At 57.7% G+C, this 50,263-nt stretch carries 46 protein-coding genes and 1 tRNA gene; 26 read left to right on the forward strand and 21 right to left on the reverse strand.

Annotation, left to right across the window (positions count from 1 at the left end; all coding sequences use genetic code 11):
- Positions 1–75 precede the first annotated feature (75 nt).
- The 5 genes from cobA to KOM00_RS12100 all read right to left on the reverse strand — a co-directional run bounded on the left by cobA (position 76) and on the right by KOM00_RS12100 (position 5,702).
- Entirely contained in the window at positions 76–1,626 is a 1,551-nt protein-coding gene (gene cobA, locus KOM00_RS12080; RefSeq protein ID WP_216499174.1) for a uroporphyrinogen-III C-methyltransferase, read from the reverse strand.
- 186 nt (positions 1,627–1,812) lie between these two features.
- Positions 1,813–2,769, reverse strand: a complete 957-nt coding sequence (hemC, locus tag KOM00_RS12085) for a hydroxymethylbilane synthase (protein WP_216499175.1) — start codon at positions 2,767–2,769, stop codon at positions 1,813–1,815.
- Positions 2,770–2,881: 112 nt separating this feature from the next.
- Entirely contained in the window at positions 2,882–4,183 is a 1,302-nt protein-coding gene (hemA, locus tag KOM00_RS12090) for a glutamyl-tRNA reductase (RefSeq protein WP_216499176.1), read from the reverse strand.
- A gap of 32 nt (positions 4,184–4,215) precedes the next feature.
- Entirely contained in the window at positions 4,216–5,031 is an 816-nt protein-coding gene (gene ccsB, locus KOM00_RS12095; RefSeq protein ID WP_216499177.1) for a c-type cytochrome biogenesis protein CcsB, read from the reverse strand.
- Positions 5,028–5,702, reverse strand: coding sequence for a precorrin-2 dehydrogenase/sirohydrochlorin ferrochelatase family protein (locus KOM00_RS12100; RefSeq protein WP_216499178.1), 675 nt, complete (start codon positions 5,700–5,702; stop codon positions 5,028–5,030). The genes ccsB and KOM00_RS12100 overlap by 4 nt, the downstream gene beginning before the upstream one ends.
- A gap of 227 nt (positions 5,703–5,929) precedes the next feature.
- On the opposite strand from KOM00_RS12100, the gene trxA reads away from it, so the two are divergent.
- From trxA to KOM00_RS12115, 3 genes are all read left to right on the forward strand, one after another.
- Positions 5,930–6,259, forward strand: a complete 330-nt coding sequence (gene trxA / locus KOM00_RS12105) for a thioredoxin (protein ID WP_199396653.1) — start codon at positions 5,930–5,932, stop codon at positions 6,257–6,259.
- Between the two features lie 13 nt (positions 6,260–6,272).
- Entirely contained in the window at positions 6,273–6,785 is a 513-nt protein-coding gene (locus tag KOM00_RS12110) for a TlpA family protein disulfide reductase (RefSeq protein WP_216499179.1), read from the forward strand.
- Positions 6,786–7,004: 219 nt separating this feature from the next.
- Positions 7,005–7,244: a hypothetical protein gene (locus tag KOM00_RS12115; RefSeq protein WP_216499180.1), complete on the forward strand. Its 240-nt coding sequence runs from the start codon at positions 7,005–7,007 to the stop codon at positions 7,242–7,244.
- Positions 7,245–7,259: 15 nt separating this feature from the next.
- On the opposite strand, the gene KOM00_RS12120 is transcribed toward KOM00_RS12115, so the two are convergent.
- Positions 7,260–7,610: a hypothetical protein gene (locus KOM00_RS12120; RefSeq protein WP_216499181.1), complete on the reverse strand. Its 351-nt coding sequence runs from the start codon at positions 7,608–7,610 to the stop codon at positions 7,260–7,262.
- A gap of 48 nt (positions 7,611–7,658) precedes the next feature.
- Positions 7,659–8,573, reverse strand: coding sequence for an AraC family transcriptional regulator (locus KOM00_RS12125; protein WP_216499182.1), 915 nt, complete (start codon positions 8,571–8,573; stop codon positions 7,659–7,661).
- A gap of 310 nt (positions 8,574–8,883) precedes the next feature.
- Here KOM00_RS12125 and KOM00_RS12130 point away from each other — a divergent pair, with 310 nt between their 5' ends.
- The 7 genes from KOM00_RS12130 to KOM00_RS12160 all read left to right on the forward strand — a co-directional run bounded on the left by KOM00_RS12130 (position 8,884) and on the right by KOM00_RS12160 (position 15,774).
- A complete protein-coding gene (locus KOM00_RS12130) occupies positions 8,884–9,894 on the forward strand; it encodes an aldo/keto reductase (protein WP_216499183.1) in 1,011 nt (336 codons plus the stop codon).
- Between the two features lie 23 nt (positions 9,895–9,917).
- Positions 9,918–10,976 carry an NAD(P)-dependent alcohol dehydrogenase gene (locus KOM00_RS12135; RefSeq protein ID WP_216499184.1) on the forward strand — a complete coding sequence of 353 codons (1,059 nt, stop codon included), beginning with the start codon at positions 9,918–9,920 and terminating at the stop codon, positions 10,974–10,976.
- Positions 10,977–11,250: 274 nt separating this feature from the next.
- On the forward strand, positions 11,251–12,276 hold the full coding sequence (locus tag KOM00_RS12140; RefSeq protein ID WP_236026916.1) for an MBL fold metallo-hydrolase: 1,026 nt from the start codon (positions 11,251–11,253) through the stop codon (positions 12,274–12,276).
- 94 nt (positions 12,277–12,370) lie between these two features.
- Positions 12,371–13,072 (forward strand): 4Fe-4S dicluster domain-containing protein, encoded by a 702-nt coding sequence (locus KOM00_RS12145; protein ID WP_216499186.1) that lies wholly within the window; start codon positions 12,371–12,373, stop codon positions 13,070–13,072.
- Entirely contained in the window at positions 13,069–14,871 is a 1,803-nt protein-coding gene (locus KOM00_RS12150; protein WP_216499187.1) for an aldehyde ferredoxin oxidoreductase family protein, read from the forward strand. Before KOM00_RS12145 ends, KOM00_RS12150 begins: the two co-directional genes overlap by 4 nt.
- A 31-nt stretch (positions 14,872–14,902) precedes the next feature.
- Complete coding sequence (locus tag KOM00_RS12155; protein ID WP_216499188.1) at positions 14,903–15,448, forward strand: flavodoxin; 546 nt, start codon at positions 14,903–14,905, stop codon at positions 15,446–15,448.
- Positions 15,445–15,774 (forward strand): carboxymuconolactone decarboxylase family protein, encoded by a 330-nt coding sequence (locus tag KOM00_RS12160; protein WP_216499189.1) that lies wholly within the window; start codon positions 15,445–15,447, stop codon positions 15,772–15,774. Before KOM00_RS12155 ends, KOM00_RS12160 begins: the two co-directional genes overlap by 4 nt.
- A 113-nt stretch (positions 15,775–15,887) precedes the next feature.
- On the opposite strand, the gene lipA is transcribed toward KOM00_RS12160, so the two are convergent.
- From lipA to gcvT, 6 genes are all read right to left on the reverse strand, one after another.
- Positions 15,888–16,739 (reverse strand): lipoyl synthase, encoded by an 852-nt coding sequence (gene lipA, locus KOM00_RS12165; RefSeq protein WP_216499190.1) that lies wholly within the window; start codon positions 16,737–16,739, stop codon positions 15,888–15,890.
- A gap of 168 nt (positions 16,740–16,907) precedes the next feature.
- Positions 16,908–17,708: a lipoate--protein ligase family protein gene (locus tag KOM00_RS12170; RefSeq protein WP_216499191.1), complete on the reverse strand. Its 801-nt coding sequence runs from the start codon at positions 17,706–17,708 to the stop codon at positions 16,908–16,910.
- A 37-nt stretch (positions 17,709–17,745) separates the two neighbouring features.
- Positions 17,746–19,185, reverse strand: coding sequence for an aminomethyl-transferring glycine dehydrogenase subunit GcvPB (gene gcvPB, locus KOM00_RS12175; RefSeq protein WP_216499192.1), 1,440 nt, complete (start codon positions 19,183–19,185; stop codon positions 17,746–17,748).
- On the reverse strand, positions 19,176–20,513 hold the full coding sequence (gene gcvPA, locus KOM00_RS12180) for an aminomethyl-transferring glycine dehydrogenase subunit GcvPA (RefSeq protein WP_216499193.1): 1,338 nt from the start codon (positions 20,511–20,513) through the stop codon (positions 19,176–19,178). The genes gcvPB and gcvPA overlap by 10 nt, the downstream gene beginning before the upstream one ends.
- A gap of 1 nt (position 20,514) precedes the next feature.
- Positions 20,515–20,886, reverse strand: a complete 372-nt coding sequence (gcvH, locus tag KOM00_RS12185; protein ID WP_216499194.1) for a glycine cleavage system protein GcvH — start codon at positions 20,884–20,886, stop codon at positions 20,515–20,517.
- A 117-nt stretch (positions 20,887–21,003) separates the two neighbouring features.
- On the reverse strand, positions 21,004–22,095 hold the full coding sequence (gene gcvT / locus KOM00_RS12190) for a glycine cleavage system aminomethyltransferase GcvT (protein ID WP_216499195.1): 1,092 nt from the start codon (positions 22,093–22,095) through the stop codon (positions 21,004–21,006).
- Positions 22,096–22,243: 148 nt separating this feature from the next.
- Here gcvT and KOM00_RS12195 point away from each other — a divergent pair, with 148 nt between their 5' ends.
- From KOM00_RS12195 to KOM00_RS12220, 6 genes are all read left to right on the forward strand, one after another.
- Positions 22,244–22,582, forward strand: coding sequence for a hypothetical protein (locus tag KOM00_RS12195; protein ID WP_216499196.1), 339 nt, complete (start codon positions 22,244–22,246; stop codon positions 22,580–22,582).
- 5 nt (positions 22,583–22,587) lie between these two features.
- Positions 22,588–23,571, forward strand: a complete 984-nt coding sequence (locus KOM00_RS12200) for a 2-hydroxyacyl-CoA dehydratase family protein (RefSeq protein WP_216499197.1) — start codon at positions 22,588–22,590, stop codon at positions 23,569–23,571.
- 139 nt (positions 23,572–23,710) lie between these two features.
- Positions 23,711–24,487 (forward strand): acyl-CoA dehydratase activase, encoded by a 777-nt coding sequence (locus tag KOM00_RS12205; RefSeq protein WP_216499198.1) that lies wholly within the window; start codon positions 23,711–23,713, stop codon positions 24,485–24,487.
- A 138-nt stretch (positions 24,488–24,625) separates the two neighbouring features.
- Positions 24,626–24,922: a cytochrome C gene (locus tag KOM00_RS12210; protein WP_216499199.1), complete on the forward strand. Its 297-nt coding sequence runs from the start codon at positions 24,626–24,628 to the stop codon at positions 24,920–24,922.
- The gene (locus KOM00_RS12215; protein ID WP_216499200.1) at positions 24,922–25,503 is read left to right on the forward strand and encodes a putative metallopeptidase; all 582 of its coding nucleotides are present in this window, start codon (positions 24,922–24,924) and stop codon (positions 25,501–25,503) included. Before KOM00_RS12210 ends, KOM00_RS12215 begins: the two co-directional genes overlap by 1 nt.
- An 87-nt stretch (positions 25,504–25,590) precedes the next feature.
- Complete coding sequence (locus KOM00_RS12220; protein WP_216499201.1) at positions 25,591–26,244, forward strand: hypothetical protein; 654 nt, start codon at positions 25,591–25,593, stop codon at positions 26,242–26,244.
- Between the two features lie 163 nt (positions 26,245–26,407).
- Here the strand turns inward: KOM00_RS12220 and KOM00_RS12225 are convergent, their stop codons facing one another.
- From KOM00_RS12225 to KOM00_RS12235, 3 genes are all read right to left on the reverse strand, one after another.
- Positions 26,408–27,799 (reverse strand): OmpA family protein, encoded by a 1,392-nt coding sequence (locus KOM00_RS12225; protein WP_216499202.1) that lies wholly within the window; start codon positions 27,797–27,799, stop codon positions 26,408–26,410.
- Positions 27,800–27,877: 78 nt separating this feature from the next.
- On the reverse strand, positions 27,878–28,303 hold the full coding sequence (gene mscL, locus KOM00_RS12230) for a large conductance mechanosensitive channel protein MscL (RefSeq protein WP_216499203.1): 426 nt from the start codon (positions 28,301–28,303) through the stop codon (positions 27,878–27,880).
- 181 nt (positions 28,304–28,484) lie between these two features.
- Positions 28,485–29,114, reverse strand: a complete 630-nt coding sequence (locus KOM00_RS12235; protein WP_216499204.1) for a cation transporter — start codon at positions 29,112–29,114, stop codon at positions 28,485–28,487.
- 450 nt (positions 29,115–29,564) lie between these two features.
- On the opposite strand from KOM00_RS12235, the gene KOM00_RS12240 reads away from it, so the two are divergent.
- Both KOM00_RS12240 and KOM00_RS21035 read left to right on the forward strand, forming a co-directional pair.
- Positions 29,565–29,640: transfer RNA gene (locus KOM00_RS12240), tRNA-Asn, on the forward strand.
- A gap of 244 nt (positions 29,641–29,884) precedes the next feature.
- The gene (locus KOM00_RS21035; RefSeq protein ID WP_407931687.1) at positions 29,885–30,262 is read left to right on the forward strand and encodes a recombinase family protein; all 378 of its coding nucleotides are present in this window, start codon (positions 29,885–29,887) and stop codon (positions 30,260–30,262) included.
- Here KOM00_RS21035 and KOM00_RS12250 read toward each other — a convergent pair.
- Positions 30,160–30,393: a recombinase family protein gene (locus KOM00_RS12250; protein WP_328758434.1), complete on the reverse strand. Its 234-nt coding sequence runs from the start codon at positions 30,391–30,393 to the stop codon at positions 30,160–30,162. The two genes, KOM00_RS21035 and KOM00_RS12250, sit on opposite strands and share 103 nt — an antisense overlap.
- A 146-nt stretch (positions 30,394–30,539) precedes the next feature.
- Between KOM00_RS12250 and KOM00_RS12255 the strand changes: the two genes are divergently transcribed.
- The 8 genes from KOM00_RS12255 to KOM00_RS12290 all read left to right on the forward strand — a co-directional run bounded on the left by KOM00_RS12255 (position 30,540) and on the right by KOM00_RS12290 (position 45,219).
- A complete protein-coding gene (locus KOM00_RS12255; RefSeq protein WP_216499205.1) occupies positions 30,540–32,063 on the forward strand; it encodes a sigma-54 interaction domain-containing protein in 1,524 nt (507 codons plus the stop codon).
- An 81-nt stretch (positions 32,064–32,144) separates the two neighbouring features.
- Complete coding sequence (locus KOM00_RS12260) at positions 32,145–34,436, forward strand: type I restriction endonuclease subunit R (protein ID WP_216499206.1); 2,292 nt, start codon at positions 32,145–32,147, stop codon at positions 34,434–34,436.
- A 32-nt stretch (positions 34,437–34,468) separates the two neighbouring features.
- Positions 34,469–35,941, forward strand: coding sequence for a type I restriction-modification system subunit M (locus tag KOM00_RS12265; protein ID WP_216499207.1), 1,473 nt, complete (start codon positions 34,469–34,471; stop codon positions 35,939–35,941).
- A gap of 3 nt (positions 35,942–35,944) precedes the next feature.
- Complete coding sequence (locus KOM00_RS12270; protein ID WP_216499208.1) at positions 35,945–37,150, forward strand: restriction endonuclease subunit S; 1,206 nt, start codon at positions 35,945–35,947, stop codon at positions 37,148–37,150.
- A complete protein-coding gene (locus KOM00_RS12275) occupies positions 37,147–41,103 on the forward strand; it encodes an N-6 DNA methylase (RefSeq protein ID WP_216499209.1) in 3,957 nt (1,318 codons plus the stop codon). The genes KOM00_RS12270 and KOM00_RS12275 overlap by 4 nt, the downstream gene beginning before the upstream one ends.
- Entirely contained in the window at positions 41,096–42,712 is a 1,617-nt protein-coding gene (locus KOM00_RS12280; protein WP_216499210.1) for an ATP-binding protein, read from the forward strand. Before KOM00_RS12275 ends, KOM00_RS12280 begins: the two co-directional genes overlap by 8 nt.
- Positions 42,713–42,726: 14 nt before the next feature.
- Complete coding sequence (locus tag KOM00_RS12285; RefSeq protein WP_216499211.1) at positions 42,727–44,487, forward strand: ATP-dependent nuclease; 1,761 nt, start codon at positions 42,727–42,729, stop codon at positions 44,485–44,487.
- A gap of 63 nt (positions 44,488–44,550) precedes the next feature.
- Positions 44,551–45,219, forward strand: coding sequence for a DUF1643 domain-containing protein (locus KOM00_RS12290; RefSeq protein ID WP_216499212.1), 669 nt, complete (start codon positions 44,551–44,553; stop codon positions 45,217–45,219).
- Positions 45,220–45,975: 756 nt separating this feature from the next.
- On the opposite strand, the gene gmtX is transcribed toward KOM00_RS12290, so the two are convergent.
- Genes gmtX through KOM00_RS12310 form a run of 4 tightly spaced genes read right to left on the reverse strand, consistent with a single transcriptional unit; the run spans position 45,976 to position 50,104 of the window.
- On the reverse strand, positions 45,976–46,737 hold the full coding sequence (gene gmtX / locus KOM00_RS12295; protein ID WP_216499213.1) for a gamma-mobile-trio protein GmtX: 762 nt from the start codon (positions 46,735–46,737) through the stop codon (positions 45,976–45,978).
- A gap of 11 nt (positions 46,738–46,748) precedes the next feature.
- Positions 46,749–48,941: an AAA family ATPase gene (locus KOM00_RS12300; protein WP_216499214.1), complete on the reverse strand. Its 2,193-nt coding sequence runs from the start codon at positions 48,939–48,941 to the stop codon at positions 46,749–46,751.
- A gap of 1 nt (position 48,942) precedes the next feature.
- A complete protein-coding gene (locus KOM00_RS12305) occupies positions 48,943–49,404 on the reverse strand; it encodes a hypothetical protein (RefSeq protein ID WP_216499215.1) in 462 nt (153 codons plus the stop codon).
- Positions 49,397–50,104, reverse strand: coding sequence for a hypothetical protein (locus KOM00_RS12310; RefSeq protein WP_216499216.1), 708 nt, complete (start codon positions 50,102–50,104; stop codon positions 49,397–49,399). The genes KOM00_RS12305 and KOM00_RS12310 overlap by 8 nt, the downstream gene beginning before the upstream one ends.
- Positions 50,105–50,263: the final 159 nt, after the last annotated feature.

Here is a 50,263-nt window from a genome sequence, read left to right on the forward strand (position 1 = left end):
GGATAAGCTCTAAATCTTCCCCCTCCCTCGCCTTCCCCCTCCGGGGGAGGGGATGCAGGACGAGAGCGGGCGGGGTTAACTGCGAGAAGACGCGCTCCCGAAAAAGCGAATCATCTCCCGCGACAGGGCCTCAAGGGTGAACTCGGCGGGCTCCATGTGCACCTCCAGCCCGAGATCCCGACAGGTCTTGGAGGTGATCGGACCTATCGAGGCCACCTTCACCCCTTCCATGAGATGCAGGAACCTGTTTTCCCCGAGGATGCGGGCGAGGTTGTGGACCGTGGACGAGGAGGTGAAGGTGGCGCAGTCGACGCGCTTCTCCTCCAGGGCCTGCAACGCCTCTTCCGGGATGCTCGTAGGGGTGTGGTTGGCGTAGGTCACCGGGGCGATCACCTGTGCCCCCAGGTGTCCCAGTTCCTCCGGAATCACTTCGCGGGCGCGGTCCCCTTTCGGGAAGAGCACCCACTTGCCGTTCATGTCCAGCTCGGAGAAAGCGGCCACCACCCCCTCGGCCTTGTAGTCGGCGGGGATGAGGTCGGGCCGGATCCCGTAGGGAGCAAGCGCCGCGGCGGTCTTCGGGCCGACGGCGCAGACGCGGCAGCGGCCCAGGGCCCGACTGTCGAGGCCGTGCTTGGCGAGCCTGGCGAAGAAGTATTTGACCGCGTTGTAAGAGGTGAAGACGACCCAGTGGAAGCTGTCCAGTGCGTCGATGGCCTCGTCGAGAGCGGCGTAGCTCTCCGGCGGCGCGATCTCGATGGTCGGGCAGCAGTAGGCGCGGGCTCCCAACTGCTCCAGCATCGAGGTGAATTCTCCGGCCTGGTCGGCGCCGCGGGTGACCAGGACCGAGTTCCCGAAGAGCGGGCGGTTGTCGAACCAGCGCAGCGTTTCACGGAGGTTCACCACTTCGCCGACCACGGTGATGGCGGGAGCCTTGAAGCCCGCGGTCCGCGCCTTTTCCGCGATGTCGGCCAACGTACCGACCAGCACCTCCTGCTCCGGGCGCGTCCCCCAGCGGATCAGCGCCACCGGCGTTTCCGGCGCCCGTCCATGATCCATGAGGCTCCGCGCGATGTGCGGCAGGTTGGTGACGCCCATGTAGAAGACCACGGTGCCGCTCCCCAGCGAGAGTCCTTCCCAGTCGATCTCCGAGGAGGCCTTCCCTTTCTTCTCATGCCCGGTTACGAAGGCGACCGAGGTGGTCACGCCGCGGTGGGTAAGCGGGATCCCCGCGTAGCTGGTGGCGCCGACCGCCGCGGTGATGCCCGGCACGATCTCGAAGGGGATCCCCTGCGCGACCAGCGCCTCGCACTCCTCGCCGCCGCGGCCGAAGATGAAGGAGTCTCCCCCCTTGAGCCGCGCCACCACCTTGCCGGAGAGGGCCTTTTGCACCAGCAGGTCGTTGATCTGGCTCTGCTCGCGGTTGTGTTCGCCGCCTACCTTGCCGGCGTAGATCAGCTCCGCCCCCTTGGGAGCGAGCCGCAGCAGCTCGTCGTTGGCCAGATAGTCGTACATCACCACCTGCGCCTTGGCCAGGCAGTCCCGTCCCTTCACCGTGATCAGCCCGGGATCACCGGGACCCGCGCCGATCAGGTAGACGTAGCCTTTCTTTGTCGTTTCAGCGGTCATCTCGCACCAGGAAAAGAGAGTGTCGTGCGCAAAAGGCAAAAGGCTAAGGTAGAACCGTTAGCCTTTAAAGCAAACCCACCTTCGCCAAGGCTACGGTGGGTAGGCTGATAATCTTCGCGCTAAGAGCTTCGGCCGACAGGGATCACTGCGACGGGACCTGTCCACCGAAGCCTTGGCGAAGGTGGATTATACCGGGATTTCCTTCTCCCGGGAGACTTCACGCTGGTACACCTCGGCGAGGATGGCGTGGCCACCTTCGGAGAGGAGCTGCTCGGCAAGCTTCACGCCCAGCTTCTCGCAGTCGTCGGCGGGGCCGCTAACCACACCCTTCACGGAAACCTTGCCGTCCACCGAGGCGATGAAACCGGTCAGCTTCAGCTCGTTGCCGGTCACTTCGCCGTAGGCGGCGATGGGGACCTGGCAACCGCCCTCGCAGCGCCAGAGCAGGGCACGCTCTGCACGCACGGCGCGGCTGGTGTCCGGGTGGTTGAAGAAGGAGATGGCGTCCTTCACATCCTCGTTGGAAAGGTTGCACTCGATGCCCAGCGCCCCCTGGCCGATGGCCGGCAGGGAAAGGTCGGTCGGCAGGAGCTCGGTGATCTGGTCGGCGAAGCCCAGGCGGTTCAGGCCGGCGGCAGCCAGGATGACGGCGTCGAGCCCCTCGGTCTCCAGCTTGTCCATGCGGGTCTGCACGTTGCCGCGGATGATGACCATCTCCAGGTCGGGGCGGACTTTCAGCAGCTGCGCCTGGCGGCGAAGCGCGGAGGTGCCGATGCGGGCGCCCTGCGGCAGGTCGAGGAACTTGACGTTACGGGAGATGACGGCGTCGCGGGGGTCTTCGCGCTCGGTGATGCAGTAAAGGCCAAGCCCTTCCGGGAACTCGGTCGGCACGTCCTTCATGCTGTGCACCGCGATGTCGATCTCGCCGCGCAGCATCGCTTCCTCGATCTCCTTGACGAAGAGCCCCTTGCCACCGACCTGTGCCAGCGGCACGTCGAGGATCTTGTCACCGATGGTCTTGATCTTCTTGAGGGTGACGGTCATGTCGGGATAGCGTTTTTCCAGCTCGGACTTGACCCAGTTTGCCTGCCAGAGTGCGAGCTGGCTCGCGCGGGTTCCTATTCTCAGCTCTTTCAGCGCCATGTACATCTCCTTTATATTTTGATCATTTCGAGATTGTCGAATCGGTTTCCGCTTAACCTTAACCTTAACCTTAACCTTAACCTTAACCTTAACCTTAACCTCAGCCTGCCTCTCAGTCTTCCAGCTCCATCATGCTTTCCTGCTGCTCGCCGGTCTCCAGGTCGAAGAGGTGGCGCAGGGCATCGACGTAGAGATCGTTGCGGCTCCCCTGGTCGGTCCTCTTCAAAAGACTGGTCGGATGATGCAGCAGCTTGTTCATGATGGCGTTGGTCAAGGCATCCATCTTCTTGTCCGCGCCGGGAGGGATGTCCTTCCAGTTGGACAGGGTCTTTGCCAGCTCCGCCTTCCTGATCTCGTCGAAGTGGCTCCTGAGGGCCACGATGGTCGGGGTCACGTCCAGCGAGGAGAGCCACTTGAAGAACTGGCCGATCTCCTGCTCGACGATCGCCTCGGCCTTGGCGGCCTCGATCTTGCGCTGCTCAAGGTTGGTGGCCACCACGCCGTTCAGGTCGTCGACGGTGTAGAGATAACAGTTCTCCACGTCGTTCACCTTGGGGTCGATGTCGCGCGGCACGGCGATGTCGATGAAGAACATCGGCTTCAGCTTGCGGCGGCGCAACACCTCCTCCATGTCCTTTTCGTGGATGATGAAGTGCGGCGCTCCGGTGGAGGAGAGGATGATGTCCGCCTTGGGGAGATGGTCCATCAGGGCTTCGAAGTGGACCGGCTTGGCATCGAACTCCTCGGCCAGCTTTTCGGCGCGCTCGTAGGTACGGTTGGTGACCATGACGCCGCGCACGCCGACGTTGATGAAGTGCTTGGCGGCCAGTTCGCACATCTCGCCGGCACCGATCAGAAGGACCGTCTTGTCGGAGAGCTCGCCGAAGATCTTCTTCGCCAGTTCCACCGCGGCAAAGGCGACGGAGACCGCGGAGGAGGCGATCTTGGTCTCGGTCCTCACCCTCTTGGCGACGGAGAAGGCCTTGTGCAGGAAGCGGTTCAGGATGACGCCGGAGCTCTTGAACTCCGCGGCGTAACCGTAGGATGTCTTGATCTGGCCGAGGATCTGCGGCTCGCCGACCACCATGGAGTCCAGGCTGGAGGCGACGCGGAATACGTGGCGGGTAGCCTCCTCCCCGTGGTAGCTGTAGAGGTGTTTCTCGAGCGTCTCCAGCGGGAAGTTGTGGTAATCGGCGAGGAAACGCTTCAGGCGGGCCATGCCGCCGGCGACGTCGCGGGTGGTGGCGTAGATCTCCACGCGGTTGCAGGTGGAAACGATCACGGCCTCGGTGATGTCGGGGAGCGCCACGAGGGCGTTGAGAGGCTTCTCCATCTGGGTAGGGGAGAATGCAACCTTTTCCCGGATTTCAACTGCGGCAGTTTTATGCGAAAGCCCGACCACAATAATGTTCATAACAATCCCTGCCCCTTCTGGGGAAATCCCTCTTACTTGTAGCTGTGCAGCCCCGGCAGCAACAGGTTAACGCCGAGGAAGGTGAAGAGCATGATGACGAAGCCGAAGATGGAGAGCATCGCGGCTTTCCGGCCGCGCCAGCCGGTGGTGAGCCTGCCGTGCAGCAACGCGGCGTAGATGAACCAGGTGATCAGCGACCAGGTCTCCTTGGGATCCCAGCTCCAGTAGGTTCCCCAAGCCGTCTCCGCCCAGATGGCGCCGGAGATGATGGCAAAGGTGAGCAGCGGGAACCCGAAGGTGAGGCAGCGGTAGCTGATGTCGTCCAGGATGTCCAGCGACGGAAGCTTCTGGAACATGGAGCCCAGCCGACGCGTCTTCAAAAAGTGCGACTGGATCAGGTACATGATGCTGACGCCGAAGGAGATGGCAAAAGCGGCATAGCCCAGGAACGCCATGATGGTATGAACGGCGAGCCACTTACTCTTGAGAGCCGGGTTCAAGGGCGGAATCACGGTGGAGAAGGAGGCCGAGATGGCCATGATCAGGAGCGCCAGCGGCATCATGAAGGAGCCGAGTATGCTGATCTTGTAACGCCTTTCCAGCAGCAGGAAGATGCCGACCACGGAGAGACTGAAGAAGGAAAGCGATTCGTGCAGGTTGGTGATCGGGGTGTGACCCGCCTCGAGGAAGCGGTTGAGGGTGAAGCCGCAATGGACGAGGAAGCCGACCAGGGCGAGCCAAAGGCCGGTTTTCCCGAGGGATTCCTTCGGCTTGAGCAAGTAGATCAGGTAGACGGCGGTGACGACCGCGTAGATGACCAGGGTGCTGTTGAAGAGCAAGGCGTTCATGAAGGGTCCTCTTTTCCTGCCCCTACCGAGCCCGGTGCGGCCCCGGCAGCGGAGAGCTTCAGGAGTATCTGGTCTATGGCATCTCTCTGCCCGTTTTTGATTAGCGCGGGGATGTCCAGCGCGGCTAGCTCGGCAAAAACCGTGTCATTGTATGCGTTCCCCGCCTTTTCAGTCAATAGCTTTTCACGGACGGCACTTAAAAGGGCGACGGCCTCACCGTATTCAGGACCGAACTGGGGCCTCAGTCGGTCGACGATCGTTTTTGACAGAGAAGGACTGGCACCGCCGGTCGAGACGGTGATCAGCAGGTCGCCCTGTTCGAGAACGGCTGGTGTAACGAAGTCGCCGTCGTCCGGAAGATCCACGCAGTCGACCAGGATGTTCAGTTCCCGCGCATCCCGGGCCACCTCGCGATTGACGGCGGGGTCGCCGGTAGCGGCAAAAGCGAGTGTGGCACCGGCGAGATCGCCGGACCGGTACCCCCGGGGCAGGTGCATGACGCGCCCCTGCGCGGCGAGAGCGGCCAGCGACTCCTCGACACCCGGGGCCACCACGGTGACGCACGCTCCTGCCGCGACAAGCCGGGCCGCTTTGCGGGCCGCCACCTTGCCTCCGCCCACCACTACGACCAGGCGCCCCCCAAGGTTCAGGTTTATCGGGTAATGACGCACGAGCACTCCCTGGCCGCCCCGCGAGGCACGCGGGATAGTATCCAATCAGGGCGGGGCGGCCGCCCCAATATGACCCCATCCCATCGCCCTGTCAATGCTGAATACATCAACGATGCAGAGGGGTTTGCAGACTTTAGTTGCCTCTCACCGAAGGGGCATTTACTCCTTGCTTTTTTCATCGGCTCATTTATAGTAGAACTCACTTTTTTATTAAAGGAGAAGGTTCCATGGCCAGCGAAAACGTACATACCTTTACCGACGACAACTTTGAGAAGGAAGTCCTGCAGTCCGACATTCCGGTGCTGGTAGACTTCTGGGCCACATGGTGCGCCCCCTGCAAAGCGATCGCTCCCCTCATCGACACCGTGGCGTCCGAGTACGAAGGCCGCGTTAAAGTAGGCAAAGTCAACGTTGACGACAACCCGGCTACCCCTGGCAAGTACGGCGTACGCGGGATCCCCACCGTAATCCTGATCAAGGACGGCAAGGTGCTTGACCAGGTAGTCGGTGCCATCCCCAAAGCCCAGCTGGAGGCCCTGATCAATAAGGCTCTCTAAAATGAAAAAGCAGATGCAGTTTAAGAATCTCCTGTTGAGAATCACCCTGCCGGCGCTGGCGGGCCTGCTGTTTTTCACCCAACCCGCAGCCGCCATACTGCAGAAAGGGGACCCCGCCCCCCCGATCAAGCTGACCACCACTTCCGGCCAGCCGATCACGCTGAGCAACTACAAGGGCTACGTCCTGGTGATGGACTTCTTCGCCACCTGGTGCATCCCCTGCAAGGAAGCCATCCCTCATCTGAATTCGATGCGGGCGAAGTACGGCAAGCAAGGGCTGCAGGTGCTGGGGGTCAGCGTCGATGAAGGAAGCGACCGCGACCTCAAGACCTTCATCAACGAACGCAAGATCAGCTACCCGGTTGCCATAGCCAACGAGGATATGCAGACCGAGTACGGGCTGCGCTCCATCCCGACCGTCTTCGTCATCAACAAGAAGGGGGTAGTGGTCGAAAGGTTCCAAGGCTTCTCGGACCAGACTGCAAAGGCGATGGAAGACACCATCAAGAGACTGCTCGCCGAATAGGCAGCGACCAGCTACCACGATAAGAGAGAAGAGCGGCGTCTCGCAGCGATACCATCACGGTCATCGCTGCGAAGCGGCCGCTCTTTTCGTTTCCGCCCGCCACCCAACTCCCGCCACCCAATCCGTCCGTCCCACCACCCATAACATTGACTTTTTCTAACCGTATGGCACGATTCGTGGGTACTTATTTCCCGAACAACATCAGCGAAGGGGGGTGCCATGAAACTGAGAGCAACGGGGGTGATAGGGCAGGACGACGATGGTCACATAGTCTTAGAATTGAAGAAAGGCCAGGATGTCGGAGTTATCAAGAGTCACGTGGGAGAGGAGGTCGAAATGGTAATACTGACGAAGGAAACAGCGACAAAGCCTCGCGAGGTGGCTACTTCAGAAAAGGATTCCGAGGGACTCAGCACATGCGCCAAACCGGGGTACTGGAACATCGAGGACCAGCAATAACCTCCTATCCTTGGATCATGGGCCTGCATCAACTTCTTGGTGACGGTCACCAACACTGTTGCGATGGTCATCAACACCGTTGCGATGGTCATCAACACTGTTGCGATGGTCATCAACACTGTTGCGATGGTCATCAACACCGTTACGATGGTCATCAACATCGTTGCGAGGGTCATCAACATCGTTTCGATGGTCATCAACACCGTTGCGATGGTCATCAACACCGTTGCGATGGTCATCAACACCGTTGCGATGGTCATCAACACCGTTGCGATGGTCATCAACACCGTTGCGATGGTCATCAACACCGTTGCGGTGGTCATCAACATCGTTGCGATGGTCATCAACATCGGTTGCGATGGCCATCAACACCTCGTTGACGGGTACCCCCTCCGCATATGGTGCTTTAGCGGATTATGTGGAAACCGAGGGGAGATCGCCGGTCGCCATGCGGCGCAGGTGGGTGATGTCCCGCAATGGCGGTGTTCCGAACAGGCGGCTGTATTCGCGGCTGAACTGGGAGGCGCTCTCGTAGCCGACGTTGAAGGCGGCGGTGGTGGCGTCAACGCGCTCGGTCAGCATCAGGCGCCGTGCCTCGTTCAGGCGCAGCATCTTCTGGTACTGCAAGGGGCTCATGGCGGTAAGCGTCCGGAAGTGGTGATGGAACGTCGAAGTGCTCATGTTGACCTTGGTGGCCAGATCATCGATGCGTAACGGGCTGGAAAAGTTCCCCTTCAGCCAATCGATGGCACGGGCTATCTGCTGACTCTGGCTTCCCGCCGAAGCCATCTGCCGCAGGCGCGCCCCCTGGTCTCCCACCAGCAGCCGGTAGATGATCTCCCGCTGGATCATCGGTGCGAGGATGGGGATGTCCTTCTCTTCGCCAAGCAGGTCGATCAAACGCTTAAAGGCGCTGAGAAGCGGCAGGCTCACCTCGCCAACCGCCATGCCGCGGCTCGATTGCTGCGTGCGTGGCTGGGGGAGGTTGCTGTCCAGCATCAGTTGGGAAACCTCGCGCAGGTCGAGCATCAGCCTCAGGCCAAGGTACGGCTTTTCGGGGCTTGCCTCGATGATCTGCACCACCGTGGGCAGGTGCACCGACGTGATCAGAAAATGATTGGCATCGTAAACCAGGGTTTCGTCGCCGAGTTGAACGCGCTTGGCTCCCTGGGCTACCAGACAGACACTCGGCTCGTACATTCCGCTGACCGGTTCGGTGACTTCTTCCCTTTTGAACAACGACAGACCGGGGATCGGCGTCTCGAACAACTCTTCCCGTTCGGTCCATCGGGCAACACTCCGCCTCAAACTTTCAATAGCGTCTTCCATTGCGAGAACCTCCAACCGCCAGCCCAACAGGCTGTTTTAACAACCATTTGACGTAACTCATCCTACCCAAGCTCCGCACCCATTACAACATTTTTTGCAGCATCCGGAGAATCGGGCAAAAATCAGGCAGGATCGGTCTACCAACCTTTCCTTTATAAGAGCTACGATCTGATCATCTTCGACGGGACACATGACTATGACCCGGCTGGAGCATGGAGCACGATGCGATAGAATTTGCCGGTATGCCTACACTCACAGCATCGGTCCCTGCTGCATCAACTACACACAAATCAGTTAAAGGAGACCAGCAATGCAAAAACGTAAACTGGGAAACAGCGGGCTGGAAGTTTCGGCCCTTGGCCTTGGTTGCATGGGGATGAGCTTCTCTTACGGCCCGCCCAAGGACAAGCAGGAGATGATCACCCTGCTGAGGACGGCGGTGGAGCGCGGCGTCACCTTCTTCGATACGGCGGAAGTGTACGGCCCGTTCATCAACGAGGAACTGGTCGGTGAAGCGCTCGCCCCGCTGCGGGACCGGGTGGTGATCGCCACCAAGTTCGGCTTCGACATCGCCGCCGGCAAGGACCCCAGGGGGATGAAGGGAGGGCTCCCGGCGCTGAACAGCCGTCCTGAACACATCCGGGAGGTCGCGGAGGCCTCTCTCAAGCGGCTGAGAACAGAGACCATTGACCTCTTTTACCAGCACAGGGTCGACCCGGACGTGCCGATCGAGGACGTGGCGGGCGCGGTGAAGCAGCTGATCCAGGAAGGGAAGGTGAAACACTTCGGCCTTTCCGAGGCGGGCGTGCAGACCATCCGCCGCGCACACGCCGTGCAGCCGGTCGCCGCGTTGCAAAACGAGTATTCGCTCTGGTGGCGCCGCCCCGAGGCTGAGATCCTCCCCGTCTTGGAGGAACTGGGCATCGGGCTCGTCGCCTACAGCCCCCTCGGCAAAGGGTTCCTCACCGGCAAGATCGACGCCGGCACCACCTTCGACAGCACCGATTTCCGCACCACCCTCCCCCGCTTCACCCCCGAGGCGCGGCAGGCGAACCAGGCCCTTGTGGACCTGTTAGGCGAGATCGCGGCGCAGAAAAAGGCGACCCCGGCGCAGATCGCCCTCGCCTGGCTGCTGGCACAAAAACCGTGGATCGTCCCTATCCCGGGGACAACGAAACTGGAGCGGCTGGACGAGAACAACGGCGCCGTCGACATCAACCTGAGCCAGGACGACCTGCGCGAGATCGACTCCGCGGCCTCCAAGATACACGTGGAGGGGGAGCGCTACCCCGAGATGCTGGAAAAGCTCACCAACAGGTAACAAAAACGACAGGAGGATCAACCATGTATAAGGCAAAAGCATATTCCGCAGCCAGCGCTGCTGCCCCGCTGGCATCGACCACCATCCAGCGTCGCGAGCCTACCGACCGCGACGTCCAGATCGAAATCCTTTTCTGCGGCATCTGCCACTCCGACCTGCACACCGTGCGCGACGAGTGGAACAGCATCATGCCCACGATCTACCCCTGCGTGCCGGGACACGAGATCGTGGGACGGGTCACCAAGGTAGGCTCGGCGGTAACCAAGTTCAAGCCGGGCGACCTGGCCGGCGTCGGCTGCCTGGTCGATTCCGATCACAGCTGCCCCAGCTGCGAGGCGAACCTGGAGCAGTTCTGCACCAACGCGACCTTTACCTACAACTCCCCCGACAAGCACTTGGGCGGGGTCACCTATGGCGGCTACTCGGACAGCATCGTGGTGGACGAGCACTTCGTGTTGCGCGTCCCCGCCCACCTGAACCTTGCCGGGGTGGCGCCGCTGCTTTGCGCAGGGATCACCACCTACTCCCCCATCCACCGCTGGGGCGACATCAAGGGGAAGAAGGTCGGCGTGGTCGGCCTGGGCGGCCTCGGGCACATGGGGGTCAAGTTCGCCAAGGCGTTCGGCGCGCACGTCGTGGTCTTCACCACCTCGCCCGGAAAGAAGGAGGACGCCCTGCGTCTGGGCGCAGACGAGGTGATCATCTCCACTGATGCCGAGCAGATGAAACAGCACGCCGGCAGCTTCAACTTCATCCTCGACACCATCGCAGCCGACCACGACCTCAACGCCTACATCCAGATGCTGGGTCTGGCGGGGAACATCACCCTGGTCGGCGCTCCGGACAAGCCGCTCGCCCTCTCCTCCTTCGCGCTCCTCTTCGGCCGCCGCAGCGTCTCCGGTTCGCTCATCGGCGGGCTCGCCGAGACCCAGGAGATGCTCGACTTCTGCGGTGAGCACAACATCACCTCCGACGTCGAGGTCATCCCGATCCAGAGGGTGAACGAGGCGTACGAAAGACTGGTCAAGTCGGACGTGAAGTACCGCTTCTCCATCGACATGGCCTCGCTGAAAGCGGAATAAACAGAGTTCGTCCCGCTGTTCCCGCAGGCTCCTCCCTCCTCCCCTCGCGGGAGGGGGGAGGAGTTAAAGGCAGCTTTTCTCCGGGCAAGCCCGGAAGCGCCAAACAAAATGCCGGTACCGTGCCTCGCGGCCCGGCGGCTCCCACTGGGGAAAAATGAAACTGGGGCAAAAGATCGTCACGGCATTGCTTGTCGGAGGCTTAACAGTCATGGCAGTACATAGCAGCGAAGTTGACCGGGCATCAAAAGGCGAGAAGAAACCATCAGGAGAAGTGATGACCACCGGGGGTATGCTCGAAACGACACGCGTCATGTGGAATTTCTTTTTCAACAAGCCTGCTGACACGCGACCTGCCGGGAAAATCCCGGTCCACAAGATGTCTCGCGAAGAGCTTCTCTCCGCGCCCGTCAACACCGTCTTCAGGATCGGACACTCCACGGTGCTCCTGAAGCTGGAAGACGGCTTTTGGCTCACCGACCCGGTCTTTTCCAAGCGGGCCTCGCCGGTTCAATGGGCGGGTCCGCCGAGGTTCCATCAACCGCCGATCGGCATCGAGGACCTGCCTCCCATCAAGGGAGTGATCATCTCCCACGACCACTACGACCACCTCGACCGCGACTCCATTGTGAAGCTGGCCGGCAAGACGGAGCATTTCCTGGTGTCGGTCGGCGTGGGAGACATCATAACCGGCTGGGGCGTCCCCGCTGCCAAGGTACGGCAGCTGAATTGGTGGCAATCGACGCAGGTGGACGCGATCCGCCTGGTGGCCACTCCCTGCAGGCACTTCTCCGGCCGCGGCCTGTTCAACAAGAACCAGACCCTGCAGAACTCCTGGACCATCCTCGCTCCCGGCTTCCGCATCTTTTTCAGCGGGGACTCCGGCTACTTCCACGGCTTCAAAAGGATCGGCGAGCAGTACGGTCCGTTCGACCTGACCTTGCTCGAGGCCGGAGCTTACAACGTGAACTGGGCGGGGGTGCACATGATGCCGGAAGAGACCGTACAGGCGCACCTCGACCTGAAAGGGAGAAGGATGCTGCCGATCCATAACGGCACCTTCGACCTTTCCATGCACGCGTGGCGCGAACCGTTCGACAGGATCTTATCCCTTGCGAAAGCGCGGGAGATCGAGGTGGCCGTACCGGTCATGGGCGAACCGGTCTACTCGTCCGCCGCCGCTCAGGCCAGGCCGTGGTGGGCGGCGGTCGATGCGGGCCCTGTGCCCGTCACGGGACAGTCAACACCGTTGGCCGCGCTTGCCGGTGGTAGCGCTTCGGCGCAAAGGCCCGGGGAAATCTGAGGCGATCGGAGAAAAGACGAAGGCTGAGGGGACAAAAGAGCTTTCTCGGTAGCAACCGCTAGTGGTAGATGCTTTCCCAATCTTGGAGGCTGACATGACAAAGGAAAATGGGGGGACCTTCACGCGCCGGGAGTTCCTGAAGGGGATCGGGGTTGGGGGGGGTGCCGTGGTGCTTTTCGGGCAGTTCGGGATCCACTCTGCAGCCTGGGCGCTGTCGGGCGAACCGACCCTGAAGATGGTCGTGGTGGATTACAACAAGTGCACGGGATGCCGCACCTGCGAGACGGCCTGCTCGTCGCGCAACAGACCCGCATCGGTCTCGGGCAAAGAACTCCCCGGCCTGGGCAATCCCTACTTCGCCAACATCATGGTCCACAACTTCAACCCGGATGTGGACGTCCCCAACGTCTGCGCCATGTGCGCCGACACCCCGTGCGCCAGGGCATGTCCGGTGGAACCGGACCCGAAAACGGGCCGGCGCGCCCTCTACCGGGACCAAGGGAGCCACACCATGCGCAACGACGCCGCCCGCTGCATCGGCTGCGGCAGTTGCGCCAAGGCCTGCGCCTCGCAGCGCACCGGCGTCATCAGCCCCAACCCGGAGACGGGAAAACCGGAGCGGATGTGCACGCTGTGCGGGGGCGACCCGCAGTGCGTCAAGCGTTGCCCGTTCGGGGCGCTCTCCTACGTCGAGGTGCGACGCGACAGGAAATTCTACGGCCTCGGGCCGAAAAAGATAGCTGCTGAATTGGCCAGGAACTGGTACGGGACGGCAGGGTTCGGAGGTGTGAAATGAGCGGCAAACCGGGATACCACGGCAGGATCCTTGAAATAGATTTGAGCTCCGGGAAGTCCAGGACCGTGACCATCGCTCCCGAGGATCTCGACAGGTTCGTTGGGGGGCAGGGGCTGGGCATGAAGCTGCTCTGGGACCGGCTGAAAAAGCCTGGCGTCGACGCGCTCTCCCCGGAGAACCCGCTCATGTTCATACCGGGACCGTTCTCGGGGCTCCCCGTCCCCTCTTCGTCGAGAACCTGCGTGGTCACGAAGTCCCCCATCACGGCTCCGCTGAAATCCGATCATTGCCATGCCTCCACCGTCACCTACTCCAACATGGGCGGGTTCTTCGGTCCGGAGATCCGGTTCGCGGGGTACGACGGGCTGGTGGTTGTCGGCAAGGCGAAAGAGCTTTCCTACATCGTCATCGACGACGGCAAGGTGGCGATCAGGGACGCCCGGAAGTTCAAGGGGATGCGCACCGACGCCTTCGACAAGGCCTTTCTGGAAGAGCTCGGCGACCGGAAGTACAAAACGGTCTACATCGGCCCGGCGGGAGAGAACTTGGTCCCCTATTCCAGCATCATCCACACTGCCGGGAGGGCCGCAGGGCGCGGCGGATCGGGGTGTGTCATGGGCTCCAAGAATCTCAAGGCGATCGCGGTCAAGGGCTCCGGCCAGCCGGGCGTCGCCGACCACGAGCGATTCCTTGCCGCACTGGAAAAGGCCAGGCGCGCACTCTACGGGACGACCTACGCCAAGTCGTGGGCCGAACAGGGGACGGCAAGGGCCATCGTCGGCAACAGCAACGCCGGCACCGAATCGGTGCGCAACTACCGCGAGGGGACCTTCACCGAGGCGGACAAGATCGGCGGCGACGCGGCCCGGCGCGACGTGTGGGTGAGGGACTTCGCCTGTTACTGCTGCCCGCTCGCCTGCAAGAAGAGCGGCGTCACCAAGGGGAAATACGGCGGAGTCGTGCACGACGGCCCCGAGTACGAAACCGGGGTCATGCTGGGATCCAACCTGATGATCTCCGACATGCCCGGGCTTTTGAGGGCGATCTACAACATCGACGATCTCGGCCTGGACCAGATCTCGACCGGCAACGTGATCGGCTTTTTGATGGAAGCCTACGAGAAGGGGATGATCGACCGACAGTTCCTGGACGGCATCGACCTCAAGTGGGGGAGCGTGGACGCGACGCTCGCCATGATCGAAAAGATCGCGGCCAAGGACGGGGTGGGCGCCCTCGCCGCCCAGGGAGTGGCGAACCTTTCCCGCCACATCGGGCAGGGGAGCGGGAAGTTCGCCATTCACGTGAAGGGGCTGGAACTGGCGGCGCACAACATCCAGGGGAACCAGCCCAGGGCGCTTTCCTACGTCACCGCGTCCCGGGGGGCCTGCCACCTGAGCGGTGACGACATCGCCATGCAAAACAGGCGCGCCATGCTCGATTCGACCGGGATGTGCTTTTTCCCGACCTTCGAGCCGGCGCTGGAAGAGCCCATGCTCGAATTGCTGAGCGCGATCACCGGCCGGGAGTACGACAAGGCTGCTTTCGAAAAGGCGGGCGAGCGGATCTTCAACCTCGAGAAGCTCTTCAACTATCGCGAAGGCTTCCGCCGTGGGGACGACAAGCTTCCCGACCGTTTCTTCGAGGACGCCTTCACCATCGGCGCCAAGAAGGGGGCGGTGCTCGATCGCAGGAAGTTCGAGGACATGCTCACCAAGTACTACCAGGAGCGCGGCTGGGACCCGGAAACCACCAAGCCCGGACCGGCAAAACTGAAAGAGCTGGGGCTGGACCTCGTCTAACAGACACAGAAAACGCAGAGAGGATTTTTTGATGAGAAACGAAAGCAACAAGGCAAGCTTCGGGGGGTGGAAGGTTTTGACCGTCTACTTCTCGCATTCCGGCAACACCAGGGAATGTGCCCAGCAGATCAACCAAAGGGTGGGGGGCGACCTGCTCGAATTGACGCCGGTACGACCGTATCCCGAAGATTACGACACCGTCGTGAGCCAGGCGAAGCGAGAGCTGCGGGCGGGGTACCGACCGGAGCTGAAGGCAACGGGCGATGGCGTAGCCGACTACGACGTGGTGTTCGTCGGCTCCCCGAACTGGTGGAATACGGTAGCGCCACCGGTCATGACCTATCTCGCCGGATACGACTTCACCGACAAGGCGGTCGTGCCGTTCATCACGCATGAAGGCACGGGCTTAGGGCAAAGCGCCAGGGACATCGGGGATCTCTGCCCCGGCGCCACGGTTCTGGAAGGCATCGCCATTCGAGGCGGCGAGGTCAACAGGGCCGGGCAGAAGCTATCGGAATGGCTACGCAAGCTCGGCATAGCAGAGGACGTGACAAGCCGAACAGGGAGGAACCAATGACAAAACCTGAAACAGCAAAGGGGATGAGCGATCTGGAGGCGGTGGCCCCGGACTTTGCCAGGCTGACCAAGGATTTCCTGTTCGGGGAAATTTGGGAGCGCCCGGAACTGTCGCCGCGGGACAAGAGCCTGATCACGGTCACCTCCCTGGTGGCGCTGAACCGGATCGAGCAGGTGGAATTTCATCTCAAGAAGGGGCTGGAGAACGGGCTGACCAAGGAGGAACTGGTGGCGGCCATCACGCACATCGCCTTTTACGCCGGCTGGCCTACGGCAGCCTCGGGGTTCGCCCATTTGAAAAACGTGCTGGACGCGTTGGGGGAATAAAACCTGTAGGGGCGAATAAATATTCGCCCGCCGATACCGCACCTGGCACCTCGGCCTCTCTCGCCATTGGCAGAGGCGGGGGCATCGGCGGCTGGGCAAATGATTATTTGCCCCTACAGCTTGCCCCCGTAGCGGTCGGCCATGTAGGAGCTGCGTACGTAGGGGGCGCTCTCGACGTGGAGGAGGCCGGCGGCAAGCGCCTGTTCCTTCAGCCTGTCGAAGCGCTCCGGCTCGATGAAGCTCTGCACCGGATAGTGCTGCCGGCTGGGAGCAAGGTACTGGCCGAGACTCAGGTAGCTGCACCCCGCGTCGACCAGATCCTTAAATACCGCCAGAAGTTCGCCCTCCTCCTCACCCAGCCCGAGCATCAATCCCGATTTGGTTTTCAATTCCGGTTCAAGCCGGTGGGCTTCGGCCAGAAGCCGCAAAGATCTTCGGTAATCAGCGCCGGAGCGGATGGCATAGAGCCTCGGCACCGTCTCCAGGTTGTGCCCGAGGATGTCGGGCGCGCTCGCCAACACCCTCTTCAGCGCCTCCAGATTCCCCATGAAATCCGGGATCAGAAGTTCGATCCTGGTGCCGGGGGAGGCCTTGCGGATCGCGGCGACGGTGTCGGCGTACTGTCCGGCACCGCCGTCGGGCAGGTCGTCGCGGGTGGGGCTGGTGATTACCACGTGGGAGAGTTTCAAACGGCGGACCGCCTCGGCCACCGAGGTCGGCTCGCCCCGTTCAGGTGCCAATGGCACCTCCTTCGAAACGGAGCAGAAGGAACAAAGCCGCGTGCAGGCACGCCCGAGGATCAGGAAGGTCGCCTGCCTCTGCCGGAAGCACTCGGTGATGTTGGGGCAGCGGGCCTGCTGGCAGACCGTGTTCAAGCTGAGCTCCTTCAGGAGCCCTTCCATCTCGGCATGTGCGGCCGGGTTCACCTTCTTCTGCAGCCACTCCGGCTTGCGCAAAGATTCCATCTCATACCTCAAAACCATCCCGTTTCGCCATCATCTCACGCCACATGCGTCCCCACCCGGATGGGTGAGGGGGTTGCCAGGGGCCACATATCCGCAGCCTGCGGAGCCCTCCCCCCCCCGCCGGGCACCCTCTCCCGGGGGGAGAGGGGACACCAGCATGGGTTACTTTTAACTCCGCCCCTCGAAGGTCCACTTCGGGCAGCGGTACTTGTACTCCTCGAGTTTCCCCGCGGTCGCCGTTTCCTGCTCCGTGAGCGGCTCCGGGGCCAGTGCCACACCCATGCACTCCTGGAAGGAGTCGACCAGCAGCCGCTTCAACCCATCGCACTCCTGCTTTTGCCCCAGTTCCGCAAGGCTTACGGAACGTGCCGCACCCGGCGCCGGTTCTTTGAGGTAGCGCAGTCCCTGCTGCACCCGGTTTTCCAGCGGGATGGAGCCGTGCTGCAGTATGGCACCGGAAAGCCTGCGCTGGGCGTTGCCGCCGATCTTGCGGTCGTTGACCACCACGTCGAACTCCTCCTTCCCTGCAAAGCAGAAGGAAGTCCGCTCTCCCAGCCGCTCCTCGTCCGGGTTGCAGTCGACGGCGAAGCGGGCGTCGAGCCCCAGGCGCTGGTAGGTGCCGAGCAGGAAGCCGCAAAGCTTGCGGAAGCCGTCCTTCACCCCGGTCCGGTCACCCAGGTGTTCCGGCGCGCAGACCAGGCTGTAGGTCACCTCCGCCGCGTGGTAGATGATGCCGCCGCCGGTCATGCGGCGTACCACCGGCACCCCTTCATCCCGGCATAGATCGAGGTTGAGCGCGGCCGCCGCGTCCTGGTAGCGTCCCACGGAGAGCGTCGCCGGGTTCCAACCGTACAGGCGCAGCACCGGCCTGCTCCGATCCTTCTGGAAGCAGTTGAGAAGCGCCTCGTCCAGCGCCATGTTGGCGGGGCCATCCAGGGGACCCGTATCTATCAAACGCCACTCACACATCTATGAAGACCTCTAAGTCACCGGTTTTGCCTTTCTTTTATTCGCAGCAGACCTGCTGCATCCTCGCCGCGCGGGTCTCGTCCAAGCGACCCACCGGCGTGGTCACCGGCGCCCGGTGCAGCCGTTCCGGATCCTCCCTGGCCATCCGTGCCGCCTCCAGCATCACCTCGATGAAGGCATCCATGGTCTGCCTGCTCTCGGTCTCGGTCGGCTCGATCATGATCGCCTCCTTGACGTTGAGCGGGAAATACACGGTCGGGGGATGGAACCCCCTGTCGATCAGGTACTTGGCCACGTCGATGGCGTGCACGCCGTTTTGCACCTGCCGGCTCGCGGAAAAGACGCACTCGTGCATACAGGTCTGGTCGAAGGGGAGCTCGTACTCTTCCTTGAGCCTCGCCATCATGTAGTTGGCGTTCAGCACCGCCTGCTCGCTCACCTCGATCAGCCCCTCGCGCCCTAAAAGCGTGATATAGGCGTAGGCACGCGCCATGATGGCGAAGTTGCCGAAGAAGTCGGAAACGCGTCCGATCCCCTCGGGATGGTCCTCCACCCCGTAGCTGCCGTCCTCCCGGCGCACCACGCGCGGGGTGGGAAGGAAGCGGACCAGGTCCCCCCGCACGCCGACCGGGCCGCTCCCGGGGCCGCCTCCGCCGTGCGGTGTGCCGAAGGTCTTGTGCAGGTTGACATGGATCACGTCGAAGCCGACGTCCCCCGGCCGCACCTTGCCCAGGATGGCGTTCAGGTTGGCGCCGTCGTAGTAGGTGAGCGCGCCCCCCTCGTGGGCGATGGCGCAGATCTCCGCTATGTGCGGGTTGAAGAGCCCAAGGGTGTTCGGGCAGGTCAGCATCACCGCCGCCACCTCGTCGTTCATCGCCCGCCGGAACAGGTCGAGGTCCATGTCGCCGTAGGGGGCGGTCGGAACGGTCACGATCTCGTAGCCCGCCATGGCGGCGCTGGCCGGGTTGGTGCCGTGGGAGGAGTCCGGAACGATGACGTATTTCCGCTTCCGGTCGCCGCGCGACTTGTGGTAGGCGGCGATCACCATGATGCCGGTCATCTCGCCGTGGGCGCCGGCCAGAGGCTGGGTGGTGACCTCCTCCATGCCGGTGATCTCGGCCAACTGGCGCTCCAGTTCGTAGATGACGGCGAGCGGCCCCTGCACCAGCTTGTCCCCGCCGGGAAGCAGCGCCAGCATGGGATGGCAGGAGGCGAAGAGCCCGCCGGCATTCTCGGTCACCTTGGTGTTGTATTTCATGGTGCAGGAACCAAGCGGATAGAAATTGGTGTCTACCGAGAAGTTCCTGCGCGAGAGGTTGGTATAGTGCCGCACCAGGTCCAGTTCGCCCACCTCGGGCAGGCGCACCGGCTCCCGGCGCCTCACCTCTTCGGGAAGGGGAGCGGCCTTGGGCACGTCGCTCAAGGGGATCCTGACGCCGGTGCGTCCGGAGACGGATTTCTCGAAGATCAGCTCCATAACACCTCCTCAAGCAGCGCCGCCAGGCGATCGATCTCTTCCTTGCTCCGCTTTTCGGTCACGGTCACCGCCAGCGCCCGTTCCATGCCGGGATAGTACTGCCCCAGCGGCACCCCCGCCGCCACCCCCTTGTCGAGAAGCCGTTGTACCACTTCGGCTGCGTCCTTGGGAAGGGCCAAGGTGAACTCGTTGAAGGTGGCGCCCGGATTGAGGAGGTCCACCCCGCGCACCGCGCCGAGCACCGACTTCGCGTACTGTGCCTTGTCGTAGTTCAAAAGGGCCAGCTCCTCGAACCCCTTCCTCCCGAGGGAGGCGCAGAAGATGAGGCCGCGCAGGGCGCACAGGCTCTGGTTGCTGCAGATGTTGGAGGTGGCCTTGTGCCTCTTGATGTGCTGTTCGCGCGCCTGCAGGGTGAGCACGAACCCGCGCCGTCCCTGGTGGTCGATGGTTTCGCCGGCGATGCGGCCGGGGAGATTCCGTATGAAGCGCTTCCGGGTGGCGATGAAGCCGAAGTAGGGGCCGCCGAAGGAGAGGTGGTTCCCCAGGCTCTGCCCTTCGCCCACCGCGATGTCCGCTCCCATCTCGCCGGGGCTCGCCACGAGCCCCAAGGCGATGGGATAGCAGGAGACGATAAGGAGCGCCTCGTGGTCGTGCGCCTTCTGCGCGAGCTCGCGGAAATCCTGGACCGAGCCGAAGAAGTTGGGGCTCTGCACGATCACCGCGGCGGTCTCGTTGTCGATGGAGGCCATCAGGCGGGCGAGATCGGAGGCGCAGCCGTCCGGCGCGACCAGCACCGCTTCCGCCGACAGGCCGTGCAGGTAGCCGGTGACGATCTCCCGGTGCAGCGGGTTCACGGAGGCGTCGAGGACGACCTTGTGCCGGTCGGTGATGCGCAGCGACATGAGCGCGGCCTCCGCGACCGCGGTGCCGCCGTCGTAGAGCGAGGCGTTGGATGCCTCCATTCCGGTCAGCCGGCAGATGGCGGACTGGTACTCGTAAAGCGCCTGGAGCGTACCCTGTGCGCATTCCGGCTGGTAGGGGGTGTAGGCGGTGTAGAACTCGGCGCGGGAGGCGAGGTGGTCCACGGCGGCGGGGATGAAATGGTCGTAGATCCCCCCGCCGATGAAGGGGGTGATCTCGGCGCCGCAGGTGGCCGCCTTCTCCCTCATGAGCCGCATCAGCTCCAGCTCGGACATGCCCGGCGGGAGGTCGAAGGATTTGGCGCGCAATTCCTCGGGAATGGGGGCGAAGAGCTCCTCCACGCTGGCCGCGCCGATCACCGCCAGCATCTCCCGGATGTCATCCGGCGTGTTCGGGCAGTATCCCATGTCACAGTCCTTTCAGGTACTCGGCATAGGCCGCGGCATCCATGAGCGCGCCAAGTTCGGCTTCATTCACCCCTTCGACTCTGCAGATCCATCCCTGCGATTCGGCCCCCTGGTTCACCAGCTCCGGCGCCGCGTCCAGCGCCTGGTTCACCTCGGCCACCTTGCCCGAGACCGGCGAGTAGATGTCGCTGGCGGCCTTCACCGACTCGATGGCCGCCAGGGTCTCGAACTGTTTGACGCTCTTGCCGATTTTCGGGAGTTCGACGTAGGTAATGTCCCCAAGTTCGTGGGCCGCGTGCTCGCTGATACCCACCGTCGCCTGCGCTCCCGCCACCTCGACCCACTCGTGCTCCTTGGTATAGAACTTTGCCATGATCCCGACCTCCGTTAAGTTGGAAAAACAATGCGAACAGGGATAAAGGGGATAAAAGGGATAACTGCCAGGGACATGTCTTTATCCCCTGTATCCCTTTTATCCCTGTTATTGGTTTTAGCTTCTGAGCGACCCGCCGGTATAGAAAGGGAGCTCCACCACCTGCGCCTCCATCTCGACCCGGTCCTGCTTTATGGTGAGCCGCGTGCCGAGCGCCGCCGCCCCTGGTTTGACCAGCCCCAGGCCGATGCCGCAGGCGAGCATGGGGGAGAAGGCGCCGCTGGTGACGACACCCACCTCTTCCCCCTGTTGCAGGATCTGGTAAAAGTGACGCGGCGCGCGCCGCGAGTCCACCTTGAAGGCGACCTTCACCCGGGGCGAGCCCTGCCCCGACTCCCGTTCCAGGGCCGCCCTGCCGACGAACTCCTTGTTCATGTTGACGAAGGAGGAGAGCCCGGCGGTCAGGGGGGTGATCTGCTCGTCCAGATCGTTGCCATAGAGGGAATATCCCATCTCCAGCCGCAGCAGGTCGCGGGCGCCCAGCCCGGCCGGGGCCACGCGCGGGTCCTCGAGCAGCAGGCGCCAGAGCTCTGCCACCTTGCCCGACGGAAGGAAGATCTCGTAGCCGAGTTCCCCGGTATAGCCGGTCCGGCTGACGATGGCGTCGCTTCCCAGGATGCTCGTTTTGATGAACTTGAAGAAGGGGATGTCCCGGATCTGCGCCCCGAAATGCTCAACCATGATCTCGCGGGAGAGCGGCCCCTGCAGGTCCACCTTCCCGGTGCGCGCGGAGATGTCGGTGAGGACGGTGGGGTTCTTGAGCCGGGAGCGGATCACGGCGAAATCGTTGTCGGTGGTGGCGGCGTTGACCACGATCATCGCCTCGTCCTCGGCCAGGCGGAAGACGATGAGATCGTCGATCACCCCCCCGGCATCGTTCAACAGGAAACCGTAGCGCGAGCGCCCCACGGGGATGGAACTGACCGAGAAGGTGAAGACCTCCTCCAGCCCGTCCGCGACCAGGTCCCCCTTGAAGAGGAACTCCCCCATGTGACAGATGTCGAAGAGCGCCGCCTTCTCGCGGCACCACCTGTGCTCGGCGATGATCCCGGAGTACTGGATCGGCATGAGCCATCCGCCGAAGGGTGCCATCAGCGCCTTGAGGTTCTCGTGGTCCGCACGCAGCGGGGTGGCCTTGAGCTCTTCCATACCTGGACTCCTTTCCGTCAAACGAGGGTTAGCGCCTATCAAACGAGATGATCGAACCGCAGCTTCAAACGCCCCAAACACCCTATCTCTTTAACTTCTTGCTAAATTCGTCGTTATGCATATAATCTAGCCTTTGTTAGGAGAACTCATGGATAGGTCTGAACTGCTACAGAAGACTGCCGAAAAACTTTCGCCGTTCGAGACGGCCCACCTGATAGATTTCGCCCGGCACCTGACGGTGAAGAGCGCCCTCTCGAACCCCTGGATCGTCTGCGCCTTCCTGATCGTCGCCTTCTACGCCGTGGTGGTGCGGTCGAAATTCGTACTGGCAGCGCTGTTCACCACCATCTCGCTGCTCATCCTGCTCCGCTACACCATGCCGGCGGAAGGCGACACGCTGAACCTCTCCACGACCCTTCCCTTCGCCTTCGGCGGCCTCGCCATCGGGGCATTCCTCATCTATCTATTTTTCATCAAGACGGAGTAGAACTTTTGCGCAGAGTAGGCTTTACCACCACCATCCCGCTGGAAGTACTGGTTGCGGCGGGCGTGGTCCCCATCGATCTCAATAACGTCTTCATCACCCACCCCGAAAAAGCCTCACTGATAGAAGATGCCGAGCTCACCGGCTTCCCCCGCAACGTCTGCGCCTGGATCAAGGGTATCTACGGCGCCGTGGTCGCCAGCGGCGTCAAGGAGATGATCGCGGTGACCGAAGGGGACTGCAGCTACACCAAGGCCCTCATGGAGGTCCTTTCGCTGAACGGGGTGCGGGTCTATCCCTTCGCCTATCCGGCGGGCCGTGAAGCCGCACCGCTCAAGGCGGAGATCGAGAAGCTGATGTCCGTTTTCGGCGTCGGCTGGCCCGAGGTGGAAGAGGCGAAAAAGCGCCTGGACCGGATCAGGGTGAAGGTGCACGAGATCGACCGCCTCACCTGGCAGGAGAACCGGGTGACCGGCGAGGAGAACCACTACTTCCAGGTCTGCACCTCCGACATGAACGGCGACCTCGATGCATTCGAGGCCGAGGTCGACGCCTTCCTGGCGCAAGCGGCGCAAAGGCCGGAGCGCAGGGAGCCGATCAGGCTCGCCTACCTCGGCGTCCCCCCGATCGTTTCCGGGCTCTATGATTTCGTGGAGGAGGTGGGCGCCCGCGTCGTCTTCAACGAGACCCAGCGGCAGTTCTCCATGCCTTACGGAATCGAGGACCTGGTGGAACAGTACCGCGCCTACAGCTACCCCTACGACATCTTCCACCGGATCGGCGATATAAGCCGTGAACTGGAGAAACGCAAGGTGGACGGGGTGATCCACTATGTGCAATCCTTCTGCTTCAGGCAGATAGAGGACATGGTGCTCAGAAAGAGCATCAAGCTCCCGATTCTGACGCTCGAAGGTGACAAACCGGGTGACGTCGATGCCAGGACGAAGATCAGGCTGGAAGGGTTTCTGGAATTGCTCGAGGAACGTAGCTGACAATCCCTCGACTGTGCCAAACCCGTGACCAAATATACAATGGCCTCTGCAATTGGCAAGCAGCACCACAAGATAAAACCGCTCCGGATGTTTCCCGGATAGCGCGGAGCGGCGGGCAGTGACAGGAGAACATATTCAGGTGTCAGACACGTTGAAAATAGGAATAGACCTGGGGAGCAGGAAAGCCAAGTTCGCCCTGATGCGCGGCAGCGAGATCGTCAAGCTGGCGGACCTCGACACCATCGCCTTCTACAAGAAGTACGGCAGCATCGTAAACGACGAGCTGTCGCTCGACCTCCTGGGGAGCGGCATCTTCAGTGCCGAGGAACTGGCACAGGCGCAGATCACGGTGACGGGCTACGGCCGCAACAGCATCAACCTGCACGGGGCGCGGGTCATTTCCGAGATCAAGGCCCACGTCGCCGGCGCGCGCACCCAGACCGGGCTCGCCAACTTCACCCTGCTGGACATGGGGGGACAGGACACCAAGGTGGCCCAGGTGGTGGCGGGCAGGCTCACCGACTTCGTCATGAACGACAAGTGCGCCGCCTCCAGCGGGCGCTACCTGGAAAACATGGCGGCGGTCCTCGAGGTCACCCTGGACGAGCTTTCCTCCCACTCGGAGGATCCGGTGGCTCTCGACGCCACCTGCGGCATCTTCGGCGAGAGCGAGCTGATCGGCCAGATACTGCGCGGCTACCCGGCCTCCAGGCTCTGCGCCGGCGTCAACCTCACGTTGGTGAAGCGGGTGATGCCGATGCTGAAGCGGTTTCCCTCCGACACCCTGGTCATCACCGGCGGGGTCGCGCTCAACGGCGCCATGGTGAACCTGTTGCGGGCCCAGTGCGGCATGGAGGTCGTGATACCTCAGCATCCGCAGCACAACGGCGCCATCGGCTGCGCCTCGCAAGGATAGAGGCGGGGCCAGGGGCTAATTGGCGGAAGCAAGGTTTTCTCCACCCCCTATTCCCCGGTCCCCACCCCCCCGCTTTTTCTCTTGAATTTTCGCCGCGGCCCGTTTAACCTCGCCGCTAGATTTTATTCCGGAGGGCACATGCGTATCGGCAAAAAGGACTGGATCTTCATCGGCATCATCGCTGCCGTTTTTCTCATCTTCTACGTCATTTCCGGCGAGGAAAAGACCAAGCGCGTCCCCCTGGATGACGCCCACAAGCCCTCCTACGAGCTGTTCAAGAAGACCGGCAGCAAGATGGAGGCCGACAAGGGCTGCCCGGCCTGCCACAACACCGACCCGGGCGGCATTCCCTTCCCCCCGAAACACCCCGTGAAACCCAAGGACGGGCCGATGCGCTGCCTGTTCTGCCACAAGCTTAAGTTGGCCGGAGTGTAATGACCACGTTGAACCTTACCGGGGAGCTGGAGCGGCTGATCTACGACATCACGCTCCGCACCCCGGAGCTGCAGCACATCATTCCCGAGAGGCTGCTGGTCTGCGTCTCCACCGGCAGGAGCGGCCGCGGCGGCAGCCTGGCCAAGATCCACCCGTTGCGCTTTGCCGGCGGCGAGAGGTCGGTCAAGGCGCGGCGCGGCAGGCGCAGCGTCCTTTGCACCATGCCCAGCATCACCCACCGCGGCGAGGAGATGCTCTACGTCATCTATTTCCTGGTCCCCCGCTTCCTGGAACTCTCCTTCCGCGAGAAGATGATCACCATCTTCCACGAGCTGTACCACATCTCCCCTGCCTGCGACGGCGACATCCGCCGCTTCCCCGGCCGCAACTACGCCCACGGCTCCTCGACCAAGAACTACAATCTCCTGATGGGACAACTGGTGGACCGCTACCTGGAGGGGATCCCGGACCGGTCCGCACTGGGCTTTCTGGAGGGGAACCTGGCTGCGCTCCGCTCGCGGCACGGCGCCATCGTGGCCCGGCGCCTGCAAGCTCCCCGCATCAGCATCACGCCGGCCTGACGGCAAGCCATTCTTGACTTTTCACCTGCAAAACTATAAGTTGGCAGAAATACACAGATCCGCAGACCCCAAAGGGGGCAAGACGTCATGCTGAAACTGGACTACACCGTCACCCGCAAGTTCGAGGAACTCGCCGAGAAGGCGAAAAAGGTTAGTTCTTCGCAGCTCATAAACGACATCGCCGCCACCGTCGATTCGAAGTTGTTCCAGGACTGGGCCAACTCGGCGCTGAGCCTTCTGCAGCAGATCTTCGGCGAGGAAAGCGCCTACTACCGCAACTTCCAGTCCATCTACTCCAAGATCATCAACATCACCTACAAGGAAAGCTTCGACAACTGCCGCGCCATCGTGCAGTCCGCCCGCGAGGAGTACGAAGGGGGAGGGCTCACCGAGATCCGCCTGTTCCTGGACCATGCGGTGTTGGAGTACCTGGGCGGCAGGACCTCCGAATTTTTGAAGCGCGGCGACAACCACACCGCCTGCATCCTGGCCTCGGTCTTACTGGAGCAGGTGCTGATGCTGATATGCGCCAGCAAGGGGATCGCAGCCGGAAGCACCGACGAGATGAACGAGGCGCTCTACCAGGCGAAGGCGTACCAGGTGGGGACCTACCAGCGGGTAAAGGACTGGTGCTACATGAAGGCGGACTTCCTGGCCGGGCAGGGGGAAAGGTACCGCACCGCCGACGTGGACGAGATGCTGCGCGGCGTGCAGCGGTTCATCGTCAAGGAGATCGGGTAAACGCGGATTGAGACAAAGATAAGAATCGAGAGAGCAGAGAAAAAGGGGAAGCCGTCTGGCCTCCCCTTTTATTTTACCCTCTTGCCGATAGCAAGACGGTTCCGGTTTTCTCAACCTTTATCTTTATCTTTGTCTTAATCTTTGTCTTAATCTCTGCCTTAACCTACTTCTTGATCACGCAGTCGATGATGGCGTTGATCCTGCGGTTCTTGGCGCGCCCCTCGGCGGTGCTGTTGTAAGCGATGCGCCTGGTGTAGCCGTACCCCTTGGCGGTCAGGCGGCTCTTCTCGATGCCGAAGTTGTCGACCAGGTACTGCACCGCGCTCTCGGCACGTTCCCGCGATAACTTCATGTTGTACTCGAACCCGCCGACGTTATCGGTATGCCCTTCGATGATCGCGGTGGTGGTCGGGTACTTCTTCATGTAATCGGCAACCCTCGCCATTTCATCCTTGTACTGGGGCTTGATGTTCGCCTTGCCGGTATCGAACTCGACCACCAGGGCCATGCAGAGACGCTCGGGAGGCTTGACCTCCTTCACGTCGAAGGCACAGTCGATAATAGCCTCGATGCGGCGGTTCGCCTGCCGCCCTTCGTCGGTGGCGTTGGATGCCACCGGGCGCGCCATGCCGAAGCCGCGGGCCTCGAGACGGGAGCGGTCGATGCCGCAGTTGGCCACCATGTAGTCGACGACGGCCTGTGCACGCCGCTTGGAGAGGTCGAGGTTGTACTCGGGGGCGCCCACGTTGTCGGTGTGCCCCTCGATGACGGCCGTGGTGGTCGGATACTGTTTCATGAAGTCGCAGACGACGCCGATCTGGTCCTTGTCCTCCTGGCGGATGGCGGCCTTGCCTATGTCGAACTCGCCGTGCAGGGTGACGCAGTACTTGTAGTGCCCCGGGGTCGGTTCGGCCGCGGGTACCGGCTCCAGCGGCGGCTCTTCTGCGGGGGCCGGCTGCGCTACCGGCTCCGGTTCGGGCGCCGGCTTGGCCGCGACCGCAGGCGCCTGCTTCACGCCGCCGAACATGAAATCAACCCCGACGGTGTACTCCAGGTTGTGGTAGGACTCGCCGTCCTCCCTGAGGATCAGGTGCCGCAGGTCGCCGCGAAGGGCCAGCGCATCGGTGAGGAAGTACTTGAGGCCGGCGCCGTAATTGAAAGCCGCCCGACTGGTCTCGTGTTCCCCCGCGGCTTCGCGGGACTGCCCGCCAAAGCCGGCAGCGACGTAGGGGACCAACTGCCGGTCCGGCATGAAGTGATAGAGCATGTCGAGATGGTAGTTGTACGCGTCGACGTCGCCGATGTTGCTGTGGCTCTTCCCTTCGGTGGGGACGTAGTCGAACACCGCCTCGAGGCCGAAGTGCTGGGTGAAGTTGTAGCCGCCGCGCAAGCCAAAGACAGGTGCGGTCTCCAGGTGTTCTTTGCCGATGAAGGTGTAGCCGCCGACAAAGGGTGAGAGGGAGAAGCTTTGCGCCTTTATTTCGGCGCGCGCCTTCGGGCACAGGGTGAACAACAATGCGGGAACCAGAACAAGCAACAGCAGGTACTTTTTCATCTGACACCTCCTCTGTTTGTTTAGGATTCTATGTTGTGGCTGCTATTTTCCCGGTGTTCGCGGTTGGTTCAGCTCCTACTACTGGTCGGATGTGCAATTGGGGCAGCGTGTTGCCTTGGTCGGAATCATGCTGCAGCAGCGGGGGCATTCCTTGGTGGTCACGGGTGCCGCCGGCGCCGGGAGCAGCCTGTTTACCTGCCGCACCAACAGGAAAAGGGCGAAGGCCACGATGACGAAGTCGAAGACCGAATTCAGGAAGAGGCCGTAGGCGATGACCGGTACACCCGCGGCCTTGGCTTCAGCCACGGACCGCACCGGCGTGTTGGAGAGGTTGATGAAGAGGGAGGAAAAATCCATGTTGCCGAGGAGCCTGCCGATGGGCGGGGTGATGATGTCAGCGACGAAAGAGCTTACAACTTTGCCGAAGGCTGCGCCGATGACGACTGCGATTGCGAGATCAAGAACGTTTCCCTTCAAAGCGAATTGCTTGAATTCCTTTAGCATTCCGAAGCACCCTCCTCGTTAAAACGATGGCAGCCAAAACACATGAGAAAGGCTACCACCCTTTACACAGGGTGCAAGAAAAACCGATTCTTTTTTGCCCGGTTAGCAGCGCGGTCGCTCCGGCGCATGTTGCAAGGGGGGGGATGAAGTCGGGGTCAGCCTCCGGCTAACCGGCAGAACTTCAACTGCATGAGCAGGGAATACCGCTTGCCTTGCCGAAGGCCTCCCTCCCCTCCTTCAAGCTGAACCAGGCGATGCCGAGGGCTCCGGCCGAGTCGAGCCAGCCGATACCGGTGAGGTAGTAGCCGGCGCTGGAGACCAGCAGGATGACGGAGAGGTAGAGGCAGACCCTGGTGCAGGCTGCGTCGGCCAGGATGGCCTGGGAGCCGAGCGCTTTCCCCACCTTGACCTTCTGCTGGATCAAAAGCCACATGGAGAGTATGGAGACGCTGGAGACCACGATGCCCCAGAACGTGGTGGTAGGCGCATGGCCGTGAAAGGCATCATAGACGGCGGTAAGAAGGAGACCCGCCGCAAGGAGGTAGAAGCCGCCGCCGGTGATCCTGAGCGCGCCGCGCTCGAACTGGTCGGGGGCCTGGTCGGGGTTCCCCCGCTGGCGGCGCACCATGTGCCAGATGCCGGCGCCCGAGATGACCTCTACGAAGGAGTCCAGCCCGAAGCCGAAGAGGGCCAGGGATTCATCTTCGAACCCGAACCAGGCGGAGACCACCCCTTCGAGGATGTTGTAGAAGATGGTGATGAGCGCCAGGAGCGCCGCTGTCCGGTACAGCTTTTCGAGTTGCCTGTTCATTGGGGTCCTTTTGCGCTGCAACTGGAAGTATCGAGACTTTTGAATATATCCCGCAGCGGCAGTGAATGTCAACGCCGGGGACCGCCGCCACTCGGACTCTATCGAGGGGGGCGAACTGCGCCCCGGCACAAGTAATCGAATTGCCGACACTCTGAAAACGAGCGATTGTTGCCATTAAAAATATGGCAGATCCGATTCATAGATGCTGCAGAAATATTATTGACAGCCAAAAACCGCTATGCTATACACGTAATCTCTTCGCGGCACAGGGCGAAGAAAACCAGATATTCCCGAGTAGATCAGTCGGTAGATCAGTTTTTAGACCCAAGCGGTTTACCGAGTATGTATAAACCCTCGGAATAGCACCAAAAGAAAACCCGGTAACATTACCAGATTGACCCAAAAAACAGTTGCATTTGCATTAAAAGCGTAGTAAAATCAAGCACTTATTCCCGAGTAGATCAGTCGGTAGATCAGCGGACTGTTAATCCGTGTGTCGTAGGTTCGAGTCCTACCTCGGGAGCCATATTCATAAAAAGGCCCACAGTTTATAAACTGTGGGCCTTTTTGCGTTAGCCCTCAAATCTTGGAAAGGCCAGAAGAAAATTCAGCTTGGGCTCAAAAAGCAGTCCTTCAGCAACTTGATCTGCGCTTGAATATGCAGGTGAACAGACGACACTCTTCAACATCGTCAACGAACTTGCGTCGAAAGATGTGAACTTCAAAATCCTGGACATCAACCTCGACACCGCCCCCCTACCGGCAAGCTCATGTTGACAATACTGGCTGCCATCGCCACTTTCGAGCGCGAGATGATAGTTGAACGACAGCAGGAAGAGATCGCACGAGCGAAGGCTGCAGGGAAATACAAGGGGCGAGTCGCCACAGCTCGCGCGAAAACCTCCGAAGTCCTCACCCCTTTTGGGAGAAGGCCAGACAAGAAGGATCTCGCCGATGCTCTTGGCATAAGCATAGCCAGCGTGCACCGTATTGTTAGAAACGGCAAAGCAGATACCAAGGTATATCTTGGGTGCAGCGTGCGATTCTATCTAACTTGCAGCAGATCACTGTGTCGCCCTCTCGCACGAGCTCCATCATCATCACTTTCGGGTCTTCTGGTGTCCACGCCACTTCGTTTCTCACTGTAAATCTTGCTGCATCCGGCAGCCAGAAGCTGGTCCAACTGCGAGTCCAGTTGCTGGTCCATTGTGCTCACCCGAGCATATCCAACTACCTTCCCGTCAGCCATGGTTGCCTCCCTTGTGCCTATCAATACCATCTGTGAAGCAATAAATCAGAACCTATCAAAAGCCATGACCTATTGACAGGGCAAAAGGTTCAGGCGAGATAATTATTAGTTTCTCTTGCGCTGCAATGCCACATATTATATGGTTAGCCCCGCAGCAATGAGGCACAAAATTTCTTATGGAGTTGTGGAGAATCTTGCGCTCTGCTCCGATCCTACTTGCTTGGCTGGGTAATACTGATTTGCGCGCCTGCGAAACACTTGCCTCTGATGGTTTGGGACCAATCCTAGGCTCGCTACAGGCATTGCCATTTTCAGCCGTTCATTTGCTGTCTGATCACGGTCGACAAAAAACAACCTCCTATTCTGACTGGGTCAACCAACGGACAGGACTGCCTGTCGTAGCTCACCTCGTCAATCTGACCAGCCCCACAAGTTTCGAGGAAATCTATCGAGCTGCAAGCGATATCCTAGAGGAACTTAAAGTCGTATCCCCATCCACGCCTCTGACTTTTCATCTCAGCCCTGGCACTCCAGCGATGGCCGCCATTTGGATTTTGTTGGCTAAAACGCGCTTCCCAGCTAGGCTGATCGAGTCCTCTCGCGAGCAGGGAGTCAAAGAGGTTAACATCCCATTCGAACTTTCCGCAGAGTTCTCGCCGATTGTCGATAAAGCGGCCGATGAGGCTCTTGCACAACTGATGCAAGGCCTGCCGCCGGAAGCCCCAGGTTTTACCACCATCATTCATCGCTGTACTGCTATGAAACGTGTTGTGGCGATGGCACATCGACTCTCTTTGAGGGATGTCCCTATTCTGATCCAAGGGGAGTCTGGAACTGGGAAGGAGTTATTTGCCCGTGCTATCCACCAAGCCAGCTCTCGCAGCAACAGGCCATTTGTTGCGGTGAATTGTGGGGCAATCCCCCAAGAACTAATTGATGCTGAACTTTTTGGTCACGAGAAGGGGGCCTTCACTGGCGCAATAGCAGGCCGTGCTGGCTACTTCGAGTCTGCTGATGGTGGGACTTTATTCCTAGACGAAGTAGGTGAACTTCCTTTGGCCTCACAGGTACGGTTACTTCGCGTAATCCAAGAGCGCGAGGTGACGCGCATCGGCGCCACCAAACCGAATTCAATCGATATCCGCATCATCGCGGCTACGAACCGAATTCTGCCAGAAGACGTTCGCGAGGGGCGCTTTCGGGAAGACCTGTTTCACCGGCTTGCAGTTGGCGTCCTGCTTTTGCCACCCTTGCGCCAGCGCGAAGGTGACATCAGTCTTTTGATTGACTCCTTGCTCGCAAGCATTAACGAAGAAGTCGCCAACCAACCCGGCTACCAGTATAAAGAATTGGATGTTGCTGCAAGAAATCTTCTGCTTCAACACTCATGGCCCGGAAACGTCCGCGAGCTGCATAATGCCTTGCTGCGCGCCAGCATCTGGTCAATAGGCAACAAGATAACCAGGCAGGACGTAGCCGAATCGTTAGCCGTGACGGTTGCGCCTAAGGCGGAAACGATCCTCGGGCGGTCGCTGGCTCAGGCCGTCTCGCTTCCGGACATTATTGCTGACGTAGCGTGCCACTACCTGGACCGAGCTATGGCCCAGACCCACGGAAACAAGTCAGAAGCTGCGCGTTTGCTAGGTTTAGGCAGCTACCAGACATTGAGCAATTGGTTACAAAAGTATGGGCGCAATTAAAGTGGCATGTCTGATGCAGATTCAACGCAGATAGTTTTTCTGGTCCAGCTAGCCATCCAAACTTTAGATAAGGCGAACATAATGGCACGTAATGAGCGAATAACCTGTAAAGAACTCATAGAACCGCAATTGGCCGCGCTCGGCTGGACGTGGCAGGAGCAGCTGCGGATCGGCCCGGGCCGTGTCAACCTCACGGGCGATGCGATGTATGACGAAACGCAGTCGATTATCGCCGACTATCTGTTGCGTTACAAAGGTGTGCCGCTGGCGATTCTTGAAGCCAAGGCCGACACTATGAGTGCCGCAGACGGCATGCAGCAGGCATCGCGTTATGCCCGCCGCCTCTCCCTTAGGTTCTCGATCTCATCTAACGGCAATGATTGGATCTTGACCGACAACGATAGTGGCAAATTTGATTCGTTGAATGCCCCTCCATCTCCCGAAGAGTTAGTCGCGCGAATGGGTCTTTCGGTCGACTGGCCTCGCTGGGAAGCCGCCTTCAGTGGTGGCTATCACGTGGACCAGGTTTCCCGCAAAAAAGTCCGTCCGTATCAGGACATGGCTATCAACAAGGCGCTGTGGCAGTTCGCCCAAGGGAATGACCGTGTGCTATTGCTTATGGCAACCGGCACCGGCAAAACGTTTACTGTTTTTCAACTGGTTTGGAAACTGCTTAACGGGAAGGCACTGAAGCGCGAGCACGTCCTGTTCTTGACAGATCGAAACAGCTTGAAGGATCAGGCATACCGTGCATTTTCGGCCTACTCTGCTTCCGAGCGCATCCAGATTGACAAGGAGACGGTAGCCCAAGGCCAACACCTGGTAGGCAAGATCTTCTTTGCAAACTACCAGAGCCTTGGTGAAGAACTCGACGGTAAGAAGGTATACGAGCACTACGCACCTGATTATTTTGACCTGGTCGTTGTCGACGAGTGTCACCGTTCTGGTTTCGGGGACTGGTTCGGGGTGCTGGAGCACTTTGGGCAAGCGCTGCAACTAGGTCTCACCGCTACCCCGCGTGAACTGGAAGAGGGCGAGCGAGCCCTGACCGACGAAGAAAAGCGTCGTGATACTCAACACTATTTTGGTGATCCAGTATTCAGTTATAGCCTAAAGCAGGCTATTGAAGATGGTTATCTTGTGCCGTACTTGCTAGAAGAGCGGATCACCAATGTCGACGAAGACGGCTACACTGATCCCGACGGCAAGCGTTATACAACCGCTAACTTTGAGCGGGACATACGAATGCCGGACCGTACCAAGGCTATCGCTGAAGATCTGTGGGACATTTTGGGGAAGTACGAGCTGCGCAATGAAAAGACGATTGTCTTTTGCGTTGATGACACTCATGCTTCTTTCATGGCGCAGGAGCTGCGCCGGTTGGCAGGCGATAACGACTTTGCAGCGCGCATCACCCGTGCAGAGCGCAATAGTCATCAGCTTGAGCGGAATTTCGCCGTGGTAGGTCCCAGCAAGCCACGGGTGGCAGTTACGGTCGATTTACTGACGACTGGTTTTGACGCCCCAGATGTGAAAAATATCGTCTTTGTCCGGCCGTTGCGAAGCGCCATCCTCTATAAACAGATGAAAGGGAGAGGCACCCGTCTCTGTGAGGACATAAACAAGCGCTACTTCACTATTTTCGATTACTCCGGTGCCAGCCAGCTGGAGGATGCTGAATTTGATGGGCATCCTGCGAATCGGCAGAAGGCGGTCGCGAGTAACAGCAAACCAAAAAAGAAAAGTGAAGAGACCACCCCAAAACTTGTCTGCGATGGCGTCTCGGTCATTATCTCTTCCGAAAACCGCTATGTCTGTTTAGCCGACGGGCGGAAGGTTCCTTTCGAAGAGTACACCGAACAATCACGCGAGTTCATCCTGGATGTAAGCCATAAAGGTCTAGACGAGTTGCTGCGGATCTGGACCGACAAGGGCAGCCGCCAAGAACTGCGGGAAGCCATGCGTGACCGGGACATTTACCCCTCAGCGTTCCGGCATTACCTCGATCTTCCCGATGCGGATGACGTAGACATCTTAGCCAAGGTAGGCTTTGAGTTGCCGCGTGTACCAAACCGCGTAGACCGCGCGAACCGGCTGTGGGACGAAGATCTGATTTGGTTAATGGACCACCTTGGAGAAAATTTGTTACCCGAAGTTCAGCGGTTCAAAACGCACCTTTGGCAGACAGCATTGGACCATTACCGCCTGTTCGGCATCGATGAGCTCGAACAGGCTCGCACTTACAGTGCTCCGCAGTTCACGGACCAGTTCGGTAGCTTCGTCACGTTAACCAAACGTTACGGTGGTCCAGCTTTGCTCAAGGCTGATCTTGAGTTGGTTAAAAAACACCTTTACGTGCCGATGACCGCATGATGCGGTGGCACTCTACAACCACAGGATAAAATATGACACAGAACATCGACCACCGCCGCCAAGAAGTACAGCAGATAGTCAAAAATGCCTGCGATCAGCTTAATTCCGAGGGCGTTGATGCACGTAACTATGTCGAACAACTTGCCTGGCTGTTCTTCCTCAAGGCTTTCGACGAAACCGAGTCACGAAAGGAACAGGAAGGGGCCTTTGATGATACACCCTACGAGCGTCGCCTAAGTGGTGATTTTGCTTGGAGCAACTGGGCAAAGAACACTGATCATCCAGATGAAATGCTTGAGTTTGTCGACGGCAAGCTCTGGATCAAGCTCACCAGCCCCGATCCAGAAAAGGGGCTTGGCAATGACGCCCTAGGGCAGCGCTTTCGGCGTATATTCGATAATGTTCGAAACTACAGTCGGCGAGGCGTAAGCTTTGCGAGAGTAGTTCAGCAGGTGGACAAACTACATTTTTCTAGCGACACCGATGTCATCGTGCTCTCAGAAATCTACGAGGACCTGTTGAAGCGCGTGGCGGCCGACTCGGCGGGCTATGCTGGTGAGTTCTACACTCAACGGCACATTATTCGAGCAATGGTGCAACTAGTGCGGCCTCAGTCTGGAGAGCGTGTATATGACCCGTGCTTTGGCACCGCAGGTTTCTTAGGCGAAGCCGCCGACCATGTTCGCCGCCACAGCACACTCAGCGGAAAGCAGCTGGATGATCTGCAGCACAAGGCTTTTTACGGGATTGAGCTTAAACCACTCACGTACCTGCTCGGCTCGATGAACATGATTTTGCACGGCATCGAGGGGGCAAACCTGGAGCTGACAAACACACTGGAAGTTCATAGTCATAATGTTGCAGAAAAGGATAAATATCAGGTTATCTTGGCCAACCCTCCATACGGCGGCAAGATGTCGCAAGAGCTACAGACTAATTTTCGGGTGCGGAGTGGCGCTACGGAATGTCTGTTCCTGCAGCACATTATGGCCAATTTGGCCAAGGGGGGGCGCGCCGCTGTGATAATCCCCGAGGGGGTACTTTTTCGTGGCGGGCCGGATCAGAAAGTGCGGAAGGAGTTGCTTGAGCAGTTCAAGGTCCACACAATCCTTTCGCTTCCTGCAGGCTGCTTTCTGCCCTACACGGGTGTAAAAACGAATGTGATCTTTTTCGATCGGGATGAAAATGGCTTAGGCACCGATTCGGTCTGGTATTACGAACTCACCAATGATGGATTTGAGCTAAAGCAGACGCGCAAGCCAATCGTCGGTAACCAGATTCCTGATTTTCTCGCTAAGTGGCAGGCGCGCGTAGAGGGTGAAAACACGTGGACGGTGCCGGTGGCCAACATAGTTGCCAAGGGCTACGACCTTTCGGCCAGAAACCCGAACCGGGTTGATACCTATGAGCACAGGCCTGCGCTCGATCTAGTTCAATCGATCCGAAACAAGGAAGACAGGATCTCCGAACTTCTTGATGAACTAGAATCCATACTGGAGCAATGAGTGATGCCCTCAAATTGGACCGTAGTAAAACTGGCTGACATTGCCATGATCCAAGGAGGAGGAACGCCCAGTCGCACTGAACCTGCCTATTTTGGGGGCGAATTGCCTTGGGTTACTCCTACGGATCTTGAGCCGATAGGCAATATTACCCTCCTGGATGCCGTCGCTGAGACAATTACGATTCGTGGTCTGCAGAATAGTAGCGCCAAAGTAATTCCTGCAGGATCGGTGCTATTTTCAAGTAGAGCAAGCATCGGCAAAATCGCCGTTACGGATCGAGACTGTGCCACCAATCAAGGCTTCATTAACCTTACGCCCAAAGCTGATCGGGTGTGCCCTTGGTTTCTTGCATACCTTCTCGCTCATCACAGGACAGATCTGATACAGCTAGCGGGAAAAACAACATTCCTGGAAATTCCTCGTGGCAAATTCAAGGATTTCGAGATTGCCATTCCACCGGTTTCCGAACAATACCGAATAGTTTCTCGTATAAAGGAATGTCTCGAAAAGGTAGAGGAGATTGAGGGGCTGGCCAAGATTCTGCGTCACGAATCTAATCACCTTCCGCAGGCTTTTCGGTTTGATCTCTGGGAAGAATGCGTGACTTCCTACCCAATGATTAAATTGGGTTCCATTGTGACGTCGGCTAAGAATGGCCTGTACAAGCCACGCGAGTACCATGGCTCCGGTACGCTTCTTCTGCGTATGTTTAACATCAACGGAGCAGATTTCGATGATGCTCGTCTTGAAAGGCTGCAGGTGACCAGTAAGGAGGCTGAGGATTATTCAATATTGAATGGAGACATCATCATTAGTCGGGTCAACAGTCGGGAATTAGTAGGCAAGTCGGCTGTGGTTGCCGGACTGATGGAGTCGGCCGTCTTTGAGGCAATGCTGATTAGGTTGCGAATAAATGCGAAACTGGTGCGACAGGACGTTTTAGCTTGGCTCATGAACTCGCCGCAGTTTCTACATGACCTACGTATGCGGGCTAAGCATGCCATTGGGCAGTCCAGTATTAACCAGCAAGATTTGCTTGAATCGCTCTTACCCCTACCTCCATTGACGGAGCAGGAAAAAACCGCAGAGAAATTTTCAGGACTTGGGGGGGGAGCCGCGATGCTTAAGGAGGAGTGTGCAACCCAATCGCAAGCGACTGAAGGCCTACGTGAAGCCATCCTCCGCAAAGCCTTCGCCGGAGAGTTGTGAGCGCCGTGAACGACAAGTCATTGCAGGACATAACTCGGCAGATTGTAAATCGCCTGCTTGCAGAAGGTCTGTCCGGGGCAGTAATTCGCGAAGTCTTTGCCGCTCTCTTTGTCCTGCGCTGGATTGATAACAGGGATGTAGAGCAGGAGGCGATGTCGATCTTTGAAGATCGGTCTTACCAACCTTTGTTGCCAAGCCGACTGCAGTGGCGAAATTGGGCCCAGTTGGATAATCCCTACGAGATCGCGGCGCAGTTTCGCGAGTTGACCCGGTATCTTGAAGCTCGGCGAGGTGATACAGAGCAGCCGCTGCGCGCGTTGGTACACATGCTGCCTCGCGTGCTGGAGGTGGACTTTGTCTGCCTCCACGATCTTGTGCGGTGGGTAGCGACTTTGCCCTTCGATATGGTGAGTGAACGGCGTGCGCTCTTGTCGGTGTTTGATCAGATGGTTGCCCAAACCACTGATGCCTACGACGGCCAGTTTTCTTCGCCGGCATCTATCGCGCTCTTGGTGGCTGTACTAGCGAATCCAGAGCCAGGTGAAAAAGTTTATGATCCCTGCTTTGGGTCTGGAAACTTCCTGTTGGCGGCTTGGCAGCAGGCTGAGCGTAACCACAACGAAAGTCGCCGGCAGTGGCCATCGCTTGAGGTGGCTGGTATTGAACTTAATCCCAGTGCTTTCCTAATCGGTCTTACGCGGATGCTACTGGCGGGAATTGACTCGCCTTCCCTGGAACTGGGTAACAGTCTGGAGCGTGAGGCGCCATCTAGCTCCGGCCGCGGGGGGTTCGATGTGGTGGTGGCCGACCCGCCCATTGGCGCAAAGGTTGGCCGTCAACCTTGGGGTTGCCAGCATTTCGCCTTCGTGACAAACGACAGCACGGGGTTATTTATTCAGCACGCGCTGTCGCAGCTTAAGGCACATGGACGAGCGGTGATTGTCGTACCGGAAGGGTTTTTGTTCCGTGGTGGCGTTGAACGTGAGTTGCGCCGTTATCTAGTGGAACATGGGCAGGTTGAAGCAGTGATCAGCCTACCCGCAGGTGCTTTTGCCCCTTACACCAGCGTTAAAGGCAGCTTGTTGTTACTGAGGAAGCAAGGCGGGGTAAGCCGGGTGCGGATTGTCGATGCCGCTCCGTTATTTGATCGCCGCTCAGGCCGTGAAGCACCAACGCTTCATTCCGTGTTGGCGCAGCAACTAGTTACCGAGATCCGCCGGCCGGAGCTACGCACCCCACTTGAACTACAACCAGGCATAGCTGAAGGCACACCCGGGACTGGCGTGCTGTCCCGCTCTATTTGGGAGGTAGGCGTAGAGGATCTTGCCGCCGCAGACTGGGATCTTTCTCCGCGCCGTAGAGAGAAGGGAGGTCTCAACGAGTTACTGACCAGCCTTACCGATGCCCTGGGCGAGACCGGAACGGTCGTTACTCTTGCCACCGTTGTGCAAGTCAGCACTGGGCGCTCCATTAATTCGAGTAACCTGCTGGATAAGCCGCCCCGCGAGCGAGCGATAGGTTACATCCGTATTCGGGACTTAGCCGATGGTAAGGTTGGACGTTGTTCCAATTGGCTGGCACCCGAGGTGGTGAGTGTTGAGGCTCGCTGGGCGTTGCTACCTGGTGACATACTGCTGTCCAAGTCTGGAACCATTGGAAAGGCTGCATTAGTGCGCAATGGTGCGGTTGGCTCAGTGGCTGCTAATGGACTCTATGTCTTACGAGCAGATAAGGGGCGGCTAGATCCAGGGTTCCTTCTTGCTTATCTCGCTAGTCCTGCTTGTCAGAACTGGCTGGCTGCGCAGTCGCGTGGTGCAGTGATTCAACACCTCAATCGTGTGGTGCTGGATGACCTGCCTATTCCTTTACCGCCGTTGTCAGTGCAAACTCGCGCAGCCGCGCAGTACCAAGACTTTGGTACTGATGCCCTGGCGTTTCTTGCAATGAGCGCTGGTACTGGCGCTTCGGATCGTCTCACCGCTTGGCTTGCTGAGTTGAATAGCAAGACACCCACGTTTGTCGCTGGTATGGATGCCACACCAGCCGTGAGTCAGTTCGAACCTTTGGTGGACATGGCTAGTACCGCTCGGCGCTGGGTGGAACAAGAACAGGTCCCCAATGATGCAAGACGATGGTTAATGCCCCTTGTCGACGCGCTTATACCGCTCATCGGGGTGGCACAGATCCCAGAGGGGCCAGCGTTACTGACTGTTCTGCAAGCGGCAGAGCGCAGTATGCTCGGCGTTTTGGAGCATGCATCCGGACACGTGCCCACGGAATCACAAGCGCGCGCCATCGCCGAGCGTATGCGAAACTGGCTTCGCTCGTCAATTAGCGATCTGGTCGAAGCGGGTGAGATCCGACTTGTTTCGGCACCAGCGGCCTTGGTGGCTGGGAATTTCACAGAATTTGTAGTCGGACTGGAGAATGACAGGGCGTTACCGCTGCGTAGCTTCCGCATTGAAACCTTGCCGGATTGGGGTGTTTTTCAGGTGCCTTATTTGGCTGAACGCCAACTGTTCTCCCTAAACCTGCGGGGTGATGTGCCGAAGCTAGGGAATCAACTCTCACTGCAGCTAAATTGGTCGGCGACTAACTTAGTGGGGCAACCGCTCAGTGGTGTGGTCGAAATTGCGGTGCAGATTGTCACGCCTGAGGAACCAGTTTCTTCACTAGGTATAGGCTTAGGAGGCAGTCCCTACGTCACTGGCAGTCCTCTGCAGCCACAGCATGGCCATGCTGTATTCTTTGGTCGTGAGGCTTTGATCAGTCAGATCAGTCGCCAGATCTCAACTAATGGTAATGTTGTGCTGCTGGAGGGCAACCGTCGAGCTGGAAAGACTTCCATTCTTAGACATCTTGAAGGATCTGCCGCAATTCATGGCTGGCTATGTGTCTATTCAGACCTTCAGGAGGCTGAGGGCGATGCAAAGTCGGTCGGCGTGCCCACACCAGAAGTCTATCGATTGTTTGCGTCCAGCATCGCTAAGGCGCTGGCCAAACTTGGCATAGAAGTGCCTCTGCCGAACGGGGAAGTCATCGGGGCCGGGAAACCGCCGCTTAGGATCACGGGGCCTTGTCGGGAGGGCATTGGTCATGAGTCGCCATTTTCTGATTTTAGGGATTATCTGGAAAAGATTTTATCTTTGCTGGAGCCGCTTGGGCTGAGTTTAGTTTTGATGCTAGACGAATTTGACAAGCTCCAGGAAGGTATTGACAATGGTGTGACTTCACCGCAGGTGCCGGAGAACATTCGTTCACTGATCCAATCCTATCCCCGGTTCTCGGCAATCCTCACTGGTTCACGGCGCTTAAAGCGCTTACGCGAGGAGTATTGGTCTGCTCTTTACGGCCTTGGCACTAGTATTCCAGTTACCGCTCTGGACATGCAAAGTGCACGCGACATCGTAACCGAGCCTGTGCGCGGGAGGCTGGTGTATTCCAACGAGGCGATCGAACGTGTTGTCGATATTACGGCCGGGCACCCGTACTTGCTGCAGTGTTTGTGTAACAGGCTTTTTGACTTTGCCGTACAAACGAAAAGTCACTCCATTACGCTTAGCATTGTTGAGAAAGTTGCTGCCAGTATGGTTCGTGACAACGAGCACTTCGCTAGCTTGTGGGACTACGCAGGTCTTGGACCAACAACGGGCCGGCGGCGGCGCCAGTTAATTCTGTTGCTTTGCGCACAGAGCTTTAAATTGGGGACACATACAAGCTTCGGAACTTTGCATGAACAGTTGGCCCAATCCGGCGTAGATGTAGATGACGATGTGCTTGATGCCGATTTGGCGTACTTGCGGGAGTTGGAGCTGATTGATCTTTTCGGCGGAATTGGCGAGGGGCACTACCGCCTAGCAATCCCAATGATGACCGATTGGATTGAGCAACAGCAGGATGCTGTAATACTTTCAAGCCGAGCGCTCACCGAGGCGGAGGAAGAAAATGTCTGATCGCAGATTCCCAATTCTAGGTGCTTTCGCACCACCGATGTTGGGTCGTGAGGCCATCTTTCAGAGACTGGTGGCAGCCCTGACGAAGCCTTCACCGGATCATCTGCAGGTGGTCGGGCCACGGTATGCGGGTAAGACCGTCATTCTGAATGAATTAGCACGCCATTTACGCTCCGCTGGCACTCCGTACACAGCGGTTTTACTGTGGGATCTTGGCCACGAGACGCCTAACAGTGACCAATTCTTCATGCAATCCCTCGCGACCGAGTTATCTAGTGCTTTGACGGCACATCACCTTGACTATGCTAATCACCTGAGGGACTCCCATGGGTATTCGTATCAGGAAATCGCCGAGGTCCTGGATGCACTCAAGGATGACGGAGGAAAGGTGCTAGCCATAATGGACGGGTTTGACAAGCCACTTTCAAATGGCCAGTTGACCCGAAACCTGTGGGATCAATTGCGTGCACTGGCACTCAAGCCTAGCCTGACACTGGTAACCGCCAGTCGACGTACGCTTCGCGAGTTGATTCGTAACCCAGACTCTCAGACTAGTGACTTCTGGAATATTTTTGAACCATCGCCCGTTCGGGTCGGTTGCTTCGACGAAAATGATTTAACCGTGGTTTTGCGCCAACTCCCTGACCTTAAATTCGCAGCCGGGGCACAGGCGGAACTGTGGAATGCGAGCAATGGCTTCCCTGTGATGGTGCTTGAGATTCTTAATTCACTTCTTGATATAGGAGAGACAAGCGAGATCAATCAAGAATTAATGCTGAAGGCTTGCGATCACTGTTTCCCTTCGGTCCGTGACAAGATCGATTCACTTTGGACAGATTGCTCACCGTCAAGCCAAGATTTATTCCGGCGCGTGCTTGAGGAAAGGGCGCTGATACGGACCGGTATCGCAAATGCTGACGTGGATGCAGTAATAGAGAGGGGATTCTTACATTCGACAGGCAATAAACTGCAGCGGCCGAACCGATTAGTAGAGAAATACCTGGAAGAGCAACCAAACGAAGGTTGCGCACTTGTCCGTCTGTTTGGCGCAAGTGACGTTTATCAGCGTCATTTCAGGGGAGTGTTGGAACGTCGGATGCAGCAGATTCTTAATATGGATCCGACTCTCAGGCGCTTTCTTGAGCGTGGAGTAGAAGACTTGCCGGAGCACCCACACGTTTTCCTCAGTAATGTCCATGGAATACTTGAGCAAGGACTATCGCTTGTCTGGAAAGCCGAGTGCTGGGACCCCGACTGTATCAAACCTCGCATCCCACCGGAGTGGTTTTCCATTTGGCGCTTCAATGGAGAGAGAGGATTTGAAGGATGGCAGGCGCGGTTCCCTGAGGGGGGGCAACGGTTGCATCTGCTTGATTTGATGACTGGTACGCAGAGAATAGATCGTCTTGCTCGGTTCGTTAGCAAAAATACATACGTTCTAGCAAACGCTGTACAGGGGTTTAGAGATTTTGGGGTCCATCCAAAAACAACAGAGATTGACGTCAGTACCGCTTATGCTGCGCTGCACCTTTGCATAGAATTTGCGGCTTCAATAACTCGCGAATTGTCTAAAGCCTTTTCTTCAGACAAAGATACTATGATGACGTGAATTGAGGTGGGTAGATGATTGAAAAAGTTGTTTTTCACCGATTTAAGAAGTTTAAGGATAAGACCATTGCTTTAAAACCTTCAGTAGTATTATTAGCAGGTGGGAACAACTCTGGCAAGACAACATTAATGCAAGGCTTAGCGATATGGGAGTTCGCTCGTACTGTTCTAGAAATGGAAAGAGGGGTCGCTGCATTGTACTATGGGCAGACTCACCAAGGGTTCGGAATAAGCATTGATGAATTCTCTCCTGTAAACGTTCCGTCACTAAAACACCTATGGACAAACCTGAAAACACAAAAGGACCACGAACAAGACGGGTACACACTCTGGATCGACGTTTATTGGAAAACCGGAGTTGGTGATCAAAGAAATCTTAAGTTTGGCCTCTCTCTTGCCAACGACAGGCTTTTTCTTAAAACAATTCATTCCACGGTCCCAGCTGGTGAAAATATTCCACGGATTGCCTACGTCCCACCTTTTGCAGGTATAGTAGATCGTGAACAACGGCACACAAAGGCGATACGAAGGAAGCTGATCGGGCAAGGACTCTCAGGAGCGGTAATAAGAAACATTCTTTTAGATCTACTTGAGTCTAATCAAATAAAGCGTGCAGACCTCAGGGGGGGACGTCCTAAAATACCCAACGCCTCACTGAAAACACTAAGAGAAGCTGACCCATGGGAACTTCTTCAGACAATATTGGAAAGAACCTTTTCGTATGGTTTAACTATTGAGCCGTTCAACGATGTTTACCACTCGTATATAAAGGTTGAATGTTTTAAAGGAAGTCGTGTCAAAAACCGGTTCATTAGATATCCTGAGTATACCCCGCGTGACCTTATGGTGGAAGGCAGTGGGCTTCTGCAATGGTTGGGGGTTTTTGCCCTAGCCTTGGATCCGGAATATAAGATGATCATGCTAGATGAACCAGATGCGCATCTGCATCCTTCGTTGCAAAAGAATCTTGTACAGGAATTAACTATAATAGCTGAGAAATTTAACAAGCAGGTTCTGTTTTCTACACACTCTCCCGATTTGATTCGCAGCTACCAGCCAGATAAGATTCTACACTTTTCTGGAACTGCTCCAAAATATTTGGCAAATGATTCTCACAAGATTGGATTATTAGCTGGAATAGGGGCAGAATATTCACCTAAGCTGCATAAACTTCAAGAAGTTAAAAAGCTCATGTTTGTGGAAAATGAATCGGATGTCACTTTATTGAAAATTTGGAGTAAAAAATTGGGGGTGGATTTTCCATGCAACATCGTAGTATGGCAATATTTGGCTGACCACGGGGAAAGAAAGAGGTTGTTCAGTCAATTAGCATGTGAGATTGAGGGACTTGTTGGAATCAGCCTTCGGGACCGTGATGATGAAAGTATTGGTACTACAGCTCTTACACTGGAAGATAAAACACACCCTGACAAAGATGGTCGTAATTTGTACTGTAGGAAATGGAGGAGAAGGTATATAGAAGGCTATCTTTTGTCGGGAACCGCTATAGGGAGGTCTTGCGAAATAGACACGCAACAAATTATTGAACACGTGCGAAATCATTTTGCAATTGATATCACAAATAATTACACAAATCAGGATGAGCCAGAAGCAATTTTGGACGCTAGAGCAAAAACTATCTTCTCTGAGCATGCAAGTTCAATAAGTGCAACATACCACATTGATAAATATACCATTGCTGAAGCAATGCTAGCAGCTGAGATACCAATGGACGTGGCAGTACTTATTCAAGAGATTGTTGAAAAGTTTGCTTAGGCCTTACCGCTAGGGCGAAGCTGGTTGGCTGGATGTTAACCTAGTCAGATGTATGGGAGGGGGATGAAGGGCAGGGCTGGATTAATCATACCGAGGGTAGAAATGGGACGGATTTACAAGTACCCTTCATACGTGAAAAATGTGGAGCCTTTAGGTGTCGGGGGAGACCCGTGTAGAAGGTTGTGCCTGACGATTAACCTTGATCGTCGCGGGAGCAAGCAGGCTCTGTTCATAATGATGAACCCCAGCAAGGCAACCGCCACAGTTTCGGACAAGACCATAAACGCCATCATAAAGTACACTTATGAGAAGTGCGACGATTTGCGTGAGGTGTCGAAAATTATTGTTTTCAATCTCTACGCCGTGTACGAGACTGCCTCTGGTAACCTTGCTGACCTTATCGCCGTGCACGGACATCTCTTTGCTACTGGGAATGACAAGCTCATATCGCCGCCCTGCGATGAGATGCTCTCACGGGAAGCAGAGAAATCCAGCATGGTTGTGATTGCCTGGGGCAAGCCACAATGTTCCTCGGGAGCCATCCGCTCCTGCGGATACTACCTTCGAATTCTTGAAGTCCTGAAGCTAATAAAGGCCCATGATCCCTATCATCTCGGCACTTCCCTTGTGGACGGGCTTTTTCCTAGGCATCCAAGAGGGATAGATTATTCTTGGTCGCTTTCCAAGGTCGACGTGGCAGGCCTGATACAGAAGATCGAAAGTCGTCTCTGACGCTATTACAGCAGTAATTGGCGCATTAGCTAATTGCGGTTCCTTTTCAGATGCTCAATTCTTCTGGATGTTGAGTGCCACAAATGGTATGTTCGCTGCTCTAGCCGCCCTAACTTGACACCACTGCAACAGGTTGGGGGCATTTGTGGGGGCACTAGTCATAAACTAAGTCAATAATTGCCTGCTAGTTCTGATGGTTGGCTCTCTTTACAGGTTCCGTCTCTGGCTACCAGCAGCTCTATTGCAAAAGAAGTCGGTTTACGCAGCCCCTTTTCAGTTTGCCTGGGCCTTTATTGCACTACCTTCCGTTTGTAAAGTAATCCGCCCGCCTGCATTATCTTCCATCGTTCAGGAAGGTGTGCTGTTCGGTTATACGCGCGTCCATTGGGGTCCCTGACTGCATGTCCTAGTTGATGCTCCACAAGATCAATACTGCACTGTAGGACCTAGTCGAGAATAATTCAAGCCAAAGCTCTTAACCCGTGAGCCGTCATCTCCCCCTTATACCCCATTCACTTGTGGGTGAAACCACCAAGTGGATTCCACTGGATACGAGAGACCCAAATAGATTTATGGCTGTCCCGCCCCCAGACGAGTCCAAGCTTCCGATCTGCATCTCTTTTTAGGAACTGGACAATCATTTCCTTTTTCGAGAGATGCTCGTATTTCATTTTTCATCCCCGCTCCTATCGCAGCTGCATTCGACAAGCCGTAAAGTTCGCAAGATTCTTACAACCACTTGGTACATTCGCACTATCATCGGCTATAGGTCTGCAGGATTTTCCTGAGGGCGTCAACAAACCCCGGTTTAGACAAAGCACTCCCCGTAACAGCACGCTTCGCAATAACGGCCCCCAGATCGTTGAACGTGAGTCCACGTCGTTTGGCGCTAGCTTCCCTCAAGAAGTCCTCCAAGGCGTCCAGTTCATCATCTGTGAGATTGGTGCTGTTAATTGTAGAGGAGTTCCCGCTGTCAATGCTCAACGGAATAGGAACGGCCCCAAGCAATCTGGGAGCAACAGGGTTTTCCCGGATAGCCTTGCGCATTTCTGCTTGGTTTTTCAGTTGATTCACCTGCCCATACAGGATCGCAACCTTATGCCTCACCACCAGATCGGAGATCGATGCTAGGTCGTTAGTCGTGAGGAACCCGCCCACGGACGCCGCGGCCGGCTCGCTACCCCGGGCCTTCTTTGCAACGGCCTTTTCCTGAGACACCGCGGCCCAAGCGCTGATAACCCTTGAATAGGGGCTCACCGTCTTTACACCGCCGTACTCCCTCTGATTGTATATCGTCCTCTTCGTGAGCTTGACGCTTGGACGATGGTTGGCAATCCAAGCCTGTATCGATGGCGCGTTGGGGGTTCCGCCCCTCTGGATGATATCCTCGCAGGCATCGCGGACGGCTCTTAGTCTGGTCTTGACATCGGCCCCTTTGGCCTTAGCCAACTCTTCCTCAAAAATAGCCTGGGCTATATCCCTCACGTTCTGGGCTTGCACAGACATCACTTCTCCCATGAAGCCTCCAATCACAGATTTGGCGTACGTTTTTGCTTTCGCCTCAAAGCCACTTCTTCCCTGAAACAGGTCGTACGAGTGGACCGCCTGCCGACGACCGTTTCAAGCGCCGTAGAAGGTCCGATTAGGACCACCTGTTCTGTTGCCCTCGTCAACGCCGTGTACAGCCACTCAAGCGTCAGCATTTCGTTCCCGTCTAAGGCAACGATGACATATTTGCATTCAGAACCTTGGGCTTTATGGCAGGTCAAGGCCCATGCGGATGCTATATCCACCCAAGCCTCTTTGGGAACCATTTTGGCCGAAACCTCGCCTTGCCACCGGATGGTGAACGGTTCCAGCGAAGCCACATGGCCAAGCATTCCGTTCATAAGGCCATCTTTATATCTGTTCCTAGTACAAATTACCGGGTCCCCTTCAGAAACCCAAGGCGCGAACGGGCTAATGCGGACACCAGTGATGCCGTTCACGTTTTTCCGTACCTGCATCGCACGGTTGATGTTTCTGCAAGTCCTTTTTAAGGCAGCTAGTACAAGAATTTCGTCTATCGGTACCTTTGTCAGTTTGTCCTCTAGTAGCCTTATCACGGCTGCTTCAATTCCTGCAGAAGGGACTTTCAGATGGAATGCCCCGGGGGCAGTCGTGTCTTCCCATGTTGGCAACGCCGGAGCGATGCCTTGCCGAATCATCGTTGCCGTTTTGATGATCGGATTTTCCTGGGATTGGCGATGCACCTGGTTTAAGTGGTAGGTCTTAGCACCAAGCTGTACTAGGTCGAAATAAACCTGCCCTAGGCCGACAGGAGGCAGTTGAGCGGTGTCCCCAACAAGAACCAATGAGGCTCCATCAGGCAGGCAGTTCATGACTTTCCGGAAGGTCACGATGTCGACCATGCTAGCCTCGTCTACGATAAAAAGGGTTTTGGTGTCGACCCCCGGGAAGAGCGGGAGGGTGCCGGAATCGCCTCCCCCCTGAGCCTGTTCCAACTCCAAAAGATGCCTTGCCAAGGTCTGTGCCCGTCGGCCAGTTGATGAGGACATTCGGAGGGCTGCCTTACCGCTAAGAGCACCAAGGAGAACGTTGCCTCCAAGGGAAATCCATACATTCACCAACACTTTCAAGGTGGTCGTTTTACCGGTGCCGGCACCACCTTGCAAAATGGACAGCTTACTGCTAAGGATAGAACAGACAGCGCGTCGCTGTTCCGCAGTCAGAGGTCGATTAGGATCTTCATTACTGCGCACAAGGGCATCAAGATTTTCTGGAATATCAAAAGGGCGCTCATCCACCTGCTCGAAGTCTACGATTCTCGCGGCCAAAGTTGCCTCTAGGTAGGCAGCACCCGGTGCCCGCAGTAGATCGCCAGCTACACGGATATTGCCGCGATCTACGCCAGCCTGTAGGGCTAGTGCTGGAATCACGTCACGTCGATGCAACTCATGCAAGAAATCAGCTTTTGTCATAGCTGTGTTTCCATTCTTGAGACACTCACGCCAAACATTATCACAAGCCCCAACGAGCCTGTCGGGGTGCCGTGTGGCATGAGCCGCTCCCTCAATCTGCCGCAAGAGATTTCGTCCAAGGTGGTCTGCCTGCTTCCAGGGGAGTAAGCTCGCAGCGAGGTACGGCTTTAGCTTGAGCTGCTCCAAGGCGTTAAGGTCGCCAATAAGGCGGAACATCTTCTTTGCGGCTAGCCGGTCTGTGATGCCACATGACTCGAGATACAGCAGAAACTCCCCCTCCAATACCGCTAGGCTCTCCTGTGCCTGCCTAGCGAAGTAATGCATCTGCACCAATGCGGCCAAACGCTCACCGACCACCGGTTTGTCCGGCTCAAGAGCCCTGGCCAGCTGCTGAGTCATTTCCACATTGCTCAAGCACCAAACGACGTCTTCCCCAAATGTAGAGAGCAGGCGCTTGGAACGCGTTGGACCGATCCCCGGCAACGATTCGAGCCACGGCCGGATGAGCCTTCCGGACGTTCTTGCTCTGACGGCCGAGGTCGCCTTGATTTGGGGGACACTTCGCCCGTATCTATCTTTAAACTCGGTTTTTTCGCCCTCTATTTCATAGACCTCGCCGGTCACAGGTGCCAGATTTGGCGGGAGAATCACATTGATAGGGTTATCGTTCTTGCACCTGCAAGAAGCGATAATGCCGTAAGCATTTTGGCTGATAACGTTGCTGATAACGACTGTGTGCATGTTACCCCCTCAGGAAGAGTCCCGCCTCTTCGATAAGCCGTAGACGCTCACGTAGGGATTGAATTTCGAGATCTTTTCGAACCATCTCCGTTCGAAGGGTGCGCAGCTCTTCGAGCACAGCATCTCGAGCCGAGGCCGCTTCTACCGCAGACTGGGCGTCTTTCCTGGCCTGAACGTTTGCGTGCCTAATCCGTAGCTCTAGCTCATTATCAGCATCGTCAGTGATGGATCGGTGCCCGACAGGCAAAAGCCCTTGCCGCTGGGCTATTGTATTGATGGCCTGTTTTATCTCCTCCTTCTTGTGGAAGTGCTGGACATCATCTTGTCGGACGTTTCGCAGCTCGCGGCACAAGGCAGTGACATTGACTTTGCCGTCATTAGTAGCAGGAAGCCGATTACCATCAGCACTGAAATCAGCTAGCGCAGCCAGTATTCTCGATATGACAGTAGAAGGTCTACCCATAGGTTATTTCTCCTACAGAGGAGGCCAATTTCATAGGAAGCGCTTTCCCAATTGCTGATTCTATGACCATCACCAACTCCTTGCTGTCCCGACCTAACGTTTTCAATGTTGATTCCCCTCTGTAGATAGCATCTAGCTCCATGGCCCCAACGGCATTTAGCAGCCACATTGACTCGGCGTCGGAACCAATGCGCTTCTCGTGCTTGGAAAGCGGAGCGATGCTCCACGACATTAGATTCTCCCTCATGGCGATAACATCTAGGAACTGGTCGCGTTCTCGTTCCATGTCCTCATCATAGAGAAAGGGAACCACTCTGGAAGCCTGGAGAAGGTAGCTGCATAGCTCGAAGCGTGTGCCTTCGCGGAAGGCTGGCTCGATATCCTCGGTGCACCGCGTGATCAATGTTAGATTGCTGCCGTCTCCTTCGTCCTTGGGAATCAAGGCTCGGATATTTTCCAGAAGACGCCAGGCTGCATGCAAATCTAGGAGGCTCTCGTTCAGCTTCTCTGCACGAGACTCACAAATGGCCTCTAGTTCCTTGATGCGATTTCTCATTTTTGTGGTGATGTCATCTTTCCGCCCGGCCTTCGCCAAAAGGTACTTCTCCTCCGTTAGCCGCTGCAACTCTAGCTCAAGTTCGTCATAGCCGGTTGAGTATTTTTGAGAGTCGGCGAGACACTTGTTCGCTTTCAGCCACATCCTGATTAAAAATGGCACCCCCGAGAAAAGGAACCTGCAGGGCCTGTAAAGAATTTTGTGTAAATGGCCTTGGTTAAGATTTTGGCAATCTGTCTTCGAAGAGGATGGCGAATCGAGCCATTGCCGCTTTCCAGTTTATGATCGGCTTCTTCCATTTCT

Origin of the sequence: Geomonas diazotrophica, assembly GCF_018919385.1 — a bacterium.
Classification (GTDB): Bacteria; Desulfobacterota; Desulfuromonadia; order Geobacterales; family Geobacteraceae; genus Geomonas; species Geomonas diazotrophica.

Excerpts from the sequence above, each read along its gene's own strand:
- KOM00_RS12170 (WP_216499191.1), bottom strand. The coding sequence starts at position 17,708 with ATGTGTGAGTGGCGTTTGATAGATACGGGTCCCCTGGATGGCCCCGCC.
- KOM00_RS12210 (WP_216499199.1), top strand. The coding sequence starts at position 24,626 with ATGCGTATCGGCAAAAAGGACTGGATCTTCATCGGCATCATCGCTGCC.
- ccsB (WP_216499177.1), bottom strand. The coding sequence starts at position 5,031 with ATGAACGCCTTGCTCTTCAACAGCACCCTGGTCATCTACGCGGTCGTC.
- KOM00_RS12215 (WP_216499200.1), top strand. The coding sequence starts at position 24,922 with ATGACCACGTTGAACCTTACCGGGGAGCTGGAGCGGCTGATCTACGAC.
- KOM00_RS21035 (WP_407931687.1), top strand. The coding sequence starts at position 29,885 with ATGTTGACAATACTGGCTGCCATCGCCACTTTCGAGCGCGAGATGATA.
- trxA (WP_199396653.1), top strand. The coding sequence starts at position 5,930 with ATGGCCAGCGAAAACGTACATACCTTTACCGACGACAACTTTGAGAAG.
- KOM00_RS12280 (WP_216499210.1), top strand. The coding sequence starts at position 41,096 with ATGTCTGATCGCAGATTCCCAATTCTAGGTGCTTTCGCACCACCGATG.
- KOM00_RS12255 (WP_216499205.1), top strand. The coding sequence starts at position 30,540 with ATGGAGTTGTGGAGAATCTTGCGCTCTGCTCCGATCCTACTTGCTTGG.
- KOM00_RS12285 (WP_216499211.1), top strand. The coding sequence starts at position 42,727 with ATGATTGAAAAAGTTGTTTTTCACCGATTTAAGAAGTTTAAGGATAAG.
- KOM00_RS12130 (WP_216499183.1), top strand. The coding sequence starts at position 8,884 with ATGCAAAAACGTAAACTGGGAAACAGCGGGCTGGAAGTTTCGGCCCTT.
- KOM00_RS12115 (WP_216499180.1), top strand. The coding sequence starts at position 7,005 with ATGAAACTGAGAGCAACGGGGGTGATAGGGCAGGACGACGATGGTCAC.
- KOM00_RS12140 (WP_236026916.1), top strand. The coding sequence starts at position 11,251 with ATGACCACCGGGGGTATGCTCGAAACGACACGCGTCATGTGGAATTTC.
- KOM00_RS12110 (WP_216499179.1), top strand. The coding sequence starts at position 6,273 with ATGCAGTTTAAGAATCTCCTGTTGAGAATCACCCTGCCGGCGCTGGCG.
- KOM00_RS12155 (WP_216499188.1), top strand. The coding sequence starts at position 14,903 with ATGAGAAACGAAAGCAACAAGGCAAGCTTCGGGGGGTGGAAGGTTTTG.
- gmtX (WP_216499213.1), bottom strand. The coding sequence starts at position 46,737 with ATGGGAGAAGTGATGTCTGTGCAAGCCCAGAACGTGAGGGATATAGCC.
- mscL (WP_216499203.1), bottom strand. The coding sequence starts at position 28,303 with ATGCTAAAGGAATTCAAGCAATTCGCTTTGAAGGGAAACGTTCTTGAT.
- KOM00_RS12120 (WP_216499181.1), bottom strand. The coding sequence starts at position 7,610 with ATGGCCATCGCAACCGATGTTGATGACCATCGCAACGATGTTGATGAC.
- cobA (WP_216499174.1), bottom strand. The coding sequence starts at position 1,626 with ATGACCGCTGAAACGACAAAGAAAGGCTACGTCTACCTGATCGGCGCG.
- gcvPB (WP_216499192.1), bottom strand. The coding sequence starts at position 19,185 with ATGGAGCTGATCTTCGAGAAATCCGTCTCCGGACGCACCGGCGTCAGG.
- KOM00_RS12300 (WP_216499214.1), bottom strand. The coding sequence starts at position 48,941 with ATGCACACAGTCGTTATCAGCAACGTTATCAGCCAAAATGCTTACGGC.
- KOM00_RS12265 (WP_216499207.1), top strand. The coding sequence starts at position 34,469 with ATGACACAGAACATCGACCACCGCCGCCAAGAAGTACAGCAGATAGTC.
- KOM00_RS12310 (WP_216499216.1), bottom strand. The coding sequence starts at position 50,104 with ATGTGGCTGAAAGCGAACAAGTGTCTCGCCGACTCTCAAAAATACTCA.
- KOM00_RS12225 (WP_216499202.1), bottom strand. The coding sequence starts at position 27,799 with ATGAAAAAGTACCTGCTGTTGCTTGTTCTGGTTCCCGCATTGTTGTTC.
- hemC (WP_216499175.1), bottom strand. The coding sequence starts at position 2,769 with ATGGCGCTGAAAGAGCTGAGAATAGGAACCCGCGCGAGCCAGCTCGCA.
- KOM00_RS12290 (WP_216499212.1), top strand. The coding sequence starts at position 44,551 with ATGAAGGGCAGGGCTGGATTAATCATACCGAGGGTAGAAATGGGACGG.
- hemA (WP_216499176.1), bottom strand. The coding sequence starts at position 4,183 with ATGAACATTATTGTGGTCGGGCTTTCGCATAAAACTGCCGCAGTTGAA.
- KOM00_RS12270 (WP_216499208.1), top strand. The coding sequence starts at position 35,945 with ATGCCCTCAAATTGGACCGTAGTAAAACTGGCTGACATTGCCATGATC.
- KOM00_RS12235 (WP_216499204.1), bottom strand. The coding sequence starts at position 29,114 with ATGAACAGGCAACTCGAAAAGCTGTACCGGACAGCGGCGCTCCTGGCG.
- gcvPA (WP_216499193.1), bottom strand. The coding sequence starts at position 20,513 with ATGGGATACTGCCCGAACACGCCGGATGACATCCGGGAGATGCTGGCG.
- gcvH (WP_216499194.1), bottom strand. The coding sequence starts at position 20,886 with ATGGCAAAGTTCTATACCAAGGAGCACGAGTGGGTCGAGGTGGCGGGA.
- KOM00_RS12250 (WP_328758434.1), bottom strand. The coding sequence starts at position 30,393 with ATGGTATTGATAGGCACAAGGGAGGCAACCATGGCTGACGGGAAGGTA.
- KOM00_RS12160 (WP_216499189.1), top strand. The coding sequence starts at position 15,445 with ATGACAAAACCTGAAACAGCAAAGGGGATGAGCGATCTGGAGGCGGTG.
- gcvT (WP_216499195.1), bottom strand. The coding sequence starts at position 22,095 with ATGGAAGAGCTCAAGGCCACCCCGCTGCGTGCGGACCACGAGAACCTC.
- KOM00_RS12145 (WP_216499186.1), top strand. The coding sequence starts at position 12,371 with ATGACAAAGGAAAATGGGGGGACCTTCACGCGCCGGGAGTTCCTGAAG.
- KOM00_RS12305 (WP_216499215.1), bottom strand. The coding sequence starts at position 49,404 with ATGGGTAGACCTTCTACTGTCATATCGAGAATACTGGCTGCGCTAGCT.
- KOM00_RS12220 (WP_216499201.1), top strand. The coding sequence starts at position 25,591 with ATGCTGAAACTGGACTACACCGTCACCCGCAAGTTCGAGGAACTCGCC.
- KOM00_RS12150 (WP_216499187.1), top strand. The coding sequence starts at position 13,069 with ATGAGCGGCAAACCGGGATACCACGGCAGGATCCTTGAAATAGATTTG.
- KOM00_RS12260 (WP_216499206.1), top strand. The coding sequence starts at position 32,145 with ATGGCACGTAATGAGCGAATAACCTGTAAAGAACTCATAGAACCGCAA.
- KOM00_RS12135 (WP_216499184.1), top strand. The coding sequence starts at position 9,918 with ATGTATAAGGCAAAAGCATATTCCGCAGCCAGCGCTGCTGCCCCGCTG.
- KOM00_RS12195 (WP_216499196.1), top strand. The coding sequence starts at position 22,244 with ATGGATAGGTCTGAACTGCTACAGAAGACTGCCGAAAAACTTTCGCCG.
- KOM00_RS12125 (WP_216499182.1), bottom strand. The coding sequence starts at position 8,573 with ATGGAAGACGCTATTGAAAGTTTGAGGCGGAGTGTTGCCCGATGGACC.
- lipA (WP_216499190.1), bottom strand. The coding sequence starts at position 16,739 with ATGGAATCTTTGCGCAAGCCGGAGTGGCTGCAGAAGAAGGTGAACCCG.